We start from the raw sequence: 57,671 nt of genomic DNA on the forward strand, positions 1-57,671 counted from the left end.
CCGGGACGCCATCGCAGCCGTGCGCCGAAGAGGGCGTCGCCGAGGCTCCGGAGCGGGTGTGGCTCGTGACGCAGCGAGTGGTTACGCGTGCCACCTGGATCCAGGAGGAGCGGGACAACGGCACCTACCCCGTGGCTGCGAGACCGTGCGAGCATCGCAGCGAGCGCGCCGTCGGCAGCAACGAGGTCCGGATTGAGAACAAGAAAGGCCTCGGCCTCTCCGGCGACCTTCATCGCACGGTTGATCCCCGCCGCATAGCCGAGATTGCCGCCAGTGGCCACCACAATGATGTCGTCGTGCTGTGCGAGCACCTCGACCGTGGCATCCGTGGAGTTGTTGTCGGCCACAACGACACGCACGGTGAGCTCCCCAATCTGGCGGCGAAGGCTCGCGACCAGTGGATCGACGTCGACAGCGTTGTTGTAGGTGACCACGAGGACGGCGATGTCGACCCGCCCCGACCGGGCGAATTTCGCCTTCACTACCGATGAAGGCCGGTCGGACGAGCGCGAGCTGGGCGCTGTTGTGCTCAAGGTCAACCTCCGAAACGGCCATGCCGCCTCGCCGCGCGCAGCGCCGAGGGCGGACCGGAGATCCCACGCAATCAGGTGGAGCACTTCCCCAGAGATGAACGCGGGGTGAATTGCGGGTGATTTTCGAGGGCGAGCAGATATGAATGCCCGGCTGTCTGGCCTTGGGAGGGTGAACTGCCAGGTCACGCTGCCGCAGGAGCGAACGACCACGCCCCTTCGACTCGGGTGCCAAGGGATGGCGCCCTCGAGCGGCGCCTTCAGGAAAGCGGCCGGGTGAGGAGCGGGGCGGTGTTGGGCCCACGGACGCGGACGCCGCCAGCAACGCAGGGTCCGTCCGCCGCGGCCACATGGAACGCCAGCCCGCCGCCGCCGCCAAGAACACCGCAACCCGACGCCGCGTGGCCACAGGCCGTTTGGCAGCGTGTCCTGGCGGCGACCGCGTCGGCGAGTGCCGTGTCGTAGTCCACCGGCTGCCCCTGGGCCACATACGGGGACACTCACGTAGCCAGCGCTTCTCGCGGGCCAGCTCACCCAGGTCGGCGCGCCTGCGCTGGATAACTCGCTCACCCCAGAAGTTTCATGAGCACGAGGATGCCCGGGGGGGACATGGCCCGACGGTGGCAGCCACAAGACAGGGCCATCTCGCCATCAGCGGTCCTGAGCCATCACCTTGCTCGCGAAATAGTCATTGTCTGGTCCGGTCGATTTCCGGCCGCCGTCAACGTCCCGCTCCCTCACCCTTCGAGGGTAATTCACAGGAGGGGATGAAAATGCGGGTGAATTGCTTGAATCTCCTGAGGGAAAACCATGGTGCCGCTACCTTGAAGGCAGTCTGTTCCCGAACCTGCCTGCGCCGTGCTCTGACGAGTGACGCCTTGTGGAGGAAGCCCGAGATGATCCAGAGCGTCAGCGTCCGTACCGCGGCGCGTGTAGCCAACCGAGCCAAGCGACATGCGCTCGCGCGCATGCCTTTGGTCAAGCATCTCGCGGAGATGCAGCACCAGCGGCGCCTCGCGCGCTACCGTCCCGCGCTGCCGGTCCTTCCCGCCCATCACAGCGGTGTGGTGCGCACGCTGCGGGAGCTAGCCGTCGCGACGATGGCGGTCGACGATCTGGTGCTCCCCGGCACGCCCGAACTGAAAACCGTGCTCGAGCACCACGTGCGTGCCCTCGCTGAGCGTCCGGTCAGGGGGTCCGCGACTATTCGGCCGGACACAGCCCAACTCCTCGAGGACCCCGCACTCTGGCGGTGGGGCCTCTCAGAGCCGATGCTCGACCTCGTCGAGAACTACCTCGGCATGCCCGCCCGGTACTACGGCGCAGACGTGCGCCGGGAGGTCGCGGACGGTCGGGCGCACGACGTTCGACAGTGGCATCGCGACATCGAGGACCGTACGTCACTCAAAATCTTGATCTGGCTCAACGATGTCGACGAGGACGGGGGGCCGTTCGCCTACGTGCCGGTCGAGGGATCGGCGCGCGCCGTCGAGGAGTTGCGGTACGTCGCCGGCTTCGTGACGGACGAGGATATGCGCCGGGTCGTTCCTGAGACTGAGTGGCGGACATGTCCCGGACCCCGGTGGACGACAATTCTGGCTGACAACTGCCGGCTCCTCCACCGTGCCACCCCACCGCGGATAAGAGACCGCTACTCCGTCACCTTCACATGGACGACGCGGCACCCCGTGAAGACCATGCCGCAGAACGCCGACTTGGCAGAACAGGTGCGAAAGCTCACAACCGGGCTGACGAGGCGGCAGTTCGAGTGTCTTCCCACGCCCATCCAGCGGCAGGCACGGGAACTAGCTGTCACCTGTGGGGGGTAGGGCTCGCCAGGGCATTGCGGCGATGTGCGGAGGGGTGAACGATCGGTTCCGGGGCCCACTTGAGGACTGTGAGGTGTGGCAGTTCCGGTTCACCGTGGGATGCCGCTAAGATGTCCAGGTTGCCTCGGCGAGGGACGCCGGACGGGCAGGTTGCCCGGGCGTGGCGGCGGCTGGCGCACGGTTTGAACCGTGCGCCGGACCGCGGTGAACGCCGCCGGTTCCGTGATCGACGCGGTGGTGCCTTGCCGCGCCGTCCGTACGACGTCCCACGCTGAGGCCCCACCGCCCATCGAGAACCACTGCTCAAGGAGAATCCCGTGGCTGACACCCTGAACCTCAACGCGACGCGGCGAACCGAGTTCGGCAAGGGCGCGGCCCGCCGCACCCGCCGCGCCGGCCAGATCCCCGCCGTCCTGTACGGGCACGGCACCGAGCCGCAGCACCTCGCGCTGCCCGCGCACGACACCTTCCTCGTGGTCAAGGACCACGCCAACGCCGTCGTCACGCTCGACATCGAGGGCACCGAGCAACTAGCCCTTGTCAAGGACGTTCAGCGCGATCCGGTGCGCCGCGACATCGAGCACCTCGACCTCGTCGTCGTCCGCCAGGGCGAGAAGGTCACCGTCGAGGTCCCGCTCCACGTCACCGGCGAGTCCTACCCGGGCACCATCCACCAGCTCGAGCTCATGACGCTGCGCGTCACGGTGCCGGCCATCCGGATCCCGGAGGTCATCGAGGTCTCCATCGAGGGCCTGGAGGACGGCGCCATCGTCCGGGTCGCTGATATCGCGCGCCCAGAGGACGCCTCCATCGAGGACGCTCCCGAGGACGTCGTCGTCGTCATCTCGGTCCCGCGCGCGAGCGCCGACGACCTCGCCGCCGATGAGGCCGCCGCCGAGGCCGGTGCGGCCGCGGGAGCGACGTCCGAGGAGGCCTGAGCCTTCCAATTCGCGCGGATGACAGGTTGCGTCGCGCCCAGGCCTCTCAGCCTGGGCGCGACGTCGTTCTCGGGCACCATCGGCACCGGATCGGTTGCGATCAAGCCAGCGCGGTAGTGCCTTGGTGATTGTGAGGAGGAACTCATGAGCCCGTGGCTCGTCGTCGGTCTGGGCAACCCTGGTCCGCAGTACGCCAGCAACCGGCACAACGTCGGCCAGATGGTCGTCGACGTGCTCGCCCGTCGAATGAACGGTTCCTTCACCACCCACAAGGCACGGGCGCATGTGTTGGACGGACGCCTCGGCACCCTGCCCGGCGGCGTGCCCGGCCCGCGGGTGATCCTCGCGAAGCCGAGCACCTATATGAACGTCTCCGGCGGGCCGGTTGCGACGTTGGCGAACTTCTACGGCGTCGATCCATCTCACGTTCTCGTGGTGCACGATGAGCTTGACCTGCCGCCGGAGACCCTGCGCCTGAAGTTCGGCGGCGGCGAGGGCGGCCACAACGGGTTGCGGTCGATCTCGAACTTCCTCGGCACGAAGGACTACATGCGCCTGCGAGTGGGCGTCGGCCGCCCCCCGGGTCGGATGGACGCGGCGGACTACGTGCTGCGCGACTTCTCGTCCGCCGAGCGGACCGAGCTCGGCGTCACGTTGGAAGAGGGCGCCGACGCCATCGAGGAGGTCCTCACGCTCGGTCTGGAGAAGGCCCAGCAGCGGTTGCACACGAGCTCTCGCTGAACCCAGCCTTCACCGCGGACGGCGCTGCCCGGTTTCCGCAACGGTCCGCACAGATTCCGTTGTTCCCTGAGAAGAATTCGCGAGCGGGTCGTCGCCCGGCAGGATGTGGGCAAGCGCGTGGATCGTCCGGAACCAGGCGCGGCCCTGAGGAACGCAGCCACGATGGGGGCAGGCCCGGCATCGGCTACGTACCACTAGGCGGGTTCGACATGTTCCACATCGGGCCCCTCAACATGCTTCGAGCCTCTCGAGCCTCTCGAGCCTCTCGAGCCTCTCGAGCCTCTCGAGCCTCTCGGGCCCGATGCGACAGACTCGTAGGCGTCGCCACGGACGAGTGGCGCTCCATCGCGGGAAATGACAGGGGCAACGTCGACCGGGCGCGGAGGCTCGGTGCGCAGCGAGGGGAGGGTGCTCCTCTGTACCCGTCTAGGCCCGCCGATAGGGGCTCTGCTCGGGCGGTGCGCTTTCCGGAGCGACGGTTTCCTCGTCCGCGACCCGCGCGGGGGTGAGCGCGCACGCGTCGGTGCCGCCGGGCATGAGGTGCCGCCGAGACGCCACAGCCCGGTAGACCAGGTCGGCCATGGGGCGGACAGGTCCGCTGGGGATCAGCAGCCCTGGCAGCACCGCGGGTCCCCCCCGCGCGACCATCGCAGCGGCGATCGCCGCGCTGCCACCGCGCAGCGGTCCCGCAGTGCCCTGCCAGTACGCCTGACGCCTCAGATCTTCCTCGCGCAGGCCGAACTCGGCCAGGTCGGGCACCGACTGCCACGGCACGATCGTCACCCTGTCAGGCCGCCGCCGGGCCAACCAGAGCGCCGAGCGGGTGCAGAAACCGCAGTCTGCGTCGTACAGGAGGCGCCCGGAGGGGTCGGCGCCGCGGTGGACCGCCCGAGCGGCCTGCCCGAGCCGCACCACGGGCGCCAGCAGAAACCAGGCCCCGACGAGCCCTCCCACGACGAGCACAACGGGATAGACGACGCCGGCAGCGTTGCCCACGGACTCGACCAGAAGGGACCAACTGACGCCGCCCGCGATCACCAGGACCGGTGCAAGGCGGACGAGCCAGGCCGGCGCAGCGAACGAGCGGCGCAGCGCCCGGGGCACCGGCAGTCGGTCCCATGGTACCAGAAAGCCGTAGGCCACGACGTTCATGAAGAAGGCGATGTTCATCATGAGCCACACGCCCAGGTGGAACGTCCCCGCTACCGCAAACGCGAACCGCGTCGTGGTCCACGACAACACGGCCAAGATCAACCCCGCCTCCAGGAGGATCGTGGCGATGTCGAGGATCTCCCAAAACACCGGGTGGTCGAACTCGAGGAAGAACGGAGCAAGGAGATCGTCCTTGTCGTTCGTAAAGTACTGCCGGACCTGGTGGCCCTGGACGGCCTGCGTCCGGGGGTTGAGCCAGTCGCCACGGATCTTCGGCCATGCGGCCGTGAGGAATCCCAGGCCGATCATGAGCGCGTACAGCCGGAGGGGCCACTGATCCGCGCGTTCAGCGGCCGCGGGCAGCCCTCGGGCACGTCGGCGCACCGCGTCGAGGGAGAACCGGTCCCCCCACCCGGCGAGGGCCATCGGCGCCGGAAGCAGCACGAGCAGTATGTCGTGGTCGATCTTGCCAAGGCTGTAGGTGAACCCGAACCCGGTCATTGCGACGATCACGGCGAGAACTGACGCCGTCCGGGTGAACCACCCGAGCAGGATTGCGACCAGGCACGCCGCAAAAAGCGCTTCCAATCCGCGCAGAACGACCTCGGGGGGAAATCCTGGGGAAAGCATGAAGGGTCCCGGCGGCGCAATGTACATCGAGTCGGGGAAGAGCGCTGGCCAGGAGAAGTCAGGGAGGGTCAGGAGGGCGATGGCGGCGTAGACCACGCGGTACCGGGCCAGCGACGCCCTGGTGAAGGCACCTCCGTGAATCCAGCTGTCGATCCGGGCGGTCACGCTCACCGGCGCGCTATTCACGCCCGCTCCCGAACGGAACAACGGTCCGGTCGGCAACCGTGAAGCGCGGCGGGCCGCCGTCGTCCAGGTCGTAATGGGCAGTGCGCCAAGTGATCACGGCGCTGACCGGCTCACGCCCACCGCCTAGGTCGGACACACGCTCCTTCAGCCACGCCACCGTCTCGGGGAGGTCCCGTCGTGGGCTGTCCGGCCGGAAGGCGGTCGAGAAGACCCGCGTCGGCGAGGACTTGGCCTGTGCCATCACCTGAAGGTGGGTGAACGTCGAGGTGTCGCCGTCGGCGTAGACGACCGTCACCGTCGGCTCGTCCGAGTGGACGCTCCCGGCGACGGAGCCGATCCCGCCGAATTTCGGCTGGGATAGTGCGGGATATGGCTCCCGCCATATTTCATCGACCGCCACCTGTACCGCAAATCCCGTCAGGACGAGGACAAAAATGCCCCGGACCATGCGCAAATTTCCAGTCGCCGACCTCATTCCGTCAACGTAGCGGCCGGCCTCCGTGAGCAGGTGGTGTATAGAGCGGGTGATCTTCCCCGAGCGGGGAACCGTCGCCGGGCGCTGCGGCGGCCGTACGAGGGGTCCGGGTAGGCAACTTCGGGGACGGTGGGCGATGCCTGTACCGCCCTTCATGAGACCGCGACACCGAGAACCTCGGCGAGCTCGTCGGCCGAGCCTGCCGGGCGGCCCCCGCGGCGCGGGTGGCGGTTCTACGCCTCGTCCTCCCTGGGACGGCACGGGGCCCAGGGTGCCAGAGCCGTGAGAGGCCCCGTGAGCACCACTAACATCGGTGCACGCTCGGCGCGCACGCTGAGTCACCGTCCTCGGCGAGGACGCGACAAGCAGGAACAACCCCAGCAACGACATGGCGTCCGCCCGATCTGGGCGCCGCTGCAAGTGCAGGGGTGTCGGCGGCGCGTGAAAACCTGGACAGTTTTCGAGCGCCGTCGACAAGGGGTTGCTCGCGTCAGGCGACACGCTACGGCGATTGTCGGACGAGTTGCGGGCGGTCGTCGGGCGAGTGCCCACCGGTGTAAGTTCCTCCGTGTCCTCATTGGCGCCACCTGTGCCGTAGCGTCGGGGAGCAGAGGAGCGCGCGGGCCCGTGCGCCGTCGGCAAGATGGCGATCGACACGTGGCCTTGCAGAGCGGCGGGACCTCCCCGTCCGGCTCGGAAGACCCGAGAACGGCTGCATACTGAGGGGAGCCGAGGAAGGACGCACCGCGATGAGCATCGGTGGCATGGGCGGCCACATGGGGGGCCCTGGCGGGTTCGGACGAACCCTGCGTCAGGACTCCTCCGTCAAGGACCATCGGCTCGCCCCCGGCACCACCCGCCGAATCGTGGAGTACGCCCGGCCCTACCGCTTCCAAGTTGCCGTCTTCCTGGTGCTCATCGTGGTCGCGGCGCTGCTGGTCGTGGCGACCCCGCTGCTGCTCCAGCGCATCATCGACGACGGCGTGAGCCACGGTGACCGACGGCTCGTGGTCGTCCTGGCCTCGCTCGTGGCGCTGGTCGCCGTGGCCGAGGCGGTCCTGACCCTTGTACAGCGCTGGTTCTCCGCCCGCATAGGTGAAGGGCTGATCTACGACCTGCGCACCGACGTATTCGCCCACGTCCAGGCGCAGTCGATCGCGTTCTTCACGCGAAGCCAGACCGGATCACTGGTCACGCGATTGAACTCGGACGTGATCGGCGCCCAGCGTGCGTTTACCTCGACCCTGTCCGGGGTGGTCTCCAACGTCATCTCCGTGGCGGTGGTCCTCGGCACGATGATGGTGCTGTCATGGCAAATCACGCTGGTCGCGCTGCTCGTGGTGCCATTGTTGCTGCTGCCGGCACGCCGCGTGGGCCGTCGCCTTGCCGGGCTCAACCGCCGTGGCATGGAGCTGAACGCGGAGCTCGGCAACCGCATGACCGAGCGGTTCAACGTGGCCGGTGCCCTGCTTGTCAAGCTCTTCGGCACGCCTGAGCGCGAGCAGAGTGAGTTCGCGGAGAAGGCCGCGGGCGTGCGCGACATCGGGATCAAGACCGCCATGAGCAGTCGTGTTTTCTTCGCCGTACTCGGCGCGATGGCGTCCCTGGCGACCGCTCTCGTCTACGGCGTCGGTGGCTGGCTCGCTATCGATGGCGCTGTCACGATCGGCACGCTCGTCGCCTTCGCCGGCCTGCTGGGACGGCTTTACGGTCCGGTTACCGCCCTGAGCAACGTCCAGGTCGATGTCATGAGCGCGCTGGTCAGCTTCGAGCGTGTCTTCGAGGTGCTGGACTTGAAACCGCTCATCAGCGTCGCCCCGGGCGCCGTGGACCTGCCCGACGGTCCGCTGTCGGTCGAGCTCGAGGACGTCCGCTTCGTCTACCCCGGCGCCGGGGAAGTCTCGCTCGCGTCCTTGGAGGGGTTGCCCGCCGCGGGCGACGAGAACGGCGTTGACGGCGGCAGCGGCCGACGGGCCACGGCCGGCGATGGTGGTCTTCGTGACGGTCGCGCGCGGCGGACCACGGCCGGTGCGGAGGAGGTGCTCAAGGGCATCTCCTTGCGTGTCCAGCCCGGGACCATGCTCGCCCTAGTCGGGCCGTCCGGCGCCGGGAAGACGACGTTGTCGACCCTCGTGGCTCGCCTCTACGACCCCACCTCCGGAACGGTACGCGTGGGCGGGCTGGACGTGCGCACCGTCCGAGAGGCGAGTCTGCACGAGGCGGTCGGTGTTGTCACCCAGGATGCTCATCTCTTCCACGACACAGTCAGGGCCAATCTCCTTTATGGACGCCCGGACGCAACAGAGGCGGAGCTGTATACCGCCTTACGCGCTGCGCACATAGAGCCGCTCGTCGAGCGGCTGCCCGAAGGTCTGGACACCGTTGTCGGCGACCGTGGTCACCGTCTCTCTGGCGGGGAGAAGCAGCGGGTGGCTATCGCCCGGCTATTGCTGCGGTCCCCGCGCGTGGTGGTGCTCGACGAGGCCACGGCGCATCTTGACTCGGAGTCCGAGGCCGCAGTACAGCTAGCGCTCGACTCCGCGATGGTGGGGCGCACCTCGATCGTCATCGCGCACCGTCTCTCCACGGTGCGGAAGGCACGCGCGATCGTTGTCTTGGACGCCGGTCGAGTGGTCGAGCGTGGGACGCACGCGGAGCTGCTCTCTGCCGGTGGGCTGTATGCCGATCTCTACGAGACGCAGTTCGCCCGCCAGGACGCCTGAGGGAAGCACAGCCGAAACCGCAGAGGCTTCTGCTCCACGGGGCGCGGGCTATGCCCTCTCGCTGCGGTGGGCTCCGCTGGGTGTGTGCGACGAGCGAATGCGGTGTGCACACTTCCGGCGCCTTGGCGGATCGCCGGTCTTACACATTCGGGATGGCGCTACAGCCCGTGAGGGTGACCCGTGTGGGCCCCTTGTCACCTCCAGCTCACCCCGGCAAGTCACGGTCGCCCGGACCTCACCTTTCGGACGCCTTTTGTTTCATGCGCGCTTCGCCCCGAAATTGCCCCGGACCCACGTGCCGTCAAGAGCACGATGGAGCCAGCCGCAGGCGTACGACGGCGCATCAGCTCCGCCGCTCACCAGTGGATTCCCGGGTGCGGCGTGCTCGGGAAGGCGCACCGGGAGGGAACGACGTGTTGGTACAGCGAAAGACTGCACCCGAGGGCCGGACCTTGCTGGTCGCGTCCACAGGCGGGCACCTCGAACAGCTCTGGCGCTTGCGTCGCCGGTTCGAGCCCGCCGCGGGAGAGGTTGAATGGGTAACTTTCGACGACGCACAGGCAGGTTCGCTTCTGGCCGGCGAGACGGTGCACCTGGTCCCGTACATACCGCCCCGCGGGTACACGCGCGTGGCCCGTGCCCTGCCCACAGCGTTCCGACTCCTCGGTTCTGGCCGGTTCGACCGCGTCGTCAGCACCGGCGCCGGCATCGCGCTTTCCTTCATTCCGGTGGCGCAGCTGCTGCGCGTCGAAACTCACTACGTCGAGAGCTCCGCCCGCGCGGCCGGGCCCAGCCTCACGGGGAAGCTCGTTGCGCACCTGCCCGCCGTCCACCTGTATGCGCAGTACCCAGCGTGGGCGGCGGGACGCTGGCAGTACGAGGGCTCCTTGTTCGACGGCTACAGCGCGGTACCAGGAGGGAACAAACGCGCCGCTTGGGCTCGGCGCGTGGTGGTCACACTGGGAACTATGCGCACCTATGGGTTCCGCCGTGCCGTCGAGCACCTGCAGCGTGTGCTCCCCGAGGTCCTCGCCCCTGATGCAGAGGTGCTTTGGCAGGTCGGCATCACGGATGTCTCCGGGCTGGGCATCCAGGCGCGCGCGGACGTGCCCGCCGCCGAGCTGCACGCCGCCATCGCGGAGGCCGACCTGGTGATCGCACACGCCGGAATCGGGTCCTGTCTCACAGCGCTCGATGCCGGACAGTGTCCGGTGCTCTTGGCACGGCGTCACGACCTCGGCGAGCATGTCGACAACCACCAGCAGATGATCGCCAACGAGCTTGACCGGCGCGGGCTTGCGGTCTCCCGGGAGCCGGAACACCTAAGTCCTGACGACCTGCGCGCTGCCATGGCGACATCCATCGAAAGCATGCACAGCCCACGGCCGTTCCATCTGGCCCCAGCGAACTAATTGCCGCGAACCTGGGTCTGTCGTGAGGTACCGGGCTTCGACGGCGCGCGCTTGCGGCTCACCGGCCTCGATTGCCATCGCACCGTCTTCCGTGCTGTCGATCAACGCCGCGGAACGTGCTTGCGGCAGCCGGTAGCTAACGACCACATAGCCTGACCCCATCCGCGCCCTCGCGACCCTGAGCGTCCGAGCGTCCGAGCGCGAGAAGCGGTGCTTGCGTCGGGACCGCTCACGTTCGGGATACCGGTCTGGGCCGGCCATGGCAGTTCAGGGGCAGGGTCGCACCGCCGCCCGAACGGTCTGGCGAACGCACCTTGCAGCGTGGCGGCCATGATCGGCCCTCGACGTTCAGAGTCCGCCGCCGCCGTAGCTGGAGGCGTCGCCGGCGATGCGACGACGCGGCCCCGGGAACAACGGTTCGCCCCCATTCACAGCGTCGGTGAGATCGAGGACCTGCCTAGGGTGAGGTGGGCGAGACCCCCTGGGCGGCCAAGGCCGCGTGGACTTCCACCCCCGGCTGCTGGACCGCTGTTCCACGGCCGAGGGCTCGGTAGGTCCACCCCGCAGCTCGCCACGTGAAGGGATCCAGGACGTTGCGACCGTCGATGATCCGCCTGCCGGAGACGAGCCGACCGAAGGCGACTGGGTCGAGCTCCCGGTACTGGCGCCATTCGGTGAGCAGGAGCACCACGTCGGCGCCGGCGGCGGCATCCTCCGCGGAGGAGGCGAAGGACAGGGTGGGCCAGGCAAGCTGTGCGTTGGCGATGGCCTCAGGGTCGGTAACCACGACGTGGGCACCCTGGAGCTGCATCTGCGCGGCGACGTTGAGGGCTGGGGAGTCGCGTACATCATCGGAGTCGGGCTTGAACGCGGCGCCGAGCACCGCGACCCTGCGGCCGACGATGGAGCCCCCACACACCTCCCGGGCGAGGTCGACCATGCGCACACGGCGACGCATGTTGATGGAGTCCACTTCCCGCAGGAAGCTCAGCGCCTGGTCAACACCCAACTCACCAGCGCGGGCCATGAATGCGCGGATGTCCTTCGGCAAGCAGCCGCCGCCGAAGCCAAGCCCGGCGTTGAGAAACTTCCGGCCGATACGAGAATCGTAACCAATGGCGTCGGCAAGCTGCGTGACATCCGCTCCGGTGGCTTCGCACAGTTCGGCCATAGCGTTGATAAACGAAATCTTTGTGGCCAGGAACGAGTTCGCAGCAACCTTCACCAGTTCGGCTGTTGTGTAATCGGTGACGACCTTGGGGATGTGCTCTGCCAGCGGAGTGGCATAGACCTCGTCCAAGATCTTCTCGGCTCGGACGCCGGCAGCACTGCCTGGCCCGCCGGGTATCCCGTAAACAATTCGGTCCGGGTGCAATGTGTCCTTGACGGCGTAGCCTTCTCGCAGGAACTCCGGATTCCAGGCGAGCATAGCTTCCGCTTGTGCACCCGTGACGAGTCCCGCGAGGCGATGAGCCGTACCGACGGGCACGGTGGACTTCCCTGCGACCAGACTACCGGCCCTGAGGTACGGCAGTAGCCCGGTAATTGCAGCATCGACGAAGCGCAGGTCCGCGGCATACTCGCCGCGCTTCTGGGGTGTCCCGACGCACACGAAATGTACCTGCGCCTCCGCCGCGGCGGCGATCTCCGTGGTGAAGACGAGCCGGCCGGTGGTGACGGTCTCGCGAAGCAACTCGGGGAGCCCGGGCTCGTAGAACGGCGCTTCGCCGAGGGCCAGTGCCTGCACCTTGGCGGCATCCGTGTCGATGCCGATGACATCGTGGCCTAGCTTGGCCATCGAGGCGGCGTGCACTGCGCCGAGGTACCCGCAACCAATCACCGAGATACGCATAGTGCTCCTCACATGCTGGGCCTGTGGGCATGCTGCCATCACGTCATGGGGCCAGGTGCAGTTTCAGTGGGCGATAGTTCGCCTGAATGCGCGCTCGGCACGGGCCACCGTGGTGGCGACCGGGATACGCCGTCGAGCGCGACTGGCGTGCGGTTTGCACTGTTCTCCGCGATCGTTGGCCGGAGGTCATCCTCTTCACGTACGGCCCTCCACCGTCCGGAGGGGAGACTGATCGCCGTGATCGGCGCTGGACGGCTGGTCGAGCGGGTGCTCCGAATAAGACGACGCTGTCCACCATGATCGCCCCGCTGCTCGACCACCCGCCCGGAAGGGAGCCACGAGTGGCTCGACGGCCCGGGACTGCCGCCGCGGCCAGCGGCCGAAACCCTCGAATTTTGCGTTCTGCGCTCCGATAATCTCGAACCTGTTTCCATCCGTACACACCTACGGAACCGTGAGGAGGAGCCATGAGCGACCTGTTCGACCTGGTGACGGGCCTGCCCGTGCACGCGCTCGTCGTGCACGCCGTCGTCGTCCTCCTGCCGCTCGTGGTGGCGGGCACCATCGCCGTCGCCCTGATTCCGCGCTGGCGGCGCCCGTACGCGCCCGTCGTCGCGCTCCTGGCCACCGCGGCCACCGCGATCATCCCCGTCGCCACCCAGAGCGGTCTCGCGCTCATGCGGCGGGTCGGTCCGCCCGCAGGCGCCCACCAGACTCTCGGTCAGCAGCTCATCTGGTTCGCCCTGCCGTTGACCGTGCTGCTCTGGGCCCTGGTCATCGCCGACGTCCGCAGCCGCCGCGTGACCGATCGCGTCGGGCAGCGCCAACCGGTCGGGGCCCAGGTGCCCGCCGCGTCGAACGGCGGCGGCAGCCGCCTCACCACCGCTCAGGCCGCCACGTCTGTGCACAACGGCGGCTCGCACACCCCCGCCGCGGGCCCCGCCCGGGTCACCAACGTGATCGCCGTGCTGGCCCTGATTGCCGCGCTCGCGACGGGGTTCCAGGTGTTCCGGGTCGGTGACAGCGGCGCACGCTCGGTGTGGGGCGACGTCGGCACGGGGGGCGGTGCACCCCACACCTCCCAGGCGCAGTAGCGCCGCGAGGTCCGCTGCCGGGCGGGTGGGGGCGGCCCCCCGCCCGTCCGCGCAGCATGCGCCGCGAACGTCCGGGCGTCCATACCCGTCGACCGCTCCGGTCCCGCGCCCTATCGTGTCCCTCATCGCCACGATGTCGTGGCCGCGGGGCACCAACCTCGTGGGCGCCTTCCGGCACCCATAGTGGCGGCATAGCCCCCGCAGGCCCGGGGGAGGGACGCATGGTCGACCGCCGCAACCGCGCGACCATGCGCGTGCCACCACCGAGCAAGCGTCCGCTCCTCCTCGTCGGCTCCAACGGCATGGCCACCGAGGTCCTCGACGCTGTCCGGGCCGCCGGCACCCACGAGCCGGCCGGGTTCCTCGACGACGACGCCGACCGCCACGGCACGTGGCTCGACGGCCTGCCGGTGCTCGGTGGGCTCGACGCGGCCGCCCTTCACCCGGACGCCGAGCTGGTCCTGTGCGCGGCCCGCGGCGGCGCCCGCGCATCGCTGGCGGCCCGCCTCGCCACCGCCGGCGTCGAGGACACCCGGTTCGCCGTGGTCCGCCACCCCAGCGTCGACGTCCCGCGCGGCTGCACACCCGGCCCCGGCACGGTGCTCCTCGCCCACGTGGCGCTCGCAGGCGACGTGCGGATCGGCCGGCACGTCATGGTCATGCCGAACGTCACCCTGCACCACGGCGCAGTCCTGGAGGACTTCGTGACCCTCGCCGCCGGGGTGAGCCTCGGCGCGCGGGTGCACGTGGGGCGATGGGCCTACGTGGGCATGAACGCCAGCGTGCGGGAGCGGGTGCGCGTCGGCGCCGACGCCGTGCTCGGGATGGGCGCCGCCGCCGTGCGCGACGTCCCGGCAAGAGAGACCTGGGCCGGGGTGCCCGCCGAGGTCCTGCGCACCTGGGTGGAGCCCTGGTGATCTCCCGCCCGCCACGTGTGCCAGCCCCGCCGCGGCCTTAGACTCCTTCCCGGACCCCGCCCCGATCCCGGACGCGGGGCTCGCGTGCTGCCCGCCTCAGCGCGCGCAGGGTCACGCCCGGCGCGCGAGGACGACGGCGCACCCCGTCCGCCGTCGTCCCCGAAGGACCCATGAAGCTCACCGGACTGCTGCCCCTGCTGCGTACCGACCCGGCCGTCGCCAACGCCACCGCCCTGGCGCGCGAGGCGGTCCTCGCGCCCGAGGTCACCATCACCGCCCCCATGGGTGTCCGCGCCCCGCTGCTCGCCGAGCTCTCCGCGGGGGAGCGTGGCCGCCCGGTCGTCCTCATCACGGCCACCGGCCGCGAGGCCGACGAGGCCGCCACCGCGCTGCGCGACTACCTGCCCGACGATGACGTCGCCGTCTTCCCGGCGTGGGAGACCCTGCCGCACGAGCGGCTGTCCCCGCGCAGCGACACGGTCGCCAAGCGCCTCGCGGTGCTGCGCCGCCTCGCCCATCCCACTGCCGACGGCGGGCAGTCCGGTGAGATCCAGGTGCTCGTCATGCCGGTGCGCGCCCTGCTGCAGCCGGTGGTTCAGGGCCTGGGCGAGTTCGAGCCGGTCGCCCTGGAGGTGGGCCAGGAGGTCGACCTCGAGCAGGTCGCCGCCGACCTCGCCGCCGCGGCCTACACCCGCGTGGACATGGTCGAGCGGCGGGGCGAGTTCGCGGTGCGCGGCGGCCTCCTCGACGTCTTCCCGCCTACCGAGAACCACCCCATGCGCATCGAGTTCTGGGGCGACACCGTCGAGGAGATCCGCTGGTTCGCCGTCGCGGACCAGCGCTCCCTCGAGCTGGCCGACCACGGGCTGTGGGCGCCGCCGTGCCGTGAGCTGCTGCTGACCGAGCAGGTCCGCTCCCGCGCGCTGACCCTGGTCGAGGACCTGCCCGGCGCCGCGGACATGCTCGAGAAGATGGGCCAGGGCATCGCCGTGGAGGGCATGGAGTCCTTGGCCCCGGCGCTGGTGGACGGCATGCAGCCGGTCCTCGACCTCGTCCCGGACCACACCCTGGTGGTCCTTGCCGACCCCGAGAAGGTCCGCCGCCGCGCCCACGACCTGGTCGCCACCACCGAGGAGTTCCTCGCGGCCGCCTGGGCCTCCGCCGCCCAGGGCGGCAAGACCCCGCTCGACCTGCGCGCCGCGTCCTTCGCCGCCCTCGCCGAGGCCCGCGCCCTGGCCCTGACCCGCTCGCTGGGCTGGTGGTCGGTCGGCTCCCTGCCCACCGACGCCGAGCTGGCCCAGTTCGAGCAGGAGTCCGACGGCGGAGCCTCCGCCGACCGTCGCCTCACCCTCGCCGCCCGCGACGTCGAGCGGTACAACGGCGACGTCGAGCGCGCCCTGAAGGACCTCGCGGCCCTCGTCCATGAGGGCTGGCGCCTCGTGCTGACCACCGAGGGTCCCGGTCCGGGCCGCCGTATGGCCGAGCAGCTCACCGCCGCGGACGTGCCCGCCCGGGTGGTCGAGGACATCACCCAGGATCTGCCGTCGTCCGTGGTGCTGGTGACCACGGCGAGCAGCGGCCGCAGCTTCGTCGCACCCGACCTCAAGCTCGCCGTGATCACCGAGGCCGACATCACCGGCCGCGCCGGCACCTCCACCCGGGACATGCGGCGCATGCCCTCCCGGCGCCGCAACGTCGTCGACCCGCTCGCGCTGCGCCCCGGGGACTACGTGGTCCACGAGCAGCACGGCGTCGGCCGCTTCGTCGAGCTGGTCCAGCGCACCGTGGGAACGGGCACGGACGCCACCACCCGGGAGTACCTGGTTATCGAATACGCGTCGTCCAAGCGAGGCCAGCCCGGCGACCGGCTCTTCGTCCCCACCGACTCCCTGGACCAGGTCACCAAGTACACCGGCGGCGAGGCACCCACGCTGAGCAAGATGGGCGGCTCGGACTGGTCCAAGACCAAGGCGAGCGCCAAGAAGGCGGTCAAGAAGATCGCCGCGGAGCTCATCCGCCTCTACGCCGCCCGGATGGCCTCCAAGGGCCACGCCTTCGGTCCCGACACCCCCTGGCAGCGCGAGCTGGAGGACGCCTTCCCGCACCAGGAGACCCCCGACCAGGTCATCACCATCGACGAGGTCAAGGCCGACATGGAGAAGCCGACCCCGATGGACCGCCTCATCAGCGGCGACGTCGGCTACGGCAAGACTGAGATCGCGGTGCGGGCCGCGTTCAAGGCGGTCCAGGACGGCAAGCAGGTGGCCGTCCTCGTGCCCACCACGCTGCTGGTCCAGCAGCACCTGGACACCTTCTCCGAGCGGTACGCCGGCTTCCCCGTCACCGTCAAGGCCCTGTCCCGGTTCCAGTCCGACGCCGAGGCGACGGCCGTGCGCGACGGCGTCAGCAAGGGCACGGTCGACGTGGTCATCGGCACCCACCGCCTGCTCACCGGGGAGGTCCGGTTCAAGGACCTCGGCCTGGTGATCGTCGACGAGGAGCAGCGCTTCGGCGTCGAGCACAAGGAGACGCTCAAGCAGCTGCGCACCAACGTCGACGTGCTCGCGATGTCCGCCACCCCCATCCCGCGCACCCTGGAGATGGCCATCACCGGCATCCGGGAGATGTCCACCCTGGCCACCCCGCCGGAGGAGCGCCACCCCGTGCTCACGTTCGTCGGCGCCTACGAGGAGAAGCAGGCGGCCGCCGCCATCCGGCGCGAGCTGCTGCGCGAGGGCCAGGTGTTCTTCGTGCACAACCGGGTCAGCTCGATCAACAAGGCCGCCGCCCGGATCCTGGAGCTGGTGCCGGAGGCGCGGGTCGCCGTCGCGCACGGGAAGATGGGCGAGCACCAGCTGGAGAAAGTGATCCAGGACTTCTGGGACAAGGAGTTCGACGTGCTGGTCTGCACCACGATCGTGGAGACCGGCCTGGACATCTCCAACGCCAACACCCTCATCGTCGACCGCGCCGACCAGCTCGGGCTGTCCCAGCTGCATCAGCTGCGCGGGCGCGTGGGCCGCGGCCGGGAACGCGCCTACTCCTACTTCTTCTACCCGCCGGAGAAGCCGCTGACCGAGACCGCGCACGACCGCCTCGCCACCATCGCCGCGCACACCGACCTCGGCTCCGGCATCCAGGTGGCGATGAAGGACCTGCAGATCCGGGGCGCCGGCAACCTCCTCGGCGGGGAGCAGTCCGGCCACATCGCGGGGGTCGGCTTCGACCTGTACGTGCGGATGGTCTCCGACGCCGTCGCGGAGTTCCGCGGCGAGACGGAGGTGGAGAAGGCCGACGTGAAGATCGAGCTACCGGTCGACGCCCACGTGCCGCACGACTACATCGCCCACGAACGGCTCCGGCTGGAGGCCTACGCAAAGATCGCGGGCGCCGGGGACGAGCCCTCCATCGCCGCCATCCGCGAGGAGCTGACCGACCGGTACGGGCCGGTGCCCGAGCCGGTCGAGCGGCTCTTCGCCGTGGCCGCGTTGCGCGAGAAGGCCCGCGGGGTGGGGCTGAGCGACATCACCGCCCAGGGCAAGTACGTGCGCCTCGCTCCTGTCGAGCTGCCCGAGTCCGCTCAGCTGCGGCTCAAGCGGCTGTATCCGGGCACGGTGCTGAAGCCGGCGGTGCGCACGATCCTCGTCCCGTACCCGATGACGGCGAAGCTCGGCGGCAAGCCGTTGCGCGACGTCGCGCTCATGGACTGGGTGGTGCAGCTGCTCGACGCCGTCCTGAAGGACTCCGTGGCCGCGGCGGCCAAGGTGGGCGCCGGCGTCGGGTAACCGCCAAGCCCCTCAGTGGCGACCCCCTCAGTGGCGACATGTCAACTCCTCCGCGACATGTCATTGGCTCCCGGCCCCGCGACCGCCGCCCGCGCGGCAACAAAGGGAAACGCGTGCGGGCAACCCCGGGCGCACCGGTTACGGTCGACGGCGGGCCGCGGGAACGTCCACGTCGTCGCCGCACGGCGCGCCACGCCGTCGTGCCCGAGACCGCACTTGACCGAGAGGTACTGGACACATGGAGCTCGGCACGCAGCTGCCGCTGTGGAGCATCATCCCGTTCGTCGGGATGCTGCTGTCCATCGCGATCATCCCCCTGGTGAACGGGCACTGGTGGGAGAAGCACATGTGGAAGGTCAGCGCCTTCTGGGCGCTCGCGTTCTTCGTGCCGTTCCTGGTCGGCTTCGGCGTCCAGCTCGCCGTGGGCCACGGGCTGGAGGTGATCCTGCTCGACTACGTGCCGTTCATCATCCTCATCCTGGGCCTGTTCACCGTGTCCGGCGGCATCGTGATCCGCGGCTCGCTGTCGGGCACCCCGAAGGTCAACGTCGTCCTGCTGCTCATCGGCACGCTGCTGGCCAGCTGGATCGGGACCACCGGGGCGGCGATGGTGATGATCCGCCCGCTGCTGCGCGCCAACGCCTGGCGCAAGCACCGAGTCCACCAGGTCGTCTTCTTCATCTTCCTCGTCGCCAACATCGGTGGCTCGCTGACCCCGATCGGCGACCCGCCGCTGTTCCTCGGCTTCCTGCGCGGCGTGCCGTTCTTCTGGACGATGAAGCTGCTGCCGATGATGCTGCTCAACGTCGCGGTGCTGATCGTGGTGTTCTACCTCCTCGACTCCTACTTCATGCGCAAGGAGGGCCCGCACCCGGAGAGCACAGGGGAGAAGGTCCGCGTCGAGGGCCTGCACAACATCGTCTTCCTGCTCGCCATCGTCGGTGCGGTCATCCTCTCCGGCGTCCTGCCGGGCACCGCCGCCTTCACCGATCCCGCCACCGGGGACCCGCGCGGCCTGACCCTCATGGACTCCGCCGTGGCCCACGTGGCAATCCCGTACGTCAACCTTCTCCGTGACGCGATCATCCTCGCGGCCGCCTTCCTGGCCTACCGCACCACCAACGCGCGGCTGCGCACCGCCAACGGGTTCGGCTGGGGGCCGATCCAGGAGGTGGCCATCCTCTTCGCGGGCATCTTCGTGACGATGATCCCGGCGCTGGCGATCCTGCAGGCGCGCGGCAGCGAGCTGGGCCTGACGAGCCCGGCGGAGTTCTTCTGGGCGACCGGTGGGCTGTCCAGCTTCCTCGACAACGCCCCCACCTACCTCGTCTTCATGACCACCGCGGCGTCCCTCGGCGCGACGGCGGGGGTCGAGACCACGCTGGGCATCATCGACGAGCAGCTGCTGATGGCGGTCTCGGCCGGCGCGGTGTTCATGGGGGCGAACACCTACATCGGGAACGCGCCGAACTTCATGGTGCGCTCCATCGCGGTGGAGTCCGAGGTACGGATGCCCAGCTTCCTGGGCTACATGAAGTGGTCGATCAGCATCCTCATCCCGCTGTTCGTCGTCGACACCCTCATCTTCTTCTGATGCCCGACGGCGGGCCTCGTCTCGCGCGGTCGACCCGGCCGTCGGACCCACCGGTGTCGGTCCGCCGCCCGGCAGCCCCTACCATGGGGGGTGGTTTTAGCCAGCATCCCGGGGCACACGCTCCGGGAGATCTTCGGAGGTTCACGGGTGGCCATCGCGCACCGGAAGTTCGTCAGCGCCGTCGTCCTGCTCACCGCGGCCGCTCTCGCCGGCTGCTCAGCCCAGCCGGGCACCGCGGCGGTCATCAACGGCACGAAGATCACCGAGGGGGAGCTCGACGACGCGACCCTGGAGTTCGGTGACCTCACCGGCCAGCCGCCCCAGCCGTCCGTCGTGCTCAACACGCTGCTCGCGGCGGAGGTCTTCCCCAGCATCGCCGCCGAGCACGGCCTCGCCCTGAGCGACCAGCAGGTCACCCAGCGCCTGGAGGAGCAGGCCGTGCTCCAGGGGGCCGAGGTCCCGGTGGACGGGTACTCCCCGGCGTTCATCGACCTGGGCCACTACCTCTTCAGTGCCACCGACGCCCAGGCCCACCCGGAGGCGGCGGCGATCTTCCAGGAGTTCACGACGGCGATGGGCGAGGCGGACATCGAGGTCAACCCCCGTTACGGGCAGGTGGAGGACAGCGGCGAGATCGTGCCGTCCCAGCACGACTGGCTCGTCACCCCCGACGCGGGCTGAGACCCCACCCTCTGCCCGGCACGCAGGCTGGCCGGCCGCCGACGGTCTCGGTGGCCGGCCGTCGTCGTCCCAGCGGGCCGGCCATCGTCGTCCCTGCGGGTGTCACGCACATCACCCCACTGCGCGTGGCGATGCTCACAACAGCCCCCGGAGGGCCTCCCAGGGGCGATTGGTCCCTCGCTGACCCGGAATGCCCGTACTACCGTGGGCGGGTACGCCGAGACCCATCACCCAATTAAAGGAGTACCTGTGGCCAGCATCGAGGCCGTTGGCGCCCGCGAGATCCTTGACTCGCGCGGCAACCCCACCGTCGAGGTCGAGGTCGCGCTCGAGGACGGCACCGTCGCGCGCGCGGCGGTCCCCTCCGGCGCGTCGACCGGCGCGTTCGAGGCCGTCGAGCGCCGTGACGGCGACAAGTCCCGCTACCTGGGCAAGGGCGTGCAGAACGCCGTCGACGCCGTCATCGACACCATCGCCCCCGAGATCCTCGGGATCGACGCCACCGAGCAGCGCATCATCGACCAGACCCTGATCGACCTGGACGGCTCCGCCAACAAGGGCAAGCTGGGCGCCAACGCCATCCTGGGCGTCTCCCTCGCCGTCGCGAAGGCCGCCGCCGAGTCCGCCGGGCTGCCGCTCTTCCGCTACGTGGGTGGCCCCAACGCCTACCTGCTGCCCGTGCCGATGATGAACATCCTCAACGGCGGCTCCCACGCGGACTCCAACGTCGACATCCAGGAGTTCATGGTCGCCCCGGTCGGCGCCCCGAACTTCAAGGAGGCGCTGCGCTGGGGCGCGGAGACCTACCACTCGCTGAAGTCCGTGCTGAAGGCCCGCGGCCTGGCCACCGGCCTGGGCGACGAGGGCGGCTTCGCCCCGAACCTGGAGTCCAACCGCGCGGCCCTGGACCTCATCCTCGAGGCCATCGAGAAGGCCGGCTTCAAGCCGGGCGAGGACATGGCCCTTGCCCTGGACGTCGCCGCCACCGAGTTCTTCTCCGAGGGCGCCTACCAGTTCGAGGGCAAGGCGACCACGCCCGCCGAGATGATCGCCTACTACGAGGGCCTCGTCGCCGACTACCCGCTGGTCTCCATCGAGGACCCGCTGAGCGAGGACGAGTGGGACAGCTGGTCCCAGCTCGTCGCCGCCGTCGGTGAGCGCACCCAGATCGTCGGCGACGACCTGTTCGTCACCAACCCCGAGCGCCTCGCCAAGGGCATCGAGCTCAAGGCCGCCAACTCCCTGCTGGTCAAGCTCAACCAGATCGGCTCGCTGACCGAGACGCTCGACGCCGTCACCCTGGCCCAGCGCAACGGCTTCACCGCGATGGTCTCCCACCGCTCCGGCGAGACCGAGGACACCACCATCGCCGACCTCTCCGTGGCCACCAACGCCGGCCAGATCAAGACCGGCGCCCCGGCCCGCGGCGAGCGCATCAACAAGTACAACCAGCTCCTGCGCATCGAGGAGGAGCTCGACGACGCCGCGGTCTACGCCGGTCGCAGCGCCTTCCCGCGCGCCGCGAAGTAACGACGCGAGGCGGGTCTTCGGCTGAGCCGCAGAACCGCCATCCGCGGGATCTCCGGGAGCCGCGGGGCGTGCGCAACTCACGCCCCGCGGCTCCCGCCGTCCGTGCCCGCCATGGGAGACGATGGGGCCCATGAGCGCCCGCCGACCCGCCGCACCCCGCCCGGGGAGCGCCGGAGCGCGGCCGGCCCACGGCGGAGGCAAGCCGGTTCAGGGCGGTGGCGGCAGGCCCAGGACGACGGCGACCGGCGGCCAGTCCCGCACGTCCGGGGGCCAGCCCAAGACGGCCCCCGGCCAGCCCAAGACCGCCCCCGGCCCGAGCAAGACACCCGCCTCGCGCCCGGCTGCCAGCGGCGGCAGGCCCGGTGCGAGCCCCCGACCGGCCACCAACGGGCGGACGACGGCTCCCCGCACCTCGGGGCGACGCCCGGCCGGTCAGCCGGCACGCTCGACCGCGCCGCGCGCCGGCACGCGCGGCCCGGCAGGCACCGGCCCGGCGCGGTCACGCCGCGTGGTGAGCTTCGGCGGTGACGACGGCGCCCCGAGCCCGACCATCACGCTGCGCGCGCTCGGGATCTTCCTGGTGGCGCTGGTCGCGTTCGCGGTCCTCGCGCCGACGCTGCGTTTCTCGGTGGCTCAGCAGGAGCAGCTGCGCCAGCTGAACGCCCGCGTCGCCGCGGCCAGCGAGCGCAACGCCGACCTCGAGGCGCAGCTGGCGTTGTGGCAGGACCCGCAGTACGTCCAGGCCCAGGCGCGGGACCGGCTGGGCTTCGTGATGCCGGGCGAGACGCCCTACGTGGTCATCGACCCCGAGACCGTCACCGGCGGGCTCAGCGAGGCCGAGATCGAGGCCGAGGAGCGTGAGGAGGCGCGGATCGCGGCGACTCCGTGGTACCTCCACGTGTGGGACTCGGTGCAGGTGGCGGGGGAGTCCGCCACCGGCGAGGAAGACCCCTCCGGCCTCACCGTGCCGGCGCCCGCCTCCGGCTGACCCACGCCACCCCCTTCCCGCCCGCGAGATGTCAACTTCTCCGCGAGATGTCATACATGGGCTGGGGCCGGACGCCCCCGCATCCAGCCGGGGAACCGGCGGACAGCTCCGCCGAACCGCGGGCTGCGTCTTGGCCGACATGGCATATCGTTCCGAGAGGATTCTGAGGCGGGGCAGACGCGCCGGCGATGACATCTGGTCCGAAAGTGCTCGCGACATCGGACCGCACAAAAGACGCGCGAGCATTTTCAGCCCTGGTCAGCCGCCCTGTAGGGACGGCTGTGACTCGCGGAGAAGATGACATCTCGCGCGGGGGAACTGACATCGGAGAGCCGTGGACACGACCGTGACCGACCGCGACCTGGAGGTGCTCGAGGAGCAGCTCGGCCGGGTGCCGCGCGGCGTCGTCGCCGTCGCCGCGCGCTGCGTGTGCGGCCGGCCCACCGTGGTGCGCACCGCGCCGCGCCTGGACGACGGCACCCCCTTCCCGACGTCGTACTACCTCACCTGCCCGCCGGCGGTGAAGGCGGCCAGCACCCTCGAGGCGCAGCAGGTCATGCAGGGCATGAACGAGCGCCTGGCCACCGACCCGGACCTGGCGGCCGCCTACCGACGCGCGCACGAGGACTACCTGACCCGCCGCGCCGAGCTCGGCGAGGTGCCGGAGATCGCCGGCGTCTCCGCCGGCGGCATGCCCACCCGCGTGAAGTGCCTGCACGCGCTGCTCGGCCATACCCTGGCCGTGGGCGAGGGCGTCAACCCGTTCGGCGACGAGACGCTGCGCCTCCTCGAGGGCGTCTGGAGCCCGCTGCGCTGCTCCTGCTGAGCGTCAGTCACAGACCTCCCGCTCCGGGACGGTGAGGTCGACGAGGAACGCGTCGACCGCTTCCCGCGCGCACGCCGAGGTGTAGTACGAGGTGTGGCCGTCGCCCTCGCGGGTGAGCAGGTGGCTGCCCGAGATCTGCGCGGCGAGGCTGTGTGCCCACTTGTACGGCACCGAGGGGTCGTACGTGGCGTGGACGATGAGCGTCGGGACCCCTGTCACGTCGAGCAGCCGGGGCGGGTTGGCGGCCTCGAGCGGCCAGCCGATGCACAGGTTGACCTGCCACGTCTCCGAGGCGCCCTGCAGGTGCGGCGCCGTCTGCTTGCCCAGCTGGATGCGTTGGCGCATCTCCTCGTAGGTCCCGACCTGCGGGACGTACTCCATGCAGCCGATGCCCGCCTGCGCGAACAGGCCGGTCTGCGGCTCCCCACCAGGCACCGCGAACGCGGAGGCGTCGCCGGCCAGCGTCGCCGCGAGCGCGCGGGACAGCCCGGCCCAGGACACGTCAGGACCGTAGATCGACGGCTCCTTGAACGTCAGCCGACCGATGGTCCCCGTGCGGATGTCCTCCCCCCGCACGGCGTGCAGCGCACCCTCGACCGGGATGGGGGCGGCGTCCGCCGCCGCGACGAGCTCGTCGTAGACGGCGGCCACGTCCTGGCCACGCAGGGCACAGGTGTCGGACGTGCCGCACCACTCGGCGAACCGGTTGAACGAGTCCTCGGCAGCGCGCATCTCGTCGGCCACCTGGACCACCTCGGGCAGGCTGTGCTCGAGCGCGGCGTCGAGCGCCAGCGCGCGGGTGCGGTCGGGGAAGAGCTGCGCGTAGTTCGCACCGACCTGGGTGCCGTAGGAGATGCCCAGCCAGCTGACCTCTTCGACGTCGAGGGCCCGGCGAAGGGCCTCGTGGTCCCGGGCGACGCTGACCGTGTCGAGGTGCCCGAGGAGGGCGCCGGTCTCCTCCAGGCAGCTCTCCCCGACGGCCCGGTTGTGGGCGACCAGAGCGTCGAACTGCTCTTCCGTGCGCGGCCACAGCGTCGTCTCCGGCGTCAGCACGGGCAGCCCGCACCGCACCGGCGTGCTGGCGCCGACGCCGCGCGGGTCCATGGCCACGATGTCGAACCTGGCCCGCAGGGCCGGGGAGAAGATCTCCTCGGCGGCTATCACGTAGCCGACGCCCCCGTCGCCCGGTCCACCCGGGTTGTAGAACAAGGTGCCCACCCGGTGGTCCGGGTCGTCGGCGGGACGGCGGGCGACCGCGAGGTCGATCTGCTCGCCGTGCCGGTCGTGCCAGTCCACCGGGACGTGCAAGGTGGCGCACTCGGCCACCGCGGCGTCGGGGCACGGCGCCCAGTCCAGGGCGCTCGGCGCGACGCCGCCGGCCGCGCTGGCCGCGCCGCCGAGGGGGAGGGCGACCAGGGCGACCGTGGCCGCCAGGAACGCTCCGCGTACGGGCCGTGAGAGCGGGCGCATGCGCATGGTCTTCCTCCTCGACGGAGTGAGACAGGCGCGGGGACGAGGCTCGGACCGAGCCGGAGAGGCGCATCGCGCCGTCGCATCGACTATCCGCGCCACCGGTGGCGCGGGTCAAGACGGCGCGCACCCCCGGGTGGCCGGCCGTCGTCCCCACCGAATCCCCCTGCGGGCACCCTCTTGCCCCCGGCCCGGGGGGTGATGTCCCCCTCGTGGAGTCGGTGTCTCGGAGCGTCAGTCCTCCGGCTCGGTCACGTCGGCGACCTGGGCACCCAGGGCGTCGATCAGCTGGTCGGCCCGCACGGTGGCCGCCACACCGTGCGCGCCGGCCCCGATGGAGACGGTGCCGGTCACCGTGGCGTCGGCGATCACGGGCCACTCCGTCGTCGCCCCGAAGGGGGTGATCGTGCCGCGCTCGTACCCGGTCACGTCCTTCGCGGTGGCCGCGTCCGGCATGGAGATCCGGTTGACGCCCAGCAGGGCACGGAGCTTCGGCCAGGAGATGGTGCGGCCGCCCGGTACCAGCACGAACAGATAGTCGTCCTCGCTGCGGCGCACCACGATCGACTTGACGATGGCCGACGGCGGCACCCCGCGGGCGGCGGCAGCCTCCTCCAACGACCCCACACGGCCATGGCGGGTCACGGTGAAGTCGATCCCCGAGTGCTCCAGCGCGTGGAGGGCGCTCTGCTCGCTCATGCGGCTCAGCCTAGAAGGCCGGTGCCGGCGCGGAGTCCACCGCCCTCCGCGCTGACCGTGTCAGTGGGCCGTGGCAGGGTTGTCCCCGTGACTCGGGTAGCTGCCATCGACTGTGGGACCAACTCCATCCGCCTGCTCATCGCCGACGTCGGCGCCGGCGCGGGCGGTGCCCCGCGGCTGACCGACGTCGTGCGCCGCATGGAGATCGTCCGGCTGGGCCAGGGCGTGGACCGGAGCGGCCGGCTGGACCCGGTGGCACTGGCCCGCACGCTCGACGCCGCGCGGGAGTACGCGCGGGTCTGCGAACAGCACGGCGTCGAGCGCATCCGCTTCGTCGCCACCTCCGCCACGCGGGACGCCGAGAACCGCCAGGACTTCGTCGACGGCGTCCGCGCCGCCCTCGGCGTCGAGCCCGAGGTGGTGTCCGGTGCGGAGGAGGCGGCCCTGAGCTTCGCCGGTGCGGCGAGCGTTCTCGACCCGAGTGCCCATCCGGGCCCGTACCTGGTGGTCGACATCGGAGGGGGCTCCACCGAGCTCGTGCTGGGCCAGCGCCAGCCGCACGCCGCGTGGTCGATGGACGTCGGGTGCGTGCGCCTGACCGAGCGGCACCTTCACGGCGACCCGCCCACCGCGGCCGAGGAGGAGGCCGCGCGCGCCGACGTGCGCACCATGCTCGACGCCGCCGGCGCGCAGGTCCCGCTCGGCGCCGCTCGCACCCTGATCGGGCTGGCCGGCTCGGTCACCACCGTCACCGCGCACGCGCTCGACCTGCCGGCCTACGACCCCGCTGCCATCGACGGCGCCACCCTCTCCGTGGCCGATGCGCTGGCCTCGTGCCGGGCGTTGCTGCACGCCACCCGCGCCGAGCGGGCCGCCATGGGGTTCATGCACCCCGGGCGGGTCGACGTCATCGGCGCGGGCGCGCTCGTGTGGTCCGAGGTGGTCACCCGGGTGCGTGAAGAGGTCGCCGCCCAGGGCGGTGCCCTGACCACCGTCGTGACCAGCGAGCACGACATCCTCGACGGCATCGCCCTGTCGATCGGCGCCGGGGCGCCCACAGGCGACTGACGCCACACGTTCCGCGGTCATATCGGGGCCCACGCCGGCTGGCTGTCTCTCCGGCGCACACGCCAGGTGCGCCGCCCCCATGCCGCCGTGCGGCAGGATGGCGACGTGCGGAGGGGCCGGGCCTCGTCGTCGTGCCCAGGTGCCGCCGCCCCCATAGCCCAACTGGCAGAGGCAGCCGGCTTAAACCCGGCCGAGTACGGGTTCGAATCCCGTTGGGGGCACCAGGAAATCGTGAGCACGCCGCCGATCTGACGGAACGTCATCACGTGGTGCTTATCACTGGGCATTTCGCCCCATCTCGCCTAGATCGGTCGGAGCTGCGTACCTACGATGGGCCGCATGGCTTCCATCCTCCGCTCCCTCGCCGTGACCACGACCGCGGCCGCCCTGGCCGGTGCCGGCGCCTACGCGGCGAAGACCCTCGCGGCCCGATCGGAGGAGAACCTGCGGCCGGTGCAGTCCACCCGCACCCCGCGCATCCTCGTCGCCGGTGGCGGGTACATCGGCCTCTACACCGCCACCACGCTGCGCAAGCAGCTGGGCCGGGCCGACGCGGAGATCGCCGTCGTGGACCCGCGGCCGTACATGACCTACCAGCCGTTCCTGCCCGAGGCCGCCGCCGGGTCCATCGAGCCGCGCCACGTGGTGACCTCGCTGCGCCGGGAGCTGCGCGGCGCCACCGTCATCACCGGCAACATCACCGAGATCCGGCACGCAGAGCGCAAGGCCGTCATCAAGCCCCTCACCGACGACCCGGCCTACGAGGTCACCTACGACCACCTCGTCGTCGGTCTGGGCTCCATCGCCCGCACCCTGCCGATCCCGGGTCTGAAAGAGAACGCCATCGGCTTCAAGCACATCGAGGAAGCCACGGTGCTGCGCAACCGGGTCCTCAACAAGCTGGCGACGGCGGCCTCCACCTGGGACGCCGACGAGCGCAAACGGATGCTCACCTTCGTCTTCGTGGGCGGGGGCTTCGCGGGCATCGAGGCGATCGGCGAGGTCGAGGACATGGCTCGCGCCGCCACCAAGGAGTACGACTCCATCGAGCCCGAGGACCTGCGCTTCGTCATCGTCGAGGGCGCCGGGCGTATCCTGCCCGAGCTCGGCGAGGAGCTGGGCGGGTATGCCATCGAGCAGCTGCGCGAGCGCGGCGTGGAGATCCACCTGAACACGTTCCTCAACTCGTGCGTGGACGGCAAGATCGAGCTCTCCGACGGCACGTCCTTCGACGCGGACACGATCGTGTGGACCGCCGGCGTCAAGCCCAACCCGGTCCTGGCCAACACGGACCTGCCGCTCGACGAGCGCGGGCGCGTACGCACGGACGCCACCCTGCGCGTGGTCAACGAGGACGGTTCCGTGGTCGACGGGGCCTGGGCCGCCGGGGACAACGCCGGAGTGCCCGACCTGACCAAGGGCCCAGGTGCCACCACCGCCCCCACCGCCCAGCACGCCGTCCGCCAGGGCAAGCACCTTGGCAAGAACCTCGCGCTCGTGCTGCGAGGCGAGGAGCCGGCGGAGTACCGGCACGAGGACATCGGCACGGTCGCCTCGCTCGGCCTGTACAAGGGCGTCGCGCAGATCAAGGGCATCAAGTTCCGCGGCCCGCTCGCATGGTTCATGCACCGCAGCTACCACGTGCTGGCCATGCCCTCGATGGAGCGCAAGGTCCGCATCCTCGTCGACTGGACAGAGGCGCTGTTCTTCCGCCGCGAGCTGGTCTCCCTCTCCGCGCTGCAGAACCCGCGCGCGGCCTGGGAGGCTGCCGCCGCGTCGGGCAAGAAGCCCGCGCCCGGCCCGGGGGACGCGGCCCCGGCCCTCGCCGGCGGCAAGCAGCCTTCCGGCAAGCAGTAACAGGCTCCTCTCACACGCGAACGGCGCCGGACCAGTGCGGTCCGGCGCCGTCCGCGTCACGGAGCGGCGGGCCCGGCGCCGTCAGTCTCCCGGCGGGGCGTTCAGCCCGGCCGAACCAACCCGGTCTCGTAGGCGAGCACGACGGCCTGGACCCGGTCGCGCAGGTCGAGCTTGCCGAGCACGTTGCCCACGTGCGTCTTGACGGTGGTCTCCGAGACGAACAGCCGGCCGGCGATCTCGGCGTTGGACAGTCCCTCGGCCACCAGCGTGAGGACCTCCAGCTCCCGGGCGGTCAGTCGCGCCAGCCTGGGGTCCGGTCCACCTGGTGCGCCCTCGCCGCCGGCTCCGGTGGGCAGGTGCGAGCCGAAGAGCTCGAGCATGCGGCGAGTGACGCGGGGAGAGACGACGGCGTCGCCGCTCGCCACGGTCCGGATCGCCTGCACCAGGTCGGCCGGCCGGGTGTCCTTGAGCAGGAACCCGCTCGCCCCGGCCCGCAGGCCGTCGAAGGCGTACTCGTCGACGTCGAACGTGGTGAGGATGAGGACGCGGCTGTCCGGGTGGGCCTTGACGATCTGCTCGGTGGCCTCGAGCCCGTTCATGCCGGGCATGCGCACGTCCATGAGCACCACGTCGGGGCGCAGCGCGCCCGCCATCTGGACCGCGCTCGCGCCGTCGGCCGCCTCGCCGACCACCTCGAGGCCGTCCTCGGCCTCGAGCACCATGCGGAAGCCCATGCGCAGCAGCGCCTGGTCGTCCGCGAGCAGCACCCGGATGGCGGTGGTCGCTCCACTACTGGTGCCGGCTCCCACCACGGTGCTCTCGGTCATCTCGTCTCCTCGTCCCATCGCAGCTGCGCGCGCACCCGCCAGCCGGTCTCCGTCGGCCCGGCCTCAACGGTGCCGCCGTACACGGCCGCGCGTTCACGCATCCCGATCAGCCCCTTCCCGCCGCCCTGGACGGCGGTGCCGGCGCTTCCGGCGTCATTGTCCACCACGATGCCCACGGATCGGGGCGTCCTGGCGATGGTGACGTCGATGCGCGGCGACAGCCGGGCGTAGCGCAGCACATTCGTCAGGCACTCCTGCACGATGCGGTACACCGCAAGCTGCAGCCCGGTGTCGCCGGGCAGCGGCGGGCCGGACTCGGCCAGCCGGACCGGCAGGCCCGTCACCCGGAACCGCTGCACCAGGTCGGCGACGTCGTGCGCGCCTGGCTGGGGTGCCAGGGGGTCGGCGGTCGCGGCGGTCGAGGGGACGGCGGGGGGGTGGTCCTCGCGGAGCACCCCGACCATGCGGCGGGTGTCGGCGAGGGCGCGGCGGCCGGTGTCGGCGAGCTCGTCCAGGGCCAGGCGGGCCTGCTCGGGTCGGCGTTCCATGGCCGCGGAGGCACCTTCGGCAAGGGTGATCATCACCGCGATGGAGTGCGCGACGACATCGTGCATCTCGCGGGCGATGCGGGTGCGCTCGGTGCTCACCGCGATCTGCTCACGCTGGTCGCGCTCCAGGGCGAGCTGGCGGGCGCGTTCTTCGAGCTCGAACAGCCGGGTGCGCCGTGAGCGGACCTGCAGCCCGATCAGGGTGGCGACCAGGAGCACACCGGTGCAGCCCAAGAGCTCACCCAGCCACGAGCGCTGGTCGGCGAACACGAAGATCGCCGCGGCCACCGCGGCGCCGACGCCGCTGAACGTGAGCCAGGTGACGGTCCGGTTCCGGTAGGCGGCGACGGCGTAGAGCAGCAGCGCCAGGGTCAGCAGGTCGTAACCGGCGACCGAGGTCGTGCCGACCTCGAGCTGGACGTTGCCGGAGAAGATGTCCCCCGGTGCCGGGTCGCGCGCGGTGCCCAGGACGAGGAGCCGGTGCAGCGGCACGGCGAGGCCCACCACCGTGATCCCGATGACCGGGATGTGCCGACGCAGCAGCACGAGGACGGTGAACGCGGCGGTGAGGATCAGGCCGCTCGGCGGCCGGACCATCCCCAGGTGCCGCTCGACGAGGAAGTCCCCGACGGACAACAGGACGTAGACGGCGGCGATCAGGCCGTCCAGCCACCACGGGTGGCGGCGCAGCAGCCGGGTGATCGGCCCGGTGCGCAGGACGACCGGGTCGGGGACGACCGCGCCGTCGGGCACGACGACGCCGCCAGGGATGAGCGGACCGTCGGGCACGACGACGCCGTCGTGCGCCGCAGGGAGAACCTGGGACGCACGACGGCGGGACCGGCCGGTGAGCATTCGGGTGATCCTTCGGGGCTCAGGCGTCCCGACGGCGCAGCGTCACCGCGGCGGCGATCATCGGCACGACGGCCCAGGCGGTCACCACGGCGAAGCCGGTCCAGGGGGAGAGGCCGCCCTCGCCGCTGAACGCCTCGCTCACGGTGGTGAACGCCATGGCTGCGGGCAGGGGGAGGTAGGTGACGATGTCCTGGACCCAGTCCAGGGTGATGAACTGCAGGATGCCGGGCAGCAGGAGCAGGACGGTCAGGGAGACGGTCACCGCCCCGGCGGTCGAGCGCAGCAGGGTGCCCATGGCGAGCGCGAAGAGACCGGCCGCGATGAGGAAGTAGGCGATGCCGCCGACGACCTGCCAGGTCTGGGTGTCGTCCAGGGCAGGGACGAGGTCGAAGTCGCTCAGGAACGGCATGGTGACCAGGTAGGACAGCGCCAGGCCGACCGCGGTGACGACGAGAGTGAGCACGACCAGGGCGATGGCCTTCGCGGCCAGCACCGGCAGGCGGGTGGGCACGGCGGCCAAGGTCGAGCGGATCATGCCGGTGGAGTACTCCCCGGTGATCAGCAGGGCCCCAAGGACGGCGATGGTGACCATGCCGAACTGGTACCCGGCGGTGGCGACCTCGGCGCCATGCATGCCGCCGACGAAGGCCGCGCCCTCCGGCTCCTCCATCATGAACTGGATGGAGGCGGCCTGGCCCAGCGAGACGAGCGTCATGAGGACGACCGTGATGCCCAGGGTCCACCAGGTGGAGCGCAGGGAGAGCAGCTTGATCCACTCCCCGCGCATGACGCCGGGGAAGGACAGACGGGCGCGCACCGGGCTGTGCGCGGGCCGCTCGCGGGTGACGGACGGGGTGGCGGTGACGGTACTCATCGGGTCTCGGCCTCCAGGGCGACGGAGTTCTCGGACCGGTACTCGACCGCGTCCTGGGTCAGGGTCATGTAGGCCTCTTCGAGGCTGGCGCGCTGGGGGCTGAGCTCGTGCAGGACGATGCCGTTCGCGGCGGCCGTCTCGCCGACCTGCTCGGCGGTGACGCCGCGCAGATCGAGGACGCCGGCCTCGGCGGAGCTCACCGAGGCGCCGGCACGCTGGAGCATGTCGGCCAGGTCGGCCGCCCGCGGGGAGCGCACCCGCACCGTGGTGCCGGCGACGCCGTCGATCACGTCCTGGACGGGGCCGGAGGTGATGATCCGGCCCTTGCCGATCACCAGGAGCAGGTCGGCGGTCTGGGCCATCTCGCTCATGAGGTGGGAGGAGAGGAAGACGGTGCGGCCCTCGCTCGCCAGGTAGCGGACGAGGTTGCGGACCCACTTCACGCCCTCGGGGTCTAGGCCGTTGACCGGCTCGTCGAGGATGAGTGTGCGGGGGTCGCCCAGCATGGCCGAGGCGATGCCGAGGCGCTGGCCCATGCCGAGGGAGAAGCCGCCCACCCGCTTGCTCGCGACGCCGGCCAGGCCGGTCATCTCGATGACCTCGTCGACTCGCTTGGGGGAGATGCCGTGGGTGGCTGCCATGGTGCGCAGGTGCGAGCGGGCGGAGCGGCCCGGGTGCGCGGCCTTGGCGTCGAGGAGGGCGCCGACCTCGCTGAGCGGGGAGCGGTGCTGGGCGTAGGGCTTGCCGTTGACGGTCACCCGGCCCGCCGTCGGGCGGTCCAGCCCCATGATCATGCGCATGGTGGTGGATTTTCCGGCGCCGTTCGGGCCGAGGAAGCCGGTGACGGTGCCGGGCTCGATGGTGAAGCTGATGCCGGCGACGGCGGTCTTGTCGCCGTACCGCTTGGTGAGGTTGTGGGCCTCGATCATGGGGGAGCCTTTCTCTGTGCCGGGGCCGGCTGGTCAGCGGGCCGGGCGGCGGGCCGTGCCGGCCGCTGCTGGAGGCAACGCTACGGAGCAGGGGCGGTGGACCGGATCGGCGGCTGGGCTGATTGTGGGCGGTCGCCCGCCTCCGCCGTCCAGGTGAGCCTCTCATCCTCAGGGAGGAGGTCTCCGCACCGACCCGACGGGCCCGGGCGAGGCAGGGCACGGCTTTCCGTGGCGTCTCGGAGGTGTGACGGCGCGAGGCGACCGTGCCGTCCGGAACACCGACCGATAGTGTCCCGTTAGTACCAATGAGGAAGTCTTCCTTGCCGGGACGCATGCGCCCGTACGATGAGAATCGGCCAGCGACTTCGGCCTGGACCCGCTGCACGGGACCAGGAGCCGCGACCAGGAGGCACGTGAAGTGAGCAATCCCGTCTTCGAGAACAGCCCGGTCTTCGGCGAGCGCGCCAAGCGCACGCCGAAGGGCTACCCGACCTACCCGGGGTACACCCCCGGTCCGTCCGGCCCGACCGGGACCACCTACGCCCAGCCCGGGACCACCCCGCCCATGCAGCCCGGCCTCGGGCAGCAGGGCTACGCGCAGCCTGGCTATGGGCAGCAGGGTTACGGCCAGCCTGGCCGCATCGACGACCTCGAGCAGGCCTACCGCGGCCCGGCCGCCGCCCCGGCCGACACCGGCCGCATGACGTACGACGACGTCATCATCAAGACCGGCCTCGTCATCGGGGTGATCGTCGCCGCGGCCTTCCTCAACGGCTTGGTGCTCGGCGCGAACACGCTGCTGACGTTCGGCGGCGCGATCGTCGGGCTCGTGCTCGGCCTGGTCAACGCGTTCAAGCGGGAGCCCAGCCCGGCGCTGATCATGGCCTACGCCGTCGCCGAGGGGTTCTTCCTCGGTGGCATCTCCGCGGTCTTCGAGGCCACCTGGGAGGGCATCATCCTCCAGGCGGTGCTCGGCACCATGGCCACGTTCATCGCCGCGCTCCTCCTCTTCAAGTCCGGCACCGTCCGCGTGACGCCCAAGCTGACCCGGTTCGTGCTGATCGCCCTCGTCGGCTACGCGCTGTTCTCGGTGATCAACGTGGTGCTCATGATCACCGGCGTCTCGGACGACCCCTGGGGCCTGCGCACCGGCGTGACCATCATGGGGATCCCGCTGGGCGTGCTGCTCGGCCTCTTCGCCGTCGGGCTCGCCGCGATCTGCCTGATCATGGACTTCGACGCCATCAAGCGCGGCGTGGAGCAGGGCGTGCCCGGCCGCTTCGCCTGGACGGCCGCCTTCGGCATCGCGGTCACGCTCGTCTGGCTCTATATCGAGTTCCTGCGCCTGCTCGCGATCCTGCGCGGCAGCGACTGACCCGCTTCATCGCACGACGACGGCGGCCGTCCCTTGGCGGGGCGGCCGCCGTCTTCTGTCCTGGCCGGGGCCGGCGTCCTTCCGCGTGGAGCGTGCGGCTCGTATCGTCGCCCCTGACCGATCGTGGGGGTTGACCATGTCGACGACGACTCCAGGACCTGCCGGCCGCGACCCGGCAACCGGGCTCCGCGCCGGGCCGTTATCCCGGCGCCGCGCCGCCACCTGCGCGGACGCGGCGGCCGGCGTCGGCACGACGTCCGGTCTTGCGCTCGGGCTGATGTTCGCGATCGAGGTGCCCACCGACGGCCCGTTCGTCTTCGGCGCCACGAACGACGTGCTCGGTGCCGCCTTCAACCTGCTCGTGATCCCCGTCTACGCCGAGCTCGGGTCCGAGCTGCCTCCCGGACGCACCCGGGACGTCCTGCTCCCCGCGGCGATCGGCGCAGGCGCTGTCGGCGCCGCCTCCGGGACCCTGCTCGTGGCCCGCGTGCTGCCCTTCGCCCCGTCGACGGCGCTGTCCACCGCGGCCATCGCCGTGCAGGCGGTGTGGATGCTCGTGAGCAACGACCGGCTGCTGCGCCGGCCGGACTTCCCGCGCCGGCTCGGGCGGCTGGGCCGGGTGATCGGCGCCGCGCAGCTGCTGGGCGGCGCCGTCGTCGGGGCGGGCCTGGCGCTGCCGCGGGGCAGCCTGGGCCGGCGGGCCGCGTTCGTCGTCGGCGGGCTGCCCGGCGTGGCCGCGTGGGCGCTGTGGCCGGCGTGGTTCTATCTCGCGGCCCGCTACCTCGACCAGCCCGCCCCCGCCGAGGTGCCGGCCGGCGGGGACCGCCCGGGCTCAGCGGGGGAGCGGTGAGCCGACCCGCATGAGGTTGCCGCTGGGATCGACGATGGCGAACTCCCGCATCCCGTAGTCGGTGTCCACCGGCGCCACGAGCCGGCTGCCGGTCGCGGGGTCCGTGGGGACACCGACTGCCGCCCACTCGGCGTGCAGCCGGTCGGCGTCGTCGACGTAGGTACCAGCTGGACGCCGTCGTCAGCGGGTCGACGTCCGGGCTGGCGTAGAGGTGGATCGTCGCGCTGCCCCGCCCGAGGACGAGATAGTCCCACTCCTCGGGCGGGGCACCACGGTTGACGAACCCGAGCCGCTCGTAGAACGCCAGCGACTCGCTCAGGTCCCTGCTCGGCAGGATCGGGACGGCGAGCTCGCCCACGTCACTCCACGCCGACGACGTCCACCACGAAGACGAGGGTGTCGGAACCCTTGATGCCCGCCTGGGGCACGCCGCGGGGGCCGTAGCCGTGCTCGGGCGGGATGGAGAGCAGCACCCGCGAGCCGATCTGCTGGCCGACCAGGCCGTCGTCCCAGCCTCCGATGACCACGCCCATCCCGATCGGGAAGGAGATCGTGGTGCCGCGATCGTAGGAGTTGTCGAAGACGTGCCCACCCCAGGCCTGGCCCAGATAGTTGACGACGATCGTGTCGCCCGCCTCGATGGTGTCGCCGCTGCCCTGCTCGAGCACCTGCACCTGCAGGCCCTCGGGGGCGTCGGACGCGGGAAAGCTCAGCTCCGGCTTGTCGCCGAAGCCGCCGCTGGCGGTGGGGAGCTCAGTCACGGACGGTCCTCTCGGTCGGTGCCCGACGGCGCCGGGGCTGCGGACACCCTATGTTGCGGCTCGCCGGTGGTGCGATGCCGGCGACTACGGCCCGAGATGCGGGTGCTGCGCTTGGTCGCGAGCGGACATCACCGCCTCGGTCCGCCGGCGCTGGCCGACGAGATGGTCGAGATGGTTGCCGTGCCAGCCATTTTCGCCATTTCGTTTCAGTCGCTATCCGCGCGCACGCGCAAGGTGCGCCGACGACCCGGCGCGCGGTCGGTCTACCTCGGACTGCGGAACAACCCCGTCGTGGCAAGCATGAACATCAAGAATTCCGAGGGAAGCAGGTTCGGCGGAACTGGGCTCGACCTGGCTGCCGTCAGACCTGCGGCGGCAGCACGTCCTGCTGGGCCGGGGCCTGATCCTGGGCCGGGACCAGCCCCACCGGGCAGGTCATGCCGTTGGGGCCGTGGTTGCAGTACCCGTTGGGGTTCTTGTGGAGGTACTGCTGGTGGTAGTCCTCTGCGTAGTAGAACGGGCCGGCACCCGGGCTGTCGGCGGTTCCGGCGAACGGCCGTATCTCCGTGGAGATCGTGCCGTGCCCGTGCGCGGTGAGGACCTGCTGGAACGCGGCCTTCGTCGTCTGCGCCGCCTGCTCCTGTTCCGCGGTGGTGACGTAGATGCCCGAGCGGTACTGGGTGCCGATGTCGTTGCCCTGCCGGTTGGCGGTGGTGGAGTCGTGGTTCTCCCAGAACGCCTTGAGCAGCAGCTCGGTAGAGGTCTTGGTGGGGTCGTAGGCCACCTGGACACCCTCGGTGTGGCCCGTGCGTCCGGTGCACACCTCCTCATACGTCGGGTACGAGGTGTACCCGCCGAGGTAGCCGGCCGCGGTGGAGACCACCCCGGGCAGACGCCAGAAGATGCGTTCGGTGCCCCAGAAGCACCCCATCGCCACGTACAACACCTGCGTGCCGGCCGGCCAGGGGCCGGCCAGGGGAGTGCCGAGCACCTCGTGCGTCGCGGGCACCGCGAACGCCGGGGCCGGTCGTCCGGGCAGCGCCGCCTCGGGGCTCACCATCTGGGTGGTCCGGCCAAGTCCGAACATGTGGTCCTCCTGTATCCGTGAATGCACGCGGCGCCGTGGTGGGGGCACGCGTGCTGCGCGCACGCGGCGCCGTGGTGGGTGCTCGCGTGCCGCGCGCACGCGCCGTCGGGGCGACCGATCGTCGGGCATGCTGTACGGCACGCTGCGCGCACCTGGCTCAACGCCGGGTACCACGGCGATCTTCCCACCGGCTCGGCGCGACGTGTACGGGACGCCGCCCCCTAGGCTGAGGGCGCCACCGTCTCACGCACCGAACGAGGGGCCATGCCCGACACCTCCAAATGGTTGTCCCGTCTCACCAGCGCGCGCGAGAACGCGACCGTACCCGCGGCCGCCGCCCCGCGCCCGCGACCTGCTCCCGAGACCCGCACCGACCCGGCGGGAGCCGTGCCGTGGGCGGTGCGCGCCACCGCCGCGTGGTCGTGGCGGCTGCTGGTCATCGCGGCCGGCGGGATCGTGATCGGGTACGCCGTCATCACCTTCCAGACCATCTTCGTCGCCGTGCTGGCCGCGATCCTGGTGGCGGTGCTCCTCGAACCGGTCGCGACGTGGCTGCGCCGAGTGCTGCACTTTCCCCGCGCGCTCGCGTCCCTGGCGGCGATCCTGGGGACGCTGGCGGTCATCGGAGGCCTGCTGGTGCTCGCCGGCCGGTCGATCGTGGACGGTTTCGGTGCGCTCGCGGACAGCGCGCAGGCCGGGTTCCAGGAGCTGCAGGTCTGGCTCACCGAGGGGCCGCTCGGCATCGACGACACCCAGATCGAGGGGTGGATCGCCCAAGCGACGGACCAGATCGAGGCGAACTCCGACGTGCTGGTCTCCGGCGTCGCGAACGTGACGGGCTCGGTCACCTCGGTGGTCACCGGTGCGGTCATCACGGTCTTCGTGCTGTTCTTCTTCCTCAAAGAGGGCCGGAGCATCTGGCAGTGGTTCGTCCGCCTCGCGCCGCGGGGCGCCCGGGTGCGGATCAACGAGGCCGGCATCCGGGGGTGGGTCACCCTCGGTGGGTACACGCGCACGCAGATCCTGGTCGCGTTCGTCGACGCGGTCGGCATCGCGCTCGGGGCGCTGATCCTGGGCATCCCGCTCGCCCTGCCCATCGGCGTGCTGGTGTTCCTCTTCTCCTTCATCCCGATCGTCGGTGCATTCATCTCGGGCGCGGTCGCCGTGCTGGTGGCGCTGGTCGACCAGGGGCCGGGCACCGCGCTGATCATGCTCGGCATCGTGCTGTTGGTGCAGCAGATCGAGGGCAACGTGCTCCAGCCGTGGCTGCAGGGCAACGCGCTGTCGCTGCACCCCATCGCGATCCTGCTCGCCGTCACGGCCGGCACGGGCCTCGCCGGCATCCTGGGTGCCCTGTTCGCCGTCCCGATCGTGGCGGTGATCAACACGGTGATGCTCTACTTCACCGGCCACGACAAGTACCCCCACCTCGCCACCGACATCAACCGGCCCGGCGGTCCACCCGGTGCCCTCGAGGCGGCCATCTCCGCCTCGTGGAACAAGGAGACCGAGAACGACGGCGCCGTGGTCGACGACGACTCGCCCACGTCCGCGCCGGACGACGAGGACGACGACCCCGCCGCGACTCGGCCGGACGCCACGGCCCGGCCCACCGCGTCTGCCCGCGCCGTCGGTGCCGCGGGCCCGGAGGACGGCGAGGGACGGTGAGCACCACCGCCTTCGACCTGACCGAGTTTCGGCGGGCGGCGGCCGTGGTGGCCGCCGTCGCGCACCGCACGCCCGTGGAGGCCTCCACCACCCTCGGGCGGCTCGTCGGTGCGCCGGTGTGGCTCAAGGCCGAGAACCTCCAGCGCACCGGCTCGTTCAAGATCCGCGGCGCCTACCTGCGCATGTCCCGGCTCAGCGAGGCGGAGAAGGCCCGTGGCGTCGTCGCCGCCTCGGCCGGGAACCACGCGCAGGGGGTGGCGCTGGCCGCCCGCGAGCTGGGCATCGCCGCGACGATCTTCATGCCCGCCGACGCCGCCCTGCCGAAGGTGGCCGCCACCCGCCAGTACGGCGCCGAGGTGGTGCTGGTCGGGGAGAACCTCACCCACTGCCTCGACGCCGCGACCGAGGAGGTAGCGCGCTCCGGTCGGGTGCTCATCCACCCCTATGACCACCCGGACATCGTCGCCGGGCAGGGCACGATCGGCCTGGAGATCCTCGAGCAGGTGCCCGGCGTGCGCACCATCGTGGTCCCCACCGGCGGCGGCGGGCTGCTCGCGGGCGTCGCCGCGGCGGTGCACGCCGTGGACCCGGGCGTCGCCGTCGTCGGTGTCCAGGCCGCCGGGGCCGCGGCGTACCCGGAGTCCCTCGCGCAAGGGCATCCGGTACTGCGCGCGGACGTGCACACGATGGCCGACGGGATCGCCGTCCCGATGCCCGGCGAGGTGCCGTTCCGGCTCATCGCCGAGCACGTGAAAGAGATGCACACAGTCAGCGAGGAGCTGCTGTCCCGGGCGGTGCTGCACATGGTGGAGCGGGCCAAGATGGTCGTCGAGCCGTCGGGGGCGGCGGGGGTCGCCGCACTGATCCAGGACCCGGGGGCCTTCGAGGGGCCGGTGGTGGTGGTGCTCTCCGGCGGCAACGTGGACCCGCTGGTGCTGCTGCGCATCATCCGGCACGGCCTGGCCGCCGCCGGGCGCTATCTCCAGATGCGGGTGATCGTGCAGGACGCCCCGGGCAGCCTCGCCGCGCTGCTGCGCCGGCTGGCGGCCAGCGGTGGGAACGTGGTGAGCGTGGAGCACTCCCGCACGGCGACCGGCCTCGCCGTGGACGAGGTGGAGATCTCCGTCGAGCTCGAGACCAAGGGACCGGAGCACTGCGAGAGCGTGCTCGACACGCTGCGCCAGCACGGGTACACAGTCCGCCACCCCTGACCGGGCGACGGCGACGGCGGGTGCCCGGGCCGACGACGACGCGGCGGGCCACCCGCGTGGGGGTGACCCGCCGTCGTGGTCGGCTTGGAGCTGCGCGGGAGGAGAAGCCAGCCGAGCGGCTCAGCCCTTGAAGGGCTTGACCTCGCTGATCTCCACGCTGATCTGCGCGCCGTTGGGTGCCTGGTAGGACACCGTCTCGCCGGACTTGCGGCCGATGAGCGCCGCGCCGAGCGGCGAGCTCTCGGAGTACACCTCGACACCCAGGCCCGGGGCGGCCTCGCGGGAGCCGAGCAGGAACGTGCGCTGCTTGTCGGCGATCTTCGCGGTCACAACCATGCCGGACTCGATGATGCCGTCGTCCGCCGGGGCCTCGCCGACGCTGGCGTGCCGCAGCAGCTCGGTGAGCTGGACGATCCGCGCCTCCTGCTTGGCCTGCTCCTCACGGGCGGCGTGATACCCACCGTTCTCCTTGAGGTCCCCCTCCTGCCGGGCGGCGTCGATCTTCTCGACGATCTCGGCCCGGCCCTTGGTGGTCAGGTGATCGAGCTCGGCCTTCAGGCGGTTGTACGCGTCCTGGGTGAGCCAGGTGGTGCTCGTCTGTGTCACGGCTCCTCCTCCACATACGGTCATGCCCCGGACGCAAGCACGTGCGGCCGAGGCAAGGGGGGACTTGTCTCCCGCCCGGGCGCTCGCACCACGTGCGCCGCTCCGGGGCGGCGTGTAAAGGACCAAGTGTACCAGCGGCCCTTGTACGGAAACCGGAAGACGGCGTTTCCGTGTGATATCGCTCTCGGAGAGTCCCGTGCTCGCACGCACCGGACGGCGCCCGGGACCTGATGCGCTGGGGGTCAGTCGCCGTCGACGACCGCGCAGGTGTCCACGCTGCCCGTGGTGGCCAGCTCCGTGGTGGTCACGTCCACCTGGTGCGAGGTGGTCCGGGCGCTCACCGGCCCGATGACCACCTCGCGGAAGCCGACCTCGGTGAAGGACGTGTTGAGCGCGCCGACCGTGCAGCGCACGGTGGTCCCGGGGTTGGTGATGACGTTGAACCGCACGCTGGTGCGCGTGGCGTCGTGCACGGTGAACCCCAGGTCCTCGGTCCGCACGCTCGGCCGCGTCAGCGTCGTGGCCTGAAGCACCACCGCGCCGATGAGGAGCAGCACCGCCACGACCCCGGCGACGACCAGACCGCGGCGCGGGGCCCCGGCTCCGTGGCGGTACCGGGCCGCCATGATCGCGGGGTCGACCGGTCCGGCGGGATGCGCGGGGCCGGGTGTGGTCGGGTTGGTGGGCACGTCAGTCCTTCCGTCGCGGCGCGCACGGGGATAACGGATCGCAATCGCCGCGCCGATGCGAGACCATTGTCCCTGCATTTTCGACCACCCATTCCACACTCCCGCCGGGCCGACACGGCCGAGGGGAGGCCCGGAAGGAGCACCGTGACCGAAGACGCGCGCCGCCTCATGGCTGTGCACGCCCACCCCGACGACGAGTCCAGCAAGGGCGCGGCGACGATGGCCCGCTACGCCGGCGACGGCGCCCGCGTGCAGGTGGTGACGTGCACCGGGGGTGAGCGCGGGGACATCCTCAACCCCCGGCTCGCCGGCGACGCGGAGATCTTGCGCGACCTGCCTGGCCACCGGCGGCGGGAGATGGCCGCGGCCGCCGCGGCGCTGGGCGTGGACCAGGTGTGGCTGGGCTTCGTGGACTCCGGGCTGCCCGAGGGGGACCCGCTGCCCCCGTTACCCGAGGGCTGCTTCGCGCTCACGCCGCTCGAGGAGGCGGTCGAGGCCCTGGTGCGGCGCGTGCGCGAGTTCCGCCCGCATGTCATGACCTGCTACGACGAGAACGGTGGCTACCCCCACCCGGACCACATCATGAGCCACAAGGTCGCGGTGGCGGCCTTCGAGGCCGCCGCAGACCCGGCCGCCTACCCCGACGCGGGTGAGCCGTGGGCGGTGCAGAAGCTCTACTACGACGTCTCCTTCTCCATCGCGCGCATCGAGGCGGTCGACACGGCGATGCGCACCCGTGGGTTCGTCTCGCCGTTTGAGGGCTGGCTCACGTCCCGGTCGGACCGGCCGCGGCGGCGCGCTACCGCGCGGATCGAGTGCGCCGCGTACTTCCCTCAGCGCGACGCCGCGCTGCGCGCCCACGCCACCCAGATCGACCCCGACGGCTTCTTCTTCGCCGTCCCGCGCGACATCGAGGCAGAGGTGTGGCCGGTCGAGGAGTTCGAGCTCGCCCGTACCCGGGTGCCGGTCGGCGCGGATGTCGAGGACGACCTGTTCGCCGGCGTGCAACCGGAGGGGCTGGCCGTCGTCGGGGGGCCGCCCTCCGAGCTCCCGGTGCCCGCCGCCGGCGATGCCCGGCAGGCCGGCGCCCCGGGCCACGACCGTGCCGCCGTCGAGCAGGCTGCGCGTGCGGACGAGGCGGCGGAAGGTGGCAGGGTAGAGGCATGACCCCGCTGCTGGTCCTGATGGCCGAGACACCCAGCCCGACGCCGGCTCCCACCGAGCTCGAGCTCTGGGAAGTCTCGCCGGGCATCGAGGGCTTCGTCTGGGGATTCCTGCTGCTCGCCGTGCTCGTGATCCCGTTGTTCTTGTCGATGACCAAGCACATGCGGCGGGTGGACCACAACGAACGGCTGCGTGTGCAGGCCGAGGAGGCGGCCGCGCAGGCGGCGGCGTCCGACGGTGCGGGCCACCCCGGCGGCGTGACCCTGGAGCACGGTGCCCCACCGGCCGGGGACCCGGTGAGGGGGATCGCGTCCACGCCCGACGCCGTGGGTGGCGTGGACGACGGCGGCCGGGTGCGGTCCTGAGATAGCAGACGGAACTCAGGTTCTGGGCTCGCAGGTCTCCCGGGCTCTGCGCCCGCACATCTCGGGGTCCGGTGACGGCCCGGAGCGCGGTTACTTCTTCTTCGGCGTCTTCTTCTGGCCCTTCGGCGGGGCGGCGTTCTTGCCCTTCGGCGCGGCGGCGTTCTTGCCCTTCGGCGGGGCGGCGCCGGCCTGGGCGGGCTTCTTGTCCTTGTCCTTCTTGTCCTTGTGCTTCTTGTTCTTGTCGTCCTTCTTCTTGCCGTCCTTCTTCCGCCGCTTCGGGGGCGCGCCGGAGGCGCCGACCTCGTCGGTCGCCGCGCCGCCGTCGGTCCCGCTGCCCGCCTGAGCCGTCTTGTCGAGACCCACCACGAACGGCACCTCCGCGGGGACCGCGGCCACGCCGTCGCGCGAGCTCCGCACGGCCTCGTCGATCGCCTCGAACGCGTCCGCGCCCACGCCGAGCGCATCTGCCCGGGCGACGGCGTCGGCGAAGTCCTTCTCGGCCTCGGCCGCCTTCGCCACGTTCTCCTCGGAACTCTCGGTCGCGGCGGCGAGGGCCTCCTCGCTCATCGTCTCGGCGAGCCGGCGCCTCTGGGTGTCCACGCGCCAACGCGGCTTCGGCCAGTCCAGGTCGAGGTCCACGAGGGTCTGGGTCAGCAGCTCGGTCACCGCCAGGCGTGCGTACCACTTCTTGTCCGCTGGGACCACGTACCAGGGCGCGGCGTCGGTGGAGGTCCGGGCGAAGACGTCGGTGTAGGCCTCCTGGAAGGCGTCCCACTGGCGGCGGGTGTCGACGTCACCGGGGTTCCACTTCCAGCGCTTGTCCGGCCGGTCGAGACGTTCCATCAGCCGCACACCCTGCTCGTCATGACCGACCATGAGCGCGACCTTGACCACGGTGGTGCCCGAGGCAACGATCTGCCGCTCGAAACGGTTGATCTCGGCGAACCGCTTGGACCACACCGACTCCTCCACGAGCTCGTCGACCCGGACCACCAGCACGTCCTCGTAGTGCGAGCGGTCGAAGACGCCGATCAGCCCGGGGCTCGGGAGGGCCTTGCGCACCCGCCACAGGTAGTGGTGACGGTGCTCCTCGTTCGTCGGAACGCCGAACGCGCGCAGCGCGACGCCCTGCGGGTCCACCATGCCGAGGACGTGGCGGACCACGCCGCCCTTGCCGGCGGTGTCCAGGCCCTGGACGATGAGCAGCACGGCGTGGTCCCCGCCCGTGCGGCCGTGGGCGAACAGACGTTCCTGCAGCTCGGAGAGCAGCTCACCGCGTTCGGCCTGGAACGCCTCGGCGGCGCGTTTGCCATGCGCCCAGCCGGGCGTCGCCGCCCGGTCGAGGGCGGCGAGGTCAAAGTCCGCTCCCGCCCGCAGCAGCTCTCTCGGATCCGTGTCCCAGCCGTCGGTCGCCATCGGCCTGCCTTCCGTCCGTGTCCGGAAAGCGTAGCCAGGCGGCGGGCATCACGCCTGGTGGGCCGCCAGGAGCACCGCGACGTAGTGGCAGGCGAAGCCGACGACCGTGCCGACGTGGAAGATCTCGTGGAAGCCGAACCACCGCGGGCTCGGGTTGGGCCGCTTCAGCGCGTAGACCAGCGCGCCGAGGGTGTAGGCCAGCCCGCCACCGGCCACGAGCCACACCACGGCGGGCCCGCCCGTGGTCCAGAACTGGGGGAGGAAGGCCAGCGCCACCCAGCCGAGCGCCACGTAGATCGGCACGTAGACCCACCTCGGCGCGTTCAGCCACACGAGCCGGGCGGCGATCCCGAGCGCGGCGCCCGTCCACACGACCACGAGCAGCACCGTCGCCGTCGACCTGTCCAGCAGGAGCACGGCGAGCGGAGTGTAGGTGCCCGCGATCAGCAGGAAGATGTTCGAGTGGTCCAGGCGCCGCAGCACGGCCGCGGCGCGCGGGGACCAGGTGCCCCGGTGGTAGACCGCGGAGCAGCCGAAGAGCACCACCGCGCTCAGCGCGAACACCGCCGTGGAGACCTTGCCCGCCGTCGTCGGCGCCAGGACCACGAGCACGACCCCCGCGACCAGGGCGAGCGGGGCGGTGCCCGTGTGCAGCCAGCCGCGCAGGCGGGGCTTGACCGCGTCGGCGACCCGGCGCACGCCGTCGGCGGGCTCGGGCGGTGTGCCCACGTCCGTTGCCGCGTCGTGGTGGTGCCGGGCTGCCATGGGACCTCCAAGGTCCTCGGGGAAGGTGACGTCGCCGCGACGGCGGCGGTCGCACGCCCAGCGTAACTTACGCGACCGTAGGTTCGGGTCGGCGGACCTCCTGGACCTCCTGGACCTCCTGGACCTCCTGGACCTCCTGGACGCACCGGGCCCCGGCCCGGCGGTAATCTCACCGAGGGTCCGCGCGGACGCGTCGCAGGCCCGGCGAGGCGCGGCGGCGCGCCAGGGCGAGGGGAGAGTCGAGCGGATCGTGGCTTCTGCGGGACTGCTGTATCAGCTCTACGAGCGTCGCCTCGTCCGGAGCCTGGACCGGGACGGCGTCCCGCGTCACGTGGGCGTCATCCTCGACGGCAACCGTCGCTGGGCCAAGGGCCTGGGGGCACCGGTCGCCCACGGACACCGCCGGGGCGCGGACAAGATCAGCGAGCTGCTGCACTGGTCCGAGGAGGCGGGGGTCGAGGTCGTCACGCTGTGGATGCTCTCCACCGACAACCTCCAGCGGGACCCGGCGGAGGTCGCCGAGCTGCTCGGGATCATCGCCGCGGCGGTGGACAAGATCGCCGACACCGGCCGGCACGGGCTGCGCGTGGTCGGGTCGCTCGACCTGCTGCCCGACGACGTCGCCGCCCGCCTGCGCGACGCCGAGGCCCGCACCGCCGGCCGGCGCGGGCTGCAGGTCAATGTCGCCATCGGCTACGGCGGCCGGCACGAGATCACCGACGCCGTGCGCGCCCTGCTGCGCGAGCGTGCGGCGGCGGGTCAGAGCATCGAAGACGTGGCCGCCGAGATCGGCGTCGACGACATCACCGCCCACCTGTACACGAAGGGCCAGCCGGACCCCGACCTGGTCATCCGCACCTCCGGCGAGCAGCGACTGGGTGGGTTCCTGCTGTGGCAGTCCGTGCACAGCGAGTACTACTTCTGCGAGGTCTACTGGCCCGACTTCCGCCGGGTGGACTTCTTGCGTGCGCTGCGCGACTACGCCCAGCGCGAGCGGCGCCACGGGCGCTGAGGCGCCGGCGCGCACCTGACGGCGTCGCCGACGCACCTGACGGCGTCGCCTTCGCACGTGGCCGCGTGGTGACCTCACGTGACGGGGCGGTGAACAATGGCGCACGAGTCGGTGTCCCGGTGTGTCCTCGCGGTGCGGAGTGTTCGACGGACGTAGCGTGCGTTGTGACGGACGGCACACCAGCCGCCCTCCGGGAGGTCGCCCATGCAGCACCGCGCTGCGTACGGGAGGGGCCGCCGGCCCTTCCTGGGTCGGCCTGCCGCCCCCCACACCGCACGGTCGATCGCGACGCACGCGAGCGACCAGCGCAGCTGATCACGGCGCCCCGGCGCCGGAGGGAGCCCGACGTGAGCCCTGACCCCACCACCCGCGTCCAGCACCACACCCCCGCAGCGCCCGGCGTCCCCGCCGGGCCCGGCGCCGCCGTTGCGGCGCAGCTCGGCGTCGCCGAACCCACCGGCACCGCGCTGCGCACCTACGTCGTGGACACGTCCGTCCTCCTGTCGGACCCGCGAGCCTTCACCCGCTTCGTCGAGCACGACGTCGTCCTCCCGGTCGTCGTGATCACCGAGCTCGAGGCCAAGCGCCACCACCCCGAGCTCGGCTATTTCGCGCGCTCGGCCCTGCGGCTGCTCGACGACCTGCGCGTCAAGCACGGCCGCCTCGACGACGCCGTCCCGGTCGGTGACGACGGCGGCACCCTGCGCGTGGAGCTGAACCACTCCTCCGACCAGGTGCTGCCCTCCGGCCTGCGTCTGGGGGACAACGACACCCGCATCCTCTCCGTGGCTGCGAACCTGGCCGCCGAGGGCCACGCCGTCACGGTCGTGTCGAAGGACCTGCCCATGCGGGTCAAGGCCTCGGCGGTCGGCTTGAACGCCGAGGAGTACCGCGCCCAGCAGGTGGTCGACTCCGGGTACACCGGGATGACGACGGCGGAGCTCACCGAGTCCGAGATGGCCGGCTTGTGGGGCGAGGACGCCGTCGCCGTGGCCGACCTGGCCACCCCGGGCGAGCTGGAGAAGCAGCCGCTGCACACCGGCGTCGTCCTGCACTCCCCGCGCGGGTCCGCGCTGGGCCGGCTGGGCACCGAGGGGCGGCTGCACCTCGTGCGCGGGGACCGTGAGGTTTTCGGGGTGCGGGGCCGCAGTGCCGAGCAGCGGGTGGCCATCGACCACCTCACCAACCCGGACATCGGCATCGTCTCCCTGGGTGGGCGCGCCGGCACCGGCAAGTCCGCGCTGGCGCTGTGCGCAGGCCTCGAGGCGGTGATGGAGCGGCACGAGCACCGCAAGGTCGTCGTCTTCCGACCGCTCTACGCCGTCGGCGGGCAGGAGCTGGGTTACCTGCCCGGTGACCAGGCGGAGAAGATGAACCCTTGGGCCGAGGCGGTCTTCGACACCCTGGGGGCGATCGTGGCGCCTGAGGTCGTCGACGAGGTGATGGCCCGCGGCATGCTCGAGGTGCTGCCGCTGACCCACATCCGGGGCCGCTCCCTGCACGACGCGTACGTGATCGTCGACGAGGCCCAGTCCCTCGAGCGCAACGTGCTGCTCACCGTGCTCTCCCGCATCGGGCAGAACTCCAAGGTGGTCCTGACCCACGACGTCGCCCAGCGGGACAACCTGCGGGTCGGCCGGCACGACGGCATCGCCGCCGTGGTCGAGGCCCTCAAGGGCAAGGAGCTCTTCGCGCACGTGACGCTCACCCGCTCGGAGCGCTCCGCCGTCTCCGCGCTGGTCACCGACCTGCTGGAGGGCGCCGAGCTCTGACCCGCCACCCACCCAGGCCGCCCCACCTAGGCGCTCCATCAGGCGCCCCACCTAGGCGCGAGATGTCATCTTCTCCGCGATATGTCACGGCTCGCGGAGAAGATGACATCCGCCCAACAGGCCAGCCGACGACGTCGAGGGAGGGGCGATCAGCGCAGCGGGTCGAACGGCCACAGCTCGGGCGGCACGTCCCCGCTGGTGACAAGCTCGGCGACAAGCTGACCGGTGAGCGGGCCGAGCGTGATGCCCCACATGCCGTGCCCCCCGGCGGCGATCACGCGCGGCGCGCTGGTGGGGCCGATGAGGGGCAGGCCGTCGGTGGTGACAGGGCGCGAGCCCACCCACTCGTCGACGCGGTCGTCCAGGTCCCCGGCGAGCAGCGGCCGGGTCGCGTCCACGATCGCGCGGATCCGGCGAGGGTCGAGCGGGTCACCCGGGCGGCGGAACTCCATCATCCCCGCGACCCGGTAGCGGTAGCCGAGCGGGGTGCAGGCGACCCGCTGGACCGGGAAGTACAGCGGCATCGTCGGCATGGGGTCCACGGGGATGGAGAAGGAGTACCCGCGCCCAGCCTGGACGACCATCCGCACCCCGAACGGCCGTGCGAGGTCCCCGAGCCAGGCCCCGGTGGCGAGGACGACGGCGTCGGCCCGGAGGATCTCCTCGCCCGCCGCCCGGGTGCCGCGGGCGGTTGCCGGACGCGCCGGACGCGCCGGCGGGGCCTCGTGCTCGCTCGGTCCGCCGACCGGGCGGGTGGGGCGGGTGCGCACGAGGGCCGGGCGGGTGGCAGAGCCACCGTCGACCGCCACCACCCGGGTGCCCTCGCGCAGCACGACGCCGGAGGCCAGCACCGCGTCGGCGAGGGCGAGCATGTATCGCGGGGGGTCGATGAACCGGGTGCCCGCCAGCCGGATCCCGGCGGTGACCTCGGCCGTGAGCGCCGGGGCGAGGGCCCGCAGCTCGGCGCCGTCGAGCAGGTCCGCGTCCACCGGCTGCCCAGCGGCCCGGATCGCCTCCAGCTCTGCCAGCAGGCCCCGGCGTTGCCCCGGGTGCCGGTAGCAGGCCAGGAAGTCCTCGGTGCGGACGGTGGGCTCGGTCACACCGCCGTCGGCGAGAAGGTCGAAAGCCGCCAGCGCGCGTCGGTTGAGGGGGATGTAGGCGGACATCGCGCGGCGCCAGGCGGTGTGCGTGCTGTGCCGGACAAAACCGAGGAGGAAGCGCAGCAGCTCCAGGTCAGGGCGCAGCGGCACGTAGACCGGCGAGGCGGGCGAGACCAGGGCAGCGATGCCTGAGCGCAGGATTGTCGGCTCGGGCAGCGGTGTGGTGATCGGCGGGGTGAGCCAGCCGGCGTTGCCCCAGGAGGAGCCGGCGGCCACGTGGTCCTGCTCGAGGACCGTGACCTCTAGGCCGGCCCGCCGCAGGAACCATGCCGTGGACAGGCCCACCATGCCCGCGCCCACGACCACGACCGATCGCGGCGCTCCACCCGGGGTGCTCATGGCCGTCATCCTGGCCCACGAACGGGACGGGCGGAGGAGGATCAGGCGGCGGCCGAGTCAGCCGATGTCGCCGAGCCGGTCCACGACGTTCGCGGTCCCCTCCGCCAGCGTGTACTCGACGCCCACGATCGCGCAGCGCCCCTCGGCGACCGCGGTCGCCAATGACACGGAGTAGTCGCGGAGCATCTCCACCGTCGCCCGCACGTGCCGACGGCGCAGCTCGTCCTCGTCGGCCACGTGCACGTCCCGGGAGGGCGCCGACGTGGACGCCAGCTCCCCGGCCGCGGTCGGCGCCGCGGGCACGCCGTCGACATCGGCCCCGCCGTGCGCCAGCAGGGACGGGATGACCCGGTCGACCACCGCACGCACGAACCCGGTGGGCATGCGTCCGGTGAGCATGGCATCGGTGGCGGCCCCGACGGCCCCGCACCGGTCGTGCCCGAGGACGACGACGAGCGGCGCGCCCAGCACGTCCACGCCGTACTCGATCGACCCGATCACCGTGGTGTCCAGGACGTGCCCGGCGGTGCGGACCACGAACATGTCGCCCAGGCCCTGGTCGAAGATGATCTCCGCCGCCACCCGCGAGTCCGAGCACCCGAACAGCACCGCGTGCGGGTGCTGGTCCTCGGCGACGGCAGCGCGCCACTCGGCCCCCTGGGCCGGGTGCTCCATGCGGTCGGCGACGAAGCGGGCGTTGCCCTCCTGCAGGCGCTGCCACGCCTGGGCCGGGGTCAGGTTCGTGCTCACGGGTCCATCCTTCCAGGGCGGCCCGCTGGACGCCGAGCCCGTCCCATGCAGCGGTCGTGCTCGGTCGCCCCGGCCGGGGACAGGTCGCGCTCGGCAACCCCGTCCCGGAGCGGTCGCGCTCCGGTGGCGGCATGCCCGGATGCGCGGTTTGCTGAAGGCCTCACCGCTTCGGGAGGTCTCATGCGACGACGCATGCTGGCGGCGGCCGCCGTGCTCACCATCGCCGCAGGGGTGTCCGCGTGCTCGGCGGAGGCCGGCACGCCCACCCTCAACTGGTACATCAACCCTGACGCCGGCGGGCAGGAGGCGCTGGCGCAGGCGTGCACGGAGGAGGCCGGCGGGGCCTACACGATCGAGACGGTGCTCCTGCCGCGCACTGCGGCGTCCCAGCGCGAGCAGCTGGCTCGCCGGCTGGCGGCGAAGGACTCCTCGATCGACATCATGAGCCTGGACCCGCCGTTCATCCCGGAGCTGGCCGAGCCCGGCTTCCTGGCTCCGTTGCCCGACGGCGTCGCTGAGCGGACCACCGAGGGTGTGGTGCAGGGCGCGATCGACGGCGCAACCTGGGCCGGGGAGCTGGTGACGGTCCCCTTCTGGGCCAACACCCAGCTGCTGTGGTACCGCAAGTCGGTCGCCGAGGCCGCCGGCCTGGACATGACCCAGCCCGTGACGTGGCAGCAGCTCATCGACGCTGCCGAGAGTCAGGGGAAGCTGCTGGCCGTGCAGGGCCAGAAGGGCGAGTCCTTGACGGTGTGGATCACGGCGCTCATCGCGTCGGCGGGCGGTGAGATCATCACCAATCCTGACGCGCCTGCCCGGGACCTCAAGCTCGGGCTCGACAGCGACGCCGGGCGGGCGGCCGCGGAGATCATCGGTGAGATCGGCAGGTCTGGCGTTGGCGGCCCGGGGCTGCCCACCGAGGACGAGCCGTCATCCCTCACCCTGTTCCAGGGCGACGACGGCTCGTTCATGGTCAACTGGCCGTTCGTGTGGTCCTCCACCGCGACCGCCGTGCAGGACGGGTCCATCGACCAGGCCGTGCTGGACGACATCGGCTGGACGACCTACCCGCTCACCGAGGAGGGCGGCGAGGTGACGCCGCCGTACGGCGGGATCAACCTCGGCGTCGGCGCTTTCAGCGAGCACCCGGACCTGGCCTACAAGGCCGTCGAGTGCATCGTCACGCCGGAGCACCAGGCGGAGTACTTCGCCACCAACGGCAACCCGGCCGCCGCGACGGCCGCCTACGAGGACCCGGCCGTGCAAGAGGCGTACCCGATGTACGCGGAGATCCGCGACTCCCTCGAGCAGGCGGTGCCTCGGCCGCAATCGCCCTTCTACAACGAGGTCTCCACCGGCCTGCAATCGACCTGGTACCCGCCCAGCGACGTCGACCCCGACCGCACCCCCCCGGAGTCCTCCCAGTTCATCACCTCCGTGCTGCGAGGGGAGAGCCTGCTATGACCACCTCAGCGACGCCGCCGGTAGCCCCGAACCGGGCGCCGGCCAAGGGGGCGCCGCCCGGCCGGGCCCGGCGCAGCGACCGGGCCCGCGCCGAGGCACGCCTCGGGTGGTGGCTGGCCGGTCCGGCGTTCGTCGTGATGCTGGCCGTTACCTTGTACCCCATACTTCAGGCCGTCTACGACTCCCTGTTCCAGTACCGGCTCACGGCCCCGGACGAGCGGCGGTTCGTCGGCCTCGGCAACTACGGCGTCGTGCTCACCGACCCGGTGTGGTGGCGCGACCTTTGGGTGACCGTCCTCATCACGGTGATCACGGTCGTCATCGAGCTGATCCTCGGCTTCGCGCTCGCCATGGTGATGCACCGCGCGATCCGGGGACTGCGCGGCCTCTTGCGCACCGCGATCCTCGTGCCCTACGGCATCATCACCGTCGTATCGGCGTTCGCATGGTTCTACGCCTTCGACATCACCTCCGGGTACGTCAACAGCTGGTTCGACTGGGTCCCGGGTATCAGCGAGGACCTCAACTGGTTCGCCAGCCAGGGCACGTCACTGTTCGTCATCATCGCCTCCGAGGTCTGGAAGACCACGCCGTTCATCTCCCTGCTGCTCCTGGCCGGCCTGGCTCAGGTACCCGGGGACATGGAGGAGGCGGCCAAGGTGGACGGCGCCTCCCCGTGGCAGGTGCTGTGGCGGGTCATCATCCCGAACATGAAGGCCGCGATCATGGTGGCCGTGCTCTTCCGGGCCCTGGACGCGTTCCGGATCTTCGACAATGTCTTCATCATGACGAACGGGGCGAACAACACCGAGGTGCTGTCGCTGCTCGCCTACCGCACCTCCATCGGCAGGCTGGAGATCGGGCTCGGGTCAGCGGTGTCGGTGCTGCTGTTCCTGTGCGTGATCCTCATCTGCTGGGCCGCGATCAAGCTCTTCAAGGTCGATCTGGCCAGCGCGAGGGGGCAATGACATGGGCAGGCTGAGCACACGTCAGAAATGGGGGTGGGGGATCATCACGGTCCTCGTGATCGTGTACGCCCTCTTCCCGGTGCTGTCGATCTTCATGACGTCGCTGAAGTCGACCAGCGACATCCGGTCGGGCACGTTCCTGCCGCCGCAGGTGTCGGGGGAGAACTACCAGCAGATCCTCACCGCCGAGGGAGGCGCCCGTGACCTGTTCCTGCCCGCCCTGCGCAACTCGATCGGGATCTCGCTGATCGCCACCGCGATCGCCGTCGTGCTGGCAACGCTTGCCGCCTACGCGATCGCGCGCCTGAACTTCCGCGGCAAGCGGCTCATCCTCACCACGGCCCTGGGAGTGTCGATCTTCCCGGTCATCTCGATCGTCACGCCGCTGTTCAACCTGTGGCGCAACATCGGGCTGTACGACACCTGGCCCGGCCTCATCATCCCGTACCTGTCGCTGACGCTGCCGATCTCCATCTGGACGCTGGCCGCGTTCTTCCGGCAGATCCCGTGGGAGCTCGAGCAGGCGGCCCAGGTCGACGGGGCCACAGCGTGGCAGGCCTTCCGCAAGGCGATCGTGCCGCTCGCCGCGCCCGGGGTCTTCACTACTGCCCTGATCGCCTTCTTCATCGCGTGGAACGACTTCGTGTACGGCATCTCGCTGACCTCCACCAGCGCGGCCCGCCCGGTGCCCGCCGCGCTGGCGTTCTTCACCGGCGCGTCCTACTTCGAGCTGCCCACCGGTGCGATCTCCGCGGCGTCGATCGTCGTGACCATCCCGGTGGTGATTCTCGTCGTGCTGTTCCAGCGCCAGATCGTGTCCGGACTGACCCAGGGAGCGGTCAAGGGCTGAGCGCCCGGACCGCAAGGAGGAGAACCCAATGGCATCGATCACCATGGACCACCTCGTCAAGGAGTACGGCGACGGTTTCCCGGCCGTCAACGACGTCTCCCTTGACATCGACGACGGCGAGTTCGTCATCCTCGTCGGCCCCTCCGGCTGTGGGAAGTCCACCCTGCTGCGGATGATCGTCGGGTTGGAGGACATCACCTCTGGAGAGCTGCGCATCGGTGACGAGGTGGTCAACGACAAGGCGCCGCGCGACCGGGACCTCGCGATGGTCTTCCAGAACTACGCGCTCTACCCCCACCTGACGGTGTACGAGAACATCGCCTTCCCGTTGCGGCTCCAGAAAGGGCAGTTCTCCGCGGAGGAGGTCGACAAGAAGGTGCGCCGGGCGTCGAGCCTGCTCGAGCTGGACGAGCACCTCGACCGCAAGCCCGCGAACCTCTCCGGCGGGCAGCGTCAGCGGGTGGCGATGGGCCGGGCGATCGTGCGTGAGGCTCAGGCGTTCCTCTTCGACGAGCCACTGTCCAACCTGGACGCGAAGCTGCGTGGGCAGATGCGCACCGAGATCGCCCGCCTGCAGCGCAATCTCGGCATCACGACCGTCTACGTCACCCACGACCAGACCGAGGCGATGACCCTCGGCGACCGCGTGGCGGTGCTGCGCCGTGGCATCCTCCAGCAGGTGGCCAGCCCGCGCGGGCTCTACGACCAGCCCGTCAACCTCTTCGTCGCCGGCTTCATCGGCTCCCCGCCGATGAACTTCCTCGCGGGGGAGGTCACCGGGGATGTCCTGCGCCTGCCGATCGTCGACGTGCCCCTGGACGACCGCCTCCGCGCCGCCATCGGCGACCGCGAGCTCGTGATCGTGGGCATCCGCCCGGACGACTTCGAGGACGCCGACATCCTCGCCGACGACAAGCGCGGCGTGGGCGTGACGTTCGAGGCGAACGTGGACGTCACCGAGTGGCTCGGCGAGGTGCTCTACGCCTACGTGCCCTACGAGATCCACGAGAGCGTCCGCGGCAAGCTGGACGAGCTCGACCGTGAGCTCGACGGGGAGGGCATGCGTGCGCAGCTCGTGGTCGCGCTGGACTCGATGAGCCCGATCCGCGACGGGGACACCGCCACGCTGTGGATCGACCCGGCCAAGATCCACCTCTTCGACCCCGAGTCTGGCGACAACCTCACCCGCGACGAGCAGCGGGCGGCCCAGCTCGAGGAGGACGCTAAGAACCAGCGGCAGCGTGCGCTCGAGCGGGCGCGGCTGCGGGCCGAGCGGGACGGCGCCCGCCAGCCGGCCTGACGAACGACGACTGCACCGGACGCTCGGCCCCGCAGGGCGCCCGCCCTACCGGGCGCTGAGCTCGGCCCGGGTGGGTGGGTTGGCGCCCTCGCGCGAGACCGTGATTGCCGCGATCCGCGCGGCCTGGTCGAGCACCCGTTGCAGAGTCCCGGCGTCGATCTGCGCCAGGGCCGCGCGGCGGTCCGCGCCCAGCAGCCCCGCGGCCCACAGCCCGTCGATGAGCCCGGCGCTGAAGGAGTCCCCGGCGCCGACGGAGTCGACCACCTCGGCCGGTACGGCCGCGACGTCCAGCTCGAGTCCGCCGGCGGTGACCGCCCACGCCCCACCGGCGCCCTGGGTGACCACGACGATCGCCGGCCCCGAACGCGCCCACTGCCGGGCGACCGCCAGCGGGTCGGCGTCGGGCACGAGCCAGGCGAGGTCCTCGTCGGAGACCTTCACGACGTCGGCCTGCACGACGAGAGCCTCGACCAGGGTCCGCGTTGCGGTGGACTCACCCATGAGCGCCGGGCGGACGTTCGGGTCGAGGCTGATGGTGGCGGTGTCCCGGTACCGGGTGATCGTCTCGGCGACGGTGGCCGCCCCCGGCTCGAGCACGGCGGCGATCGACCCGGTGTGCACCACGAGGGGCTCGACAACCGGCTCGGGTACCGGCGGGGCCCACTCCAGATCGAAGACGTAGGTGGCGGCGCCCGTCTCGTCCAGGCGCGCGCGGGCGGTCGAGGTGTGGCTGGCCCGCGCGGAGGCGGCGGAGAGCCGGACGTTCTCCAGCTCCAGGTGCGAGCGCAGCACGCTGCCGTGGGCGTCGGCGCCGAACCAGCTGACCAGCTCGACGTCGCGGCCAAGACGGGCCAGGCCCACGGCCACGTTGGCCGGTGAACCGCCCGGGTGCTCGGCGGGCTGCTCGCCGGGGCGCTCGACGATGTCGATGAGTGCCTCGCCGATCACCAGCGCCGCGGCGTCGTCGTCGTGGTCGCCGGGCAGCGTCCCGGGCTCGGCCCCCCAGGCGCGCGACGTCGGCGGCGGGGGCGGGGCCTGCAGCTCGGGGTCCCCGCCCGGTGTATTGCCGGCAGAGGTGGGTGGCTCGGCGCCATCCGCGGGACGCCGGCCGCGGGCGTCGCTCATGCGTCCTCCTCGCCCAAGCCGGCCGCGTCGCCCTCGAGGGCGACCTCGCGGGCGTTGTCACCGGCGGCGCCGGCTCCGCCGGGGGCGCCGACGGGCTGACCGTCGCCGGCCCGGGCCGCCTCGAGGCGCTCGCGGGCGCCGTCGAGCCAGGCCTGGCAGCGGGCGGCGAGGGCCTCGCCACGTTCCCACAGGGCTAGGGCGTCCTCCAGCGAGGTCGAGCCGGCCTCGAGGTGGTGGACCACCTCGATGAGCTCGTCGCGAGCCTGCTCGTAGGACAGTGTGGACACATCCGGCCGCTCGGCCGCGTCGATCTGGGGCACGGCGTCAGTGTCCTACAGGGCGCCGACATCCGCAGGCGGCAGCTGCTCTGCCGCGGCCGCGACCACCTCCACGTCGAGCCGGCCCGAGCCGAGCAGGGCCTCGAGCCGCTGGCCCGGCTCGACGCCGGCCGACGACTGGACGACGTGCCCGCGCTCGTCGCGCAGCACGGCGTAGCCCCGGGCGAGCGTGGCGGCGGGGGAGAGCGCCCGCAGCTGGGCGTGCGTGGCGCGCAGGTCGCCCGCCGCCCGCTCGGTGCGCCAGCGCACCGCCTGCAGCGCCGCCGTGCGTAGCCTGGCCACCTCCTCGGCGCGGACGGTGACGAGGGCGTGCGGGTTCGCGACCACGGGCCGGGACCGCAGGTGGTCCAGGCCACGCCGCTCGGCGGCGAGGCGTCCGGCGATCGCCTGGCGGATGCGCTGCCGGGACTGGGCGAGCCCGCGGCGCTGCTCGGCGACGTCCGGCACGATCCGCTTGGCCGCGTCCGTGGGGGTGGACGCGCGGTAGTCGGCCACCAGGTCGAGCAGCGGGCTGTCCGTCTCGTGCCCGATCGCCGAGACGATCGGCGTGCGGCAGGCTGCGGCGGCACGGACCAGGGCCTCGTTCGAGAAGGGCAGCAGGTCCTCGACGGCGCCACCACCCCGGGCGATGACGATGACCTCGACCGCGGGATCGGCGTCGAGCTCGCGCAGCGCGGCCAGGACCTCGGGCACGGCGCGCGCCCCCTGGACCGCGACCTCACGGATCTCGAAGTGGAGGGCCGGCCACCGGGCGTGGGCATTGACGACGACGTCGTGCTCGGCCTTGGACTCGCGTCCGCAGATCAGCCCGACTCGCCGGGGCAGGAAGGGCAGCGGCAGCTTGCGCCCGGCGTCGAAGAGTCCCTCCGCCGCCAGCACCCGCTTGAGGTGCTCGATGCGGGCCAGCAGCTCGCCGACGCCGACCGGGCGCAGCTCGTCCGCCTGCAGCTGCAGGGACCCTCGCTTGGGCCAGAACGTGGGCTTGGCGTGGACGACGACGTGGGCGCCTTCCTGCACCGGTGTGGGCATGGCGGCCAGCACCCGGGCCTGCACGGCCACGGGCAGCGACATGTCCGCGGCCGTGTCGCGCAGGGTCAGGAAGGCGAGCGAGGCGCCGGGGCGCCGGTTGAGCTGGACGATCTGGCCCTCGACCCACAACGGGGACATGCGGGCGATGTACTCGTCGATCTTCGACGACAGCAACCGCACCGGCCACGGGTTCTCGGCGGTGGTCTCACCGGCGCGGGCGGCCAGGCGTCGCGGGGCGGGGGTGGTCTGCTCGCCGATACTCACGGAGCCACCCTCTCACCGCCCTCCGACGGCTCGTCTGTCACAGCGCGTTGGTGAGCGCGTTCCGCCACGCTGGGTCGGAGTCGTCCAGCAGGCGGTGGCACCGCGCCGTCTCGTCGTCCTCCCCGATGGCGGCCGCGGCGTCGGCCAGCGCCCAGACGGAGCGCAGGAAACCCTGGTTGGGCAGGTGGCTCGCCGGGACGGGGCCCTGACCGCGCCAGCCGGCCTTGCGCAGGGCGTCGAGGCCCCGGTGGTAGCCGGTGCGGGCGAAGGCGTACGCGGCGACCGGGTCGCCGCTGTCGAGCGCCGTACGGGCCAGGGCAGCCCAGGCCGCGC

At 71.4% G+C, this 57,671-nt stretch carries 48 protein-coding genes, 1 tRNA gene and 1 pseudogene (2 of these 50 running past the window's edge); 28 read left to right on the forward strand and 22 right to left on the reverse strand.

What is annotated here, in order from left to right; genetic code table 11:
- Positions 1-533, reverse strand: the 5' portion of a protein-coding gene (locus FE374_RS19085; protein WP_168205589.1) for a glycosyltransferase family 2 protein. It extends 454 nt beyond the left edge of the window; 533 of the gene's 987 nt are visible here — the first part of the coding sequence; its start codon is at positions 531-533; its stop codon lies off the left edge, out of view.
- Positions 534-1,426: 893 nt separating this feature from the next.
- On the opposite strand from FE374_RS19085, the gene FE374_RS04105 reads away from it, so the two are divergent.
- The 3 genes from FE374_RS04105 to pth all read left to right on the forward strand — a co-directional run bounded on the left by FE374_RS04105 (position 1,427) and on the right by pth (position 4,038).
- The gene (locus tag FE374_RS04105) at positions 1,427-2,359 is read left to right on the forward strand and encodes a phytanoyl-CoA dioxygenase family protein (protein WP_139927367.1); all 933 of its coding nucleotides are present in this window, start codon (positions 1,427-1,429) and stop codon (positions 2,357-2,359) included.
- Between the two features lie 317 nt (positions 2,360-2,676).
- Positions 2,677-3,297, forward strand: a complete 621-nt coding sequence (locus tag FE374_RS04110; RefSeq protein WP_139927369.1) for a 50S ribosomal protein L25/general stress protein Ctc — start codon at positions 2,677-2,679, stop codon at positions 3,295-3,297.
- A 144-nt stretch (positions 3,298-3,441) separates the two neighbouring features.
- Positions 3,442-4,038, forward strand: a complete 597-nt coding sequence (gene pth, locus FE374_RS04115) for an aminoacyl-tRNA hydrolase (RefSeq protein WP_139927371.1) — start codon at positions 3,442-3,444, stop codon at positions 4,036-4,038.
- A 426-nt stretch (positions 4,039-4,464) separates the two neighbouring features.
- Here pth and FE374_RS04125 read toward each other — a convergent pair whose 3' ends face one another.
- Both FE374_RS04125 and FE374_RS04130 read right to left on the reverse strand, forming a co-directional pair.
- Positions 4,465-5,991 carry a DCC1-like thiol-disulfide oxidoreductase family protein gene (locus FE374_RS04125; protein WP_139927373.1) on the reverse strand — a complete coding sequence of 509 codons (1,527 nt, stop codon included), beginning with the start codon at positions 5,989-5,991 and terminating at the stop codon, positions 4,465-4,467.
- A gap of 7 nt (positions 5,992-5,998) precedes the next feature.
- Positions 5,999-6,481, reverse strand: coding sequence for a hypothetical protein (locus FE374_RS04130; RefSeq protein ID WP_139927374.1), 483 nt, complete (start codon positions 6,479-6,481; stop codon positions 5,999-6,001).
- Between the two features lie 749 nt (positions 6,482-7,230).
- On the opposite strand from FE374_RS04130, the gene FE374_RS04135 reads away from it, so the two are divergent.
- Positions 7,231-9,204, forward strand: coding sequence for an ABC transporter ATP-binding protein (locus tag FE374_RS04135; protein ID WP_139927375.1), 1,974 nt, complete (start codon positions 7,231-7,233; stop codon positions 9,202-9,204).
- Positions 9,205-9,656: 452 nt separating this feature from the next.
- Positions 9,657-10,616: a glycosyltransferase gene (locus tag FE374_RS04140; protein WP_168205590.1), complete on the forward strand. Its 960-nt coding sequence runs from the start codon at positions 9,657-9,659 to the stop codon at positions 10,614-10,616.
- 457 nt (positions 10,617-11,073) lie between these two features.
- On the opposite strand, the gene FE374_RS04145 is transcribed toward FE374_RS04140, so the two are convergent.
- Positions 11,074-12,468, reverse strand: a complete 1,395-nt coding sequence (locus FE374_RS04145; protein ID WP_139927377.1) for a UDP-glucose dehydrogenase family protein — start codon at positions 12,466-12,468, stop codon at positions 11,074-11,076.
- A 467-nt stretch (positions 12,469-12,935) separates the two neighbouring features.
- Here FE374_RS04145 and FE374_RS04150 point away from each other — a divergent pair, with 467 nt between their 5' ends.
- From FE374_RS04150 to FE374_RS04185, 8 genes are all read left to right on the forward strand, one after another.
- Positions 12,936-13,562, forward strand: a complete 627-nt coding sequence (locus FE374_RS04150) for a DUF2231 domain-containing protein (protein ID WP_139927378.1) — start codon at positions 12,936-12,938, stop codon at positions 13,560-13,562.
- 221 nt (positions 13,563-13,783) lie between these two features.
- Positions 13,784-14,479 (forward strand): NeuD/PglB/VioB family sugar acetyltransferase, encoded by a 696-nt coding sequence (locus FE374_RS04155; RefSeq protein WP_230978444.1) that lies wholly within the window; start codon positions 13,784-13,786, stop codon positions 14,477-14,479.
- A gap of 170 nt (positions 14,480-14,649) precedes the next feature.
- Entirely contained in the window at positions 14,650-18,264 is a 3,615-nt protein-coding gene (mfd, locus tag FE374_RS04160; protein WP_139927379.1) for a transcription-repair coupling factor, read from the forward strand.
- 238 nt (positions 18,265-18,502) lie between these two features.
- Positions 18,503-19,858 carry a sodium:proton antiporter gene (locus FE374_RS04165; RefSeq protein WP_139927380.1) on the forward strand — a complete coding sequence of 452 codons (1,356 nt, stop codon included), beginning with the start codon at positions 18,503-18,505 and terminating at the stop codon, positions 19,856-19,858.
- A gap of 147 nt (positions 19,859-20,005) precedes the next feature.
- On the forward strand, positions 20,006-20,539 hold the full coding sequence (locus FE374_RS04170) for a SurA N-terminal domain-containing protein (protein WP_139927381.1): 534 nt from the start codon (positions 20,006-20,008) through the stop codon (positions 20,537-20,539).
- 249 nt (positions 20,540-20,788) lie between these two features.
- A complete protein-coding gene (gene eno, locus FE374_RS04175) occupies positions 20,789-22,069 on the forward strand; it encodes a phosphopyruvate hydratase (RefSeq protein ID WP_139927382.1) in 1,281 nt (426 codons plus the stop codon).
- Positions 22,070-22,577: 508 nt separating this feature from the next.
- Positions 22,578-23,057 (forward strand): FtsB family cell division protein, encoded by a 480-nt coding sequence (locus FE374_RS19090; RefSeq protein ID WP_168205591.1) that lies wholly within the window; start codon positions 22,578-22,580, stop codon positions 23,055-23,057.
- A gap of 334 nt (positions 23,058-23,391) precedes the next feature.
- Positions 23,392-23,883, forward strand: a complete 492-nt coding sequence (locus FE374_RS04185) for a DUF501 domain-containing protein (protein ID WP_139927384.1) — start codon at positions 23,392-23,394, stop codon at positions 23,881-23,883.
- A 3-nt stretch (positions 23,884-23,886) separates the two neighbouring features.
- On the opposite strand, the gene FE374_RS04190 is transcribed toward FE374_RS04185, so the two are convergent.
- Both FE374_RS04190 and FE374_RS04195 read right to left on the reverse strand, forming a co-directional pair.
- Entirely contained in the window at positions 23,887-25,359 is a 1,473-nt protein-coding gene (locus FE374_RS04190) for an alpha/beta hydrolase (RefSeq protein ID WP_139927385.1), read from the reverse strand.
- Positions 25,360-25,587: 228 nt separating this feature from the next.
- On the reverse strand, positions 25,588-26,052 hold the full coding sequence (locus FE374_RS04195; protein ID WP_139927386.1) for an aminoacyl-tRNA deacylase: 465 nt from the start codon (positions 26,050-26,052) through the stop codon (positions 25,588-25,590).
- Between the two features lie 87 nt (positions 26,053-26,139).
- Here FE374_RS04195 and FE374_RS04200 point away from each other — a divergent pair, with 87 nt between their 5' ends.
- From FE374_RS04200 to FE374_RS04210, 3 genes are all read left to right on the forward strand, one after another.
- Complete coding sequence (locus FE374_RS04200; RefSeq protein ID WP_230978445.1) at positions 26,140-27,120, forward strand: Ppx/GppA phosphatase family protein; 981 nt, start codon at positions 26,140-26,142, stop codon at positions 27,118-27,120.
- Between the two features lie 147 nt (positions 27,121-27,267).
- Positions 27,268-27,344: transfer RNA gene (locus FE374_RS04205), tRNA-Leu, on the forward strand.
- 115 nt (positions 27,345-27,459) lie between these two features.
- Positions 27,460-28,977 (forward strand): NAD(P)/FAD-dependent oxidoreductase, encoded by a 1,518-nt coding sequence (locus tag FE374_RS04210; RefSeq protein WP_139927388.1) that lies wholly within the window; start codon positions 27,460-27,462, stop codon positions 28,975-28,977.
- A gap of 101 nt (positions 28,978-29,078) precedes the next feature.
- Here the strand turns inward: FE374_RS04210 and FE374_RS04215 are convergent, their stop codons facing one another.
- The 4 genes from FE374_RS04215 to FE374_RS04230 are packed head-to-tail and all read right to left on the reverse strand — an operon-like array spanning position 29,079 to position 33,010.
- Positions 29,079-29,804: a response regulator gene (locus FE374_RS04215; protein ID WP_139927389.1), complete on the reverse strand. Its 726-nt coding sequence runs from the start codon at positions 29,802-29,804 to the stop codon at positions 29,079-29,081.
- Positions 29,801-31,207 (reverse strand): sensor histidine kinase, encoded by a 1,407-nt coding sequence (locus FE374_RS04220; protein ID WP_139927390.1) that lies wholly within the window; start codon positions 31,205-31,207, stop codon positions 29,801-29,803. The genes FE374_RS04215 and FE374_RS04220 overlap by 4 nt, the downstream gene beginning before the upstream one ends.
- A gap of 19 nt (positions 31,208-31,226) precedes the next feature.
- Positions 31,227-32,081 carry an ABC transporter permease subunit gene (locus tag FE374_RS04225; protein ID WP_139927391.1) on the reverse strand — a complete coding sequence of 285 codons (855 nt, stop codon included), beginning with the start codon at positions 32,079-32,081 and terminating at the stop codon, positions 31,227-31,229.
- Complete coding sequence (locus tag FE374_RS04230) at positions 32,078-33,010, reverse strand: ABC transporter ATP-binding protein (RefSeq protein WP_139927392.1); 933 nt, start codon at positions 33,008-33,010, stop codon at positions 32,078-32,080. The genes FE374_RS04225 and FE374_RS04230 overlap by 4 nt, the downstream gene beginning before the upstream one ends.
- A 418-nt stretch (positions 33,011-33,428) precedes the next feature.
- Here FE374_RS04230 and FE374_RS04235 point away from each other — a divergent pair, with 418 nt between their 5' ends.
- Together FE374_RS04235 and FE374_RS04240 are read left to right on the forward strand one after the other, a co-directional pair.
- Positions 33,429-34,385, forward strand: coding sequence for a Bax inhibitor-1/YccA family protein (locus tag FE374_RS04235; protein ID WP_139927393.1), 957 nt, complete (start codon positions 33,429-33,431; stop codon positions 34,383-34,385).
- A gap of 136 nt (positions 34,386-34,521) precedes the next feature.
- On the forward strand, positions 34,522-35,235 hold the full coding sequence (locus FE374_RS04240) for a hypothetical protein (RefSeq protein ID WP_139927394.1): 714 nt from the start codon (positions 34,522-34,524) through the stop codon (positions 35,233-35,235).
- A gap of 359 nt (positions 35,236-35,594) precedes the next feature.
- Here FE374_RS04240 and FE374_RS04250 read toward each other — a convergent pair whose 3' ends face one another.
- Positions 35,595-35,996, reverse strand: a complete 402-nt coding sequence (locus FE374_RS04250) for an FKBP-type peptidyl-prolyl cis-trans isomerase (RefSeq protein ID WP_139927395.1) — start codon at positions 35,994-35,996, stop codon at positions 35,595-35,597.
- A 361-nt stretch (positions 35,997-36,357) separates the two neighbouring features.
- On the reverse strand, positions 36,358-37,083 hold the full coding sequence (gene msrA / locus FE374_RS04260) for a peptide-methionine (S)-S-oxide reductase MsrA (protein ID WP_230978446.1): 726 nt from the start codon (positions 37,081-37,083) through the stop codon (positions 36,358-36,360).
- 264 nt (positions 37,084-37,347) lie between these two features.
- On the opposite strand from msrA, the gene FE374_RS04265 reads away from it, so the two are divergent.
- Both FE374_RS04265 and ilvA read left to right on the forward strand, forming a co-directional pair.
- Positions 37,348-38,751: an AI-2E family transporter gene (locus tag FE374_RS04265; protein ID WP_139927397.1), complete on the forward strand. Its 1,404-nt coding sequence runs from the start codon at positions 37,348-37,350 to the stop codon at positions 38,749-38,751.
- The gene (gene ilvA, locus FE374_RS04270; protein ID WP_230978447.1) at positions 38,748-39,962 is read left to right on the forward strand and encodes a threonine ammonia-lyase; all 1,215 of its coding nucleotides are present in this window, start codon (positions 38,748-38,750) and stop codon (positions 39,960-39,962) included. Before FE374_RS04265 ends, ilvA begins: the two co-directional genes overlap by 4 nt.
- A gap of 120 nt (positions 39,963-40,082) precedes the next feature.
- Here ilvA and greA read toward each other — a convergent pair whose 3' ends face one another.
- Positions 40,083-40,592: a transcription elongation factor GreA gene (greA, locus tag FE374_RS04275; protein ID WP_139927398.1), complete on the reverse strand. Its 510-nt coding sequence runs from the start codon at positions 40,590-40,592 to the stop codon at positions 40,083-40,085.
- A gap of 218 nt (positions 40,593-40,810) precedes the next feature.
- Positions 40,811-41,257, reverse strand: coding sequence for a DUF4307 domain-containing protein (locus FE374_RS04280; RefSeq protein WP_168205592.1), 447 nt, complete (start codon positions 41,255-41,257; stop codon positions 40,811-40,813).
- A gap of 144 nt (positions 41,258-41,401) precedes the next feature.
- Between FE374_RS04280 and mca the strand changes: the two genes are divergently transcribed.
- Positions 41,402-42,424 carry a mycothiol conjugate amidase Mca gene (mca, locus tag FE374_RS04285; protein WP_330998435.1) on the forward strand — a complete coding sequence of 341 codons (1,023 nt, stop codon included), beginning with the start codon at positions 41,402-41,404 and terminating at the stop codon, positions 42,422-42,424.
- Positions 42,421-42,786 (forward strand): hypothetical protein, encoded by a 366-nt coding sequence (locus FE374_RS04290; RefSeq protein WP_139927400.1) that lies wholly within the window; start codon positions 42,421-42,423, stop codon positions 42,784-42,786. The genes mca and FE374_RS04290 overlap by 4 nt, the downstream gene beginning before the upstream one ends.
- A 567-nt stretch (positions 42,787-43,353) precedes the next feature.
- Here FE374_RS04290 and FE374_RS20360 read toward each other — a convergent pair.
- Positions 43,354-44,202, reverse strand: a pseudogene (locus FE374_RS20360) (PPK2 family polyphosphate kinase); the annotation flags it as partial.
- A gap of 48 nt (positions 44,203-44,250) precedes the next feature.
- A complete protein-coding gene (gene trhA / locus FE374_RS04300) occupies positions 44,251-44,967 on the reverse strand; it encodes a PAQR family membrane homeostasis protein TrhA (RefSeq protein WP_139927402.1) in 717 nt (238 codons plus the stop codon).
- Between the two features lie 250 nt (positions 44,968-45,217).
- Between trhA and FE374_RS04310 the strand changes: the two genes are divergently transcribed.
- Positions 45,218-45,979, forward strand: a complete 762-nt coding sequence (locus FE374_RS04310; protein WP_139927403.1) for an isoprenyl transferase — start codon at positions 45,218-45,220, stop codon at positions 45,977-45,979.
- Positions 45,980-46,446: 467 nt separating this feature from the next.
- A complete protein-coding gene (locus FE374_RS04315) occupies positions 46,447-47,751 on the forward strand; it encodes a PhoH family protein (RefSeq protein WP_230978539.1) in 1,305 nt (434 codons plus the stop codon).
- Between the two features lie 149 nt (positions 47,752-47,900).
- Here the strand turns inward: FE374_RS04315 and FE374_RS04320 are convergent, their stop codons facing one another.
- The gene (locus tag FE374_RS04320) at positions 47,901-49,250 is read right to left on the reverse strand and encodes an NAD(P)/FAD-dependent oxidoreductase (RefSeq protein ID WP_330998436.1); all 1,350 of its coding nucleotides are present in this window, start codon (positions 49,248-49,250) and stop codon (positions 47,901-47,903) included.
- Between the two features lie 57 nt (positions 49,251-49,307).
- Positions 49,308-50,000, reverse strand: a complete 693-nt coding sequence (locus FE374_RS04325) for a carbonic anhydrase (protein WP_230978449.1) — start codon at positions 49,998-50,000, stop codon at positions 49,308-49,310.
- Between the two features lie 180 nt (positions 50,001-50,180).
- On the opposite strand from FE374_RS04325, the gene FE374_RS04330 reads away from it, so the two are divergent.
- The 4 genes from FE374_RS04330 to FE374_RS04345 are packed head-to-tail and all read left to right on the forward strand — an operon-like array spanning position 50,181 to position 54,582.
- A complete protein-coding gene (locus FE374_RS04330) occupies positions 50,181-51,464 on the forward strand; it encodes an extracellular solute-binding protein (RefSeq protein ID WP_139927406.1) in 1,284 nt (427 codons plus the stop codon).
- Complete coding sequence (locus tag FE374_RS04335; protein WP_139927407.1) at positions 51,461-52,432, forward strand: carbohydrate ABC transporter permease; 972 nt, start codon at positions 51,461-51,463, stop codon at positions 52,430-52,432. The genes FE374_RS04330 and FE374_RS04335 overlap by 4 nt, the downstream gene beginning before the upstream one ends.
- 1 nt (position 52,433) lies before the next feature.
- Positions 52,434-53,282, forward strand: coding sequence for a carbohydrate ABC transporter permease (locus tag FE374_RS04340; protein ID WP_139927408.1), 849 nt, complete (start codon positions 52,434-52,436; stop codon positions 53,280-53,282).
- Between the two features lie 28 nt (positions 53,283-53,310).
- Positions 53,311-54,582: an ABC transporter ATP-binding protein gene (locus FE374_RS04345; protein ID WP_139927409.1), complete on the forward strand. Its 1,272-nt coding sequence runs from the start codon at positions 53,311-53,313 to the stop codon at positions 54,580-54,582.
- 45 nt (positions 54,583-54,627) lie between these two features.
- Here FE374_RS04345 and FE374_RS04350 read toward each other — a convergent pair whose 3' ends face one another.
- The 4 genes in view from FE374_RS04350 to FE374_RS04365 are tightly spaced (at most 37 nt apart) and all read right to left on the reverse strand, a layout consistent with a single transcriptional unit that may run on beyond the window.
- Positions 54,628-55,707 (reverse strand): carbohydrate kinase family protein, encoded by a 1,080-nt coding sequence (locus FE374_RS04350; RefSeq protein WP_139927410.1) that lies wholly within the window; start codon positions 55,705-55,707, stop codon positions 54,628-54,630.
- Positions 55,704-56,027 carry an exodeoxyribonuclease VII small subunit gene (locus FE374_RS04355; protein WP_456319086.1) on the reverse strand — a complete coding sequence of 108 codons (324 nt, stop codon included), beginning with the start codon at positions 56,025-56,027 and terminating at the stop codon, positions 55,704-55,706. The genes FE374_RS04350 and FE374_RS04355 overlap by 4 nt, the downstream gene beginning before the upstream one ends.
- A 12-nt stretch (positions 56,028-56,039) precedes the next feature.
- Entirely contained in the window at positions 56,040-57,338 is a 1,299-nt protein-coding gene (gene xseA / locus FE374_RS04360) for an exodeoxyribonuclease VII large subunit (protein WP_139927411.1), read from the reverse strand.
- A gap of 37 nt (positions 57,339-57,375) precedes the next feature.
- On the reverse strand, positions 57,376-57,671 hold the 3' portion of the coding sequence (locus FE374_RS04365; RefSeq protein WP_139927412.1) for a DUF3151 domain-containing protein. 127 nt of this gene lie beyond the right edge of the window; 296 of the gene's 423 nt are visible here — the last part of the coding sequence; its start codon lies beyond the right edge, outside the window; it ends in the stop codon at positions 57,376-57,378.

The organism is Georgenia yuyongxinii, from assembly GCF_006352065.1.
GTDB lineage: Bacteria > Actinomycetota > Actinomycetes > Actinomycetales > Actinomycetaceae > Georgenia > Georgenia yuyongxinii.

Coding starts and splice junctions, on each gene's coding strand:
- FE374_RS04150 (WP_139927378.1), top strand. CDS start 12,936: ATGAGCGACCTGTTCGACCTGGTGACGGGCCTGCCCGTGCACGCGCTC.
- FE374_RS04155 (WP_230978444.1), top strand. CDS start 13,784: ATGGTCGACCGCCGCAACCGCGCGACCATGCGCGTGCCACCACCGAGC.
- FE374_RS04345 (WP_139927409.1), top strand. CDS start 53,311: ATGGCATCGATCACCATGGACCACCTCGTCAAGGAGTACGGCGACGGT.
- FE374_RS04105 (WP_139927367.1), top strand. CDS start 1,427: ATGATCCAGAGCGTCAGCGTCCGTACCGCGGCGCGTGTAGCCAACCGA.
- FE374_RS04330 (WP_139927406.1), top strand. CDS start 50,181: ATGCGACGACGCATGCTGGCGGCGGCCGCCGTGCTCACCATCGCCGCA.
- FE374_RS04190 (WP_139927385.1), bottom strand. CDS start 25,359: ATGCGCATGCGCCCGCTCTCACGGCCCGTACGCGGAGCGTTCCTGGCG.
- FE374_RS04145 (WP_139927377.1), bottom strand. CDS start 12,468: ATGCGTATCTCGGTGATTGGTTGCGGGTACCTCGGCGCAGTGCACGCC.
- FE374_RS04215 (WP_139927389.1), bottom strand. CDS start 29,804: ATGACCGAGAGCACCGTGGTGGGAGCCGGCACCAGTAGTGGAGCGACC.
- FE374_RS04230 (WP_139927392.1), bottom strand. CDS start 33,010: ATGATCGAGGCCCACAACCTCACCAAGCGGTACGGCGACAAGACCGCC.
- FE374_RS04265 (WP_139927397.1), top strand. CDS start 37,348: ATGCCCGACACCTCCAAATGGTTGTCCCGTCTCACCAGCGCGCGCGAG.
- FE374_RS04240 (WP_139927394.1), top strand. CDS start 34,522: ATGTCGACGACGACTCCAGGACCTGCCGGCCGCGACCCGGCAACCGGG.
- mfd (WP_139927379.1), top strand. CDS start 14,650: ATGAAGCTCACCGGACTGCTGCCCCTGCTGCGTACCGACCCGGCCGTC.
- FE374_RS04195 (WP_139927386.1), bottom strand. CDS start 26,052: ATGAGCGAGCAGAGCGCCCTCCACGCGCTGGAGCACTCGGGGATCGAC.
- FE374_RS04350 (WP_139927410.1), bottom strand. CDS start 55,707: ATGAGCGACGCCCGCGGCCGGCGTCCCGCGGATGGCGCCGAGCCACCC.
- FE374_RS04135 (WP_139927375.1), top strand. CDS start 7,231: ATGAGCATCGGTGGCATGGGCGGCCACATGGGGGGCCCTGGCGGGTTC.
- FE374_RS04210 (WP_139927388.1), top strand. CDS start 27,460: ATGGCTTCCATCCTCCGCTCCCTCGCCGTGACCACGACCGCGGCCGCC.
- greA (WP_139927398.1), bottom strand. CDS start 40,592: ATGACCGTATGTGGAGGAGGAGCCGTGACACAGACGAGCACCACCTGG.
- FE374_RS04290 (WP_139927400.1), top strand. CDS start 42,421: ATGACCCCGCTGCTGGTCCTGATGGCCGAGACACCCAGCCCGACGCCG.
- pth (WP_139927371.1), top strand. CDS start 3,442: ATGAGCCCGTGGCTCGTCGTCGGTCTGGGCAACCCTGGTCCGCAGTAC.
- FE374_RS04225 (WP_139927391.1), bottom strand. CDS start 32,081: ATGAGTACCGTCACCGCCACCCCGTCCGTCACCCGCGAGCGGCCCGCG.
- FE374_RS04335 (WP_139927407.1), top strand. CDS start 51,461: ATGACCACCTCAGCGACGCCGCCGGTAGCCCCGAACCGGGCGCCGGCC.
- trhA (WP_139927402.1), bottom strand. CDS start 44,967: ATGGCAGCCCGGCACCACCACGACGCGGCAACGGACGTGGGCACACCG.
- FE374_RS04320 (WP_330998436.1), bottom strand. CDS start 49,250: ATGAGCACCCCGGGTGGAGCGCCGCGATCGGTCGTGGTCGTGGGCGCG.
- msrA (WP_230978446.1), bottom strand. CDS start 37,083: ATGTTCGGACTTGGCCGGACCACCCAGATGGTGAGCCCCGAGGCGGCG.
- FE374_RS04220 (WP_139927390.1), bottom strand. CDS start 31,207: ATGCTCACCGGCCGGTCCCGCCGTCGTGCGTCCCAGGTTCTCCCTGCG.
- FE374_RS04165 (WP_139927380.1), top strand. CDS start 18,503: ATGGAGCTCGGCACGCAGCTGCCGCTGTGGAGCATCATCCCGTTCGTC.
- FE374_RS04340 (WP_139927408.1), top strand. CDS start 52,434: ATGGGCAGGCTGAGCACACGTCAGAAATGGGGGTGGGGGATCATCACG.
- FE374_RS04130 (WP_139927374.1), bottom strand. CDS start 6,481: ATGAGGTCGGCGACTGGAAATTTGCGCATGGTCCGGGGCATTTTTGTC.